The sequence below is a fragment of the Coleofasciculus sp. H7-1 genome, from assembly GCF_057473865.1.
The window spans coordinates 1-47,031 of record NZ_JBYCCT010000001.1 but is presented as its reverse complement, the minus strand read 5'-3'; the positions used below and the strand labels follow the sequence as shown (position 1 = coordinate 47,031).

Annotated in this window: 22 protein-coding genes and 2 pseudogenes; 8 read left to right on the top strand and 16 right to left on the bottom strand. The window is 44.1% G+C overall.

What is annotated here, in order from left to right; genetic code table 11:
- Positions 1-541 (bottom strand): tachylectin-related carbohydrate-binding protein (locus tag AC2VDX_RS00120; RefSeq protein WP_378172792.1); only part of this gene is annotated, 541 nt, incomplete at its 3' end.
- Positions 542-1,405: 864 nt separating this feature from the next.
- Here AC2VDX_RS00120 and AC2VDX_RS00115 point away from each other — a divergent pair.
- The 3 genes from AC2VDX_RS00115 (at position 1,406) to AC2VDX_RS00105 (ending at position 7,440) form a co-directional block, all read left to right on the top strand.
- A complete protein-coding gene (locus AC2VDX_RS00115) occupies positions 1,406-2,746 on the top strand; it encodes an AAA-like domain-containing protein (protein ID WP_378172798.1) in 1,341 nt (446 codons plus the stop codon).
- A 26-nt stretch (positions 2,747-2,772) separates the two neighbouring features.
- On the top strand, positions 2,773-6,324 hold the full coding sequence (locus tag AC2VDX_RS00110; RefSeq protein ID WP_378172800.1) for a WD40 domain-containing protein: 3,552 nt from the start codon (positions 2,773-2,775) through the stop codon (positions 6,322-6,324).
- Between the two features lie 141 nt (positions 6,325-6,465).
- Positions 6,466-7,440 carry a glycoside hydrolase family 5 protein gene (locus tag AC2VDX_RS00105; protein ID WP_378172803.1) on the top strand — a complete coding sequence of 325 codons (975 nt, stop codon included), beginning with the start codon at positions 6,466-6,468 and terminating at the stop codon, positions 7,438-7,440.
- Here the strand turns inward: AC2VDX_RS00105 and AC2VDX_RS00100 are convergent.
- On the bottom strand, positions 7,433-7,642 hold the full coding sequence (locus tag AC2VDX_RS00100) for a hypothetical protein (RefSeq protein ID WP_378172806.1): 210 nt from the start codon (positions 7,640-7,642) through the stop codon (positions 7,433-7,435). The two genes, AC2VDX_RS00105 and AC2VDX_RS00100, sit on opposite strands and share 8 nt — an antisense overlap.
- A 96-nt stretch (positions 7,643-7,738) precedes the next feature.
- Here AC2VDX_RS00100 and AC2VDX_RS00095 point away from each other — a divergent pair, with 96 nt between their 5' ends.
- From AC2VDX_RS00095 to AC2VDX_RS00080, 4 genes and pseudogenes are all read left to right on the top strand, one after another.
- Positions 7,739-8,137 (top strand): hypothetical protein, encoded by a 399-nt coding sequence (locus AC2VDX_RS00095; protein ID WP_378172808.1) that lies wholly within the window; start codon positions 7,739-7,741, stop codon positions 8,135-8,137.
- Positions 8,138-8,372: 235 nt separating this feature from the next.
- A pseudogene (locus AC2VDX_RS00090) lies at positions 8,373-8,580 on the top strand (hypothetical protein); the annotation flags it as partial.
- Positions 8,581-8,672: 92 nt separating this feature from the next.
- Complete coding sequence (locus AC2VDX_RS00085; protein ID WP_378172811.1) at positions 8,673-8,795, top strand: hypothetical protein; 123 nt, start codon at positions 8,673-8,675, stop codon at positions 8,793-8,795.
- A gap of 164 nt (positions 8,796-8,959) precedes the next feature.
- Positions 8,960-9,304 (top strand): annotated as a pseudogene (locus AC2VDX_RS00080) (IS4 family transposase); the annotation flags it as partial.
- Between the two features lie 134 nt (positions 9,305-9,438).
- On the opposite strand, the gene AC2VDX_RS00075 reads toward AC2VDX_RS00080, so the two are convergent.
- From AC2VDX_RS00075 to AC2VDX_RS00065, 3 genes are all read right to left on the bottom strand, one after another.
- A complete protein-coding gene (locus AC2VDX_RS00075) occupies positions 9,439-10,017 on the bottom strand; it encodes a Uma2 family endonuclease (protein WP_378172813.1) in 579 nt (192 codons plus the stop codon).
- Between the two features lie 92 nt (positions 10,018-10,109).
- Entirely contained in the window at positions 10,110-10,367 is a 258-nt protein-coding gene (locus tag AC2VDX_RS00070; protein ID WP_378172816.1) for a tetratricopeptide repeat protein, read from the bottom strand.
- Between the two features lie 205 nt (positions 10,368-10,572).
- Positions 10,573-10,701: a hypothetical protein gene (locus AC2VDX_RS00065; RefSeq protein WP_378172819.1), complete on the bottom strand. Its 129-nt coding sequence runs from the start codon at positions 10,699-10,701 to the stop codon at positions 10,573-10,575.
- A 526-nt stretch (positions 10,702-11,227) separates the two neighbouring features.
- On the opposite strand from AC2VDX_RS00065, the gene AC2VDX_RS00060 reads away from it, so the two are divergent.
- The gene (locus AC2VDX_RS00060) at positions 11,228-11,452 is read left to right on the top strand and encodes a DUF4351 domain-containing protein (RefSeq protein WP_378172821.1); all 225 of its coding nucleotides are present in this window, start codon (positions 11,228-11,230) and stop codon (positions 11,450-11,452) included.
- Between the two features lie 322 nt (positions 11,453-11,774).
- On the opposite strand, the gene AC2VDX_RS00055 is transcribed toward AC2VDX_RS00060, so the two are convergent.
- The 11 genes from AC2VDX_RS00055 to AC2VDX_RS00005 form a co-directional block, all read right to left on the bottom strand.
- Entirely contained in the window at positions 11,775-13,346 is a 1,572-nt protein-coding gene (locus AC2VDX_RS00055; RefSeq protein WP_378172824.1) for a B12-binding domain-containing radical SAM protein, read from the bottom strand.
- 153 nt (positions 13,347-13,499) lie between these two features.
- Positions 13,500-18,182, bottom strand: a complete 4,683-nt coding sequence (locus tag AC2VDX_RS00050) for an amino acid adenylation domain-containing protein (RefSeq protein ID WP_378172827.1) — start codon at positions 18,180-18,182, stop codon at positions 13,500-13,502.
- Between the two features lie 60 nt (positions 18,183-18,242).
- On the bottom strand, positions 18,243-24,995 hold the full coding sequence (locus AC2VDX_RS00045) for an SDR family NAD(P)-dependent oxidoreductase (protein ID WP_378172829.1): 6,753 nt from the start codon (positions 24,993-24,995) through the stop codon (positions 18,243-18,245).
- A gap of 87 nt (positions 24,996-25,082) precedes the next feature.
- Positions 25,083-26,201, bottom strand: coding sequence for a DegT/DnrJ/EryC1/StrS family aminotransferase (locus AC2VDX_RS00040; protein WP_378172832.1), 1,119 nt, complete (start codon positions 26,199-26,201; stop codon positions 25,083-25,085).
- 18 nt (positions 26,202-26,219) lie between these two features.
- Positions 26,220-27,287 carry a glycosyltransferase family protein gene (locus AC2VDX_RS00035; RefSeq protein ID WP_486928067.1) on the bottom strand — a complete coding sequence of 356 codons (1,068 nt, stop codon included), beginning with the start codon at positions 27,285-27,287 and terminating at the stop codon, positions 26,220-26,222.
- A gap of 53 nt (positions 27,288-27,340) precedes the next feature.
- Positions 27,341-31,513, bottom strand: coding sequence for a non-ribosomal peptide synthetase (locus AC2VDX_RS00030; protein ID WP_378172837.1), 4,173 nt, complete (start codon positions 31,511-31,513; stop codon positions 27,341-27,343).
- Between the two features lie 30 nt (positions 31,514-31,543).
- Positions 31,544-33,472, bottom strand: coding sequence for an AMP-binding protein (locus AC2VDX_RS00025; protein ID WP_378172840.1), 1,929 nt, complete (start codon positions 33,470-33,472; stop codon positions 31,544-31,546).
- Positions 33,469-40,980, bottom strand: coding sequence for an amino acid adenylation domain-containing protein (locus AC2VDX_RS00020; RefSeq protein WP_378172843.1), 7,512 nt, complete (start codon positions 40,978-40,980; stop codon positions 33,469-33,471). Before AC2VDX_RS00020 ends, AC2VDX_RS00025 begins: the two co-directional genes overlap by 4 nt.
- A 315-nt stretch (positions 40,981-41,295) precedes the next feature.
- Positions 41,296-43,650 (bottom strand): hybrid sensor histidine kinase/response regulator, encoded by a 2,355-nt coding sequence (locus AC2VDX_RS00015; RefSeq protein ID WP_378172845.1) that lies wholly within the window; start codon positions 43,648-43,650, stop codon positions 41,296-41,298.
- Complete coding sequence (locus AC2VDX_RS00010; RefSeq protein WP_378172848.1) at positions 43,643-45,823, bottom strand: ATP-binding protein; 2,181 nt, start codon at positions 45,821-45,823, stop codon at positions 43,643-43,645. The genes AC2VDX_RS00015 and AC2VDX_RS00010 overlap by 8 nt, the downstream gene beginning before the upstream one ends.
- Before the next feature lie 66 nt (positions 45,824-45,889).
- The gene (locus AC2VDX_RS00005) at positions 45,890-46,897 is read right to left on the bottom strand and encodes a SpoIIE family protein phosphatase (protein WP_378172851.1); all 1,008 of its coding nucleotides are present in this window, start codon (positions 46,895-46,897) and stop codon (positions 45,890-45,892) included.
- Positions 46,898-47,031: the final 134 nt, after the last annotated feature.

The window sequence follows — 47,031 nt, the reverse complement described above, 5'->3', positions numbered from 1 at the left end:
TGCCATAGATGATGCCGTCGCCACCAGAGAATACCTGCTTGAAGTTCCATCCAGTGCCAACTTTTTTGCCGCCGTCACCCGCTGTCCATCTGAAAGTGCCGTCAGCTCTTCCATCGTGGCGATACCACATCAAGTCGCCATTATCTTTGATGCCATAGATGATGCCGTCGCCACCAGAGAATACCTGCTTGAAGTTCCATCCAGTGCCAACTTTTTTGCCGCCGTCACCCGCTGTCCATCTGAAAGTGCCGTCAGCTCTTCCATCGTGGCGATACCATTTGAGATCGCCGTTATCCATTACGGCGTAGATGATGCCTTGCACGCTCTCTTGTGTCCTGCTTTGGGCAATAGAAAACTGCCGAACAGGACTGCTCTTAACAGTAGAAGCTGAGACTAGAGGAGTATGGACACCCAGCGATGTAGCAGATACTCTTGGGACGGAACAAGCAGCACCGATCGAAGTTGCGATGGCAACTAGCAGAGCTGTTCGACGCAGAATGGTCGTATTGGTAAGTGAATGAGACTTTGATGAGAAAAACATGGTGAACCTACTTTGTGTGTAAAGATTGCAGTGAGTTGAATACTGAGTTTGTACTCTTCTGATGACTGATACGTTTGGTATTTGGATTTAGGCACCCACGATGCCTAATCCTAATTTGCTCAGTCATAGATGGTTGCTACCCGTTATCGTGTAGTAACGGACTCCTCAGTCCAGGGAGAGCAAGTCGATCGCCCTAAAAAGTGTGAGTTGCAACCTTGGACTTTGAGTGTATAAACACGATTTGATTGAACATTGTTGAAAGTGAATGATCCGGAGCGATTTTCTAGTTGTTTTTCTCCACCTCCTACTCGTGCATATCGAACATTGAAAAAGTCCCAACCATCATTAGTAAATTTGAAGATAATCTGATTGCCGGACTGATACCCTGTGATACATGGTTGGCCAGCAGGGCAAAGTTTGACATCGTTACCAAAGCCGCCAGCCATAGCACTCTGTCCAAAAGACAAACTCAGACCCGCCAACATTGCGGATAGAAAGCGAGCATTTAGTGTGTTCATTTTTGTTTTCCTTAGTTGGTTCAATTCAGTTCTGATTTTCTTAGTCATAGTCGAATTTTGGTAGAGTCCCTGATTGAACCAGAAGGGTCATATCGGTAGCTAGTTAATCGTTGATTACTCACCTAAATTAGGCTTTCATTTCTGCTTCATGTCTACTATGGTTACTGATCAGAACTCGATCTGATAACTGGGGAAGTTCTGGAAGTTTCTATCAATAAATCAGACAAACTTAGGTTGCAAATCGTGTTTGAAGCAAAAAGTCTGGAAAAGTCAGGTTAAGTTACCCAATTGCTTCACTTATCAATCCTTGATATAACCAAGGGTATTCACCTTGCTTATCTAAGTTATGCACCCTGAATCAGAACTGTCTTGGGAGCAAACTCAAAATCTAGTTGGCACACTGGTATTTAAACATACTGGAAAGCATCTCAGCGACATTGAAATCGAGGTGCTGCAAGGTGCGTGGGAAGGCAAGAGTTATGAGGAGATTGCCGAACAACTCTTTCGCAGTGTTAGCTACATCAATAAAGACATTGGTTATCGATTGTGGAAGAAGCTCTCGGACGCATTAGGAGAAGACGTTACTAAAAAGAGCTTTCGACAGGCGCTCAAGCGAGAATGGCAAAGGCAAATTGATTTAGAAACCACCTCACCAATGTTAACTTTTGCAACAAATTTAGAATTTCCAGACGGACCCCTCGCGTTAGATTCTCCTTTTTATATAGAGCGTCCCCCAATTGAATCCGACTGTTACAAAGAGATTTTGAAGCCGGGTTCTCTTATTCGGATTAGAGGTCCCAAACAGATAGGGAAAACCTCTTTACTCCATCGAGTTTTAGCCTATGCCAAGCAACAAAATTATCAAGTTGTTCGCCTGAATTTGCGAAAAGCTGAAAAAACAGTCTTTACAAACTTAAATAAATTTTTACGCTGGTTTTGCTTGAACGTTACCAGACAACTGAATATAGAACCAAAACTTGATGATTATTGGGACGAAGAAATTGGTAGCAAGGTAAGTTGTACAGGCTACTTTCAAACTTATTTATTAGCGCAACTAGACACAAATTTAGTAATCGCCTTGGACGAAATTGATACCGTTTTTAACTATCCTGATATTGCTGAAGATTTTCTGGCGCTACTCCGAGAATGGCATGAAGAAGCCATGATTGAGGAAAGTTGGCGAAAACTTCGATTGGTTATAGCGCACTCAACAGAAGTGTATATCTCCTTAAATATCAATCAATCTCCGTTTAATGTTGGGTTGCCGCTAAGATTGCCGCCGTTTAATCAACAGCAAGTCCAGACTTTGGCTCAGGTACATGGTCTGACTTGGACTGTTGAAGAAACCCAACCATTAACCACGATGGTCGAAGGGCATCCCTATCTGATTCGACTTGCCTTGTATCACCTTGCACACCAAGATGTGACACTGGGGCAATTACTGCAAGCTGCTCCCACTCATGCTGGGATTTATAGTGACCATTTGCGGCGTTGCTTAGGGCATGTGAAACAGCAGCCAGAATTAGCCGCAGCATTGAAGCAGGTTGTGACTGCTCAAAGTCCAGTTCAGTTGGAATCCGTGGCTGTCTATCAGTTAGACAGTATGGGACTCGTACATCTCAATGGCAACCAGGTAACACCGAGTTGTGAGCTATATCGTCAGTATTTCAGTACCAATCTTTCTTGAGAGTTGAGTTCTCCAAACCTAGCAAAATGATCAATACAATCTATCACGGAGATTACGAATATAAGGTTGGAGGAAGCTTACCGCCCAATGCACTTTGTTATGTAACTCGGCAAGCTGACCAAGAACTGTTAGCAGCTTTGGAAAAGGGTGAATTTTGTTATGTATTCAACTCTCGGCAGATGGGAAAGTCGAGCTTGAAGGCGCGAACGATGCAACTGTTGGAAGCCAAAAAAATTGCTTGTGCAGCAGTTGATGTAACTAAACTCGGTGCAAAGCAGGTGACTGCTGACCAATGGTACAAAGGGTTAGTGGTGGAATTGGTCAGAGTTTTCAAGCTTTCAGGAAAGTTTGATTTGAAAGCTTGGAGAAGCGAACAAACCGAACTCTCGGCAATTCAACAACTCAGTCTGTTCATTGAAGATGTTTTATTGGTCAAAGTTTCTAGTCCTAGAGTCTGTATTTTTTTAGAAGAAATTGATAATGTCAAAAGCTTAAATTTTTCAACCGACGATTTGTTTGCCTTAATTCGCGCTTGCTATGAACAGCGCTCGCACAATCCCCTCTACGATCGCTTAACCTTCTGTTTATTGGGAGTCGCAGTCCCAGCCGAGTTGATGGTTGATAAACAAAGAACCCCCTTTAACATCGGTCGAGCAATCGATCTGACCGGGTTTAAACTGGCAGAAGCTAAGTCACCTTTAACTCAGGGATTAATCGCAAGCGTAGATAATCCGGTGACGGTTTTACAAGAGATTTTAGACTGGACAGGTGGGCAACCCTTTCTCACTCAGAAGTTATGTAAGCTGGTTGCAGAGAAAGCTGAAAGCCGAAAGCCAAACATTGAGCAGTTGGTTCAACGGTATATTGTTGAGAATTGGGAGTCTCAGGATAATCCTCCGCATTTGAGGACAATCCGCGATCGCATTCGAGGCAGTGGTCAGCGCAGAGGTCGGCTTTTAGGGCTTTATCAGCAGATTTTACACCTCAAAGCAATAACAGTAGATGACAGTCCTGAACAAATGGAATTGCAACTGTCAGGATTAGTCGTCAAGCAACAAGGCAAGCTCTGCGTTTATAACCGCATTTATGAATCTGTTTTTGATCAGACTTGGGTTGAGAAAGAATTAGCCGCCATTCGTCCTGATTTTTATTCGGTAGCGTTAGCAGGTTGGCTTGAATCAAAGGGACAAGAAGAGTCATGGCTGTTGCGCGGAGAGATGTTACAAAAAGCCCAGCAGTGGGCAGCAGATAAAAGCATTAGCGACCAAGATTATCGCTTTTTAGAGGCGAGTCGCGAATTAGAACAAAGCGATTTACAACAGCGGTTTCAGGCAGAAGCAGAAGCTTCCGGGATTCTGGCAGAAGCCAACCTGGTACTGGCAGACGCCAATCAAACCTTGACACAGGCAAACCACAAGGCTACTCGACGCATCCGGACAGGCGGGACGATCCTGGCGCTTTCCCTATTGGTGGCGATCGCAACGGGAATCTGGGCGGTAAGGATGATCCAGGAGACACAACTGGAAAGAATCAAATCCCTTAGTCTCTCCTCAACGGCTGCACTAAATGCCAATCAAGAACTGGATGCCTTACTCGCTGCCCTCAAAGCTGCCATTCAGTTAAAAGCCGCTCCTTGGGCCGATGCCAACACCCAAGCATCTGTCCGGTTGGCTTTGCAGCGATCGCTATTTCAAATCAGTGAACGCGATCGCTTAGAAGGTCACAACGATCAGGTCAGAAGTGTGGATTTTAGTCCAGATGGCAAGACTCTGGCAACTGCGAGTGAGGACAACACAGTCAGGCTGTGGAGTATTGATGGACGAGAACTCCAACGACTATCGGGACAAAATCAGTCTTTCAGAAGTGTGAAGTTTAGCCCGAATGGACAGCGAATTGCAGCGATCAGTGCCGACAACACGGTTAAAGTGTGGACGGTGGAGGGCAAAGAATTGATCACCTTCCCTGGGCAAGCCGATGAAGAAAATTTTATGGCTGATCTTTGTTTTAGTCCCAATGGTCAAGTGATTGCGGCTTCTGGTACCAACCATAAGGTCAAACTTTGGCGGATGGATGGGCAGGAAATCAAAACACTGGCGGGACATGAGTTACAGGTTTGGAGCCTTAGTTGCAGTCCGGATGGACAAACCATCGTCGCTGCAGATCAAGGGGGAATTGTCAAACTTTGGCGGATGGATGGGCAGGAAATCAAAAGCTTCCGGGCAAGTCCACAAGCAATTTTTGGAGTCAGTTTTAGTCCGGATGGTAAGTCATTTGTCACAGCAGGTGGAGACACCCAGATTAAACTGTGGAACCTAGAGGGAAAGATGATTACAAAGATTGGCAAACATGATAATTTCGTCATTGGGGTGCGTTTCAGTCCAGATGGTCAGACAATCGCCTCAATCAGCGCCGATAAAACTGCCAAATTATGGAATCTGGAGGGACAATTACTCAAAACGTTCAAAGGACATCACAACTTTGTGTTTGGACTTAGTTTTAGTCCCGATGGTCAGGCGATCGCGACTGCTGGCGGAGATGATACCGTCAGGTTGTGGAAGTTGAGCAATGAAAATCATCAGACCTTGATTGGACATACCGATTCTCTATATAGTGTGAGCGTTAGTCCCAATGGCAACACCATTGCCACAGCCGGAGATGATCAGACAATTCGGTTGTGGAGTCGGGCGGGGCAAGCGCTGGCAACGATTAGCGCCAAGAGCGGTAATTGGAATCGTATTTGGAGCCTCAGCTTTAGTCCCGATGGCAAAACCATTGCCTCTGCCAGTTGTAACAAAACTCTCAAACTTTGGAACCTCAAGGGACAACTCCTGAAAACCTTCAAAGGGCACAGTAATGAAGTCCGTGAGGTGAGTTTTAGTCCCGATGGTCAGACCCTGGCGACTGCCAGTTACGATGGCATCATTAAGCTGTGGCAGATTGACGGTCGAGAACTGAGAACGCTCAAAGCAAATGCGGGTAAGGTATGGAGTGTGAGCTTCAGCCCCGACGGCAAGCTCATTGCCTCTGCTCACAACGACGGCACGATCAAACTTTGGAACCTTCAGGGACAAATCTTAAAAACATTTCACGGGCACAGCAACTACGTTACCCGCGTCCGGTTTAGTCCCGATGGCAAAACCATTGCCTCTGCCAGTCGTGACAAAAAGATTAAACTTTGGACGCTAGACGGTCATGAATTGAAAACACTCACAGGACACTCTGCTGGTGTGACAGCACTAAGCTTTAGCCCCGACGGTAACAGCCTTGCCTCTGCCAGCGATGATGGCACAATTCGGCAGTGGAATGTTGGCGAAGGGCAAGAGATCCAAAGGATCACAGGACATGGTTATCCATTCTGGAATCTGACTTTTAATCCGGATGGTAAAACCCTGGTTTCGGTCAGCGATGATGCCCAAGTTGAAATCTGGAATACCCAAATGCTAGAACCTGAGCAGTTAATAGATCGGGGTTGCCACTGGTTGAAGGATTATCTCAAGCATAACGTTAGGGTCAATCCGCGCGATCGACAGATGTGCGATCACGAAGCGCTGCTGCAAAGCGCAGATCGCATTTATTAAAGAGTGAGAATTTTAAATACAGAAACACTTAATCCGAAGTTTCCAAAACTATCATCTTGTTTAGCAACCGAGATTTTCTACTGCCACAGCAGGTTTAGGAAATTGCCGTCAATCTGACTCTGTTGAGTCAAGGAGTTATTTATGAATCGTCGTGAATTTTTAGCCTTTTACACTCAAGGTCGGTATCTATATGACAGGCTCGGTAACAAAGTAATCTTGCGAGGAGTCAACAAAATGTCGGTATGGGATGGAGACGATCCCACAGGCAGTATTTCCTTTCCAGAGATTCGCAAAACGGGAGCTAATTCAGTCAGGATCATATGGGCTATAGCAACTCAACAAGGTCCAACAGACCTTAATGTGCTCGATCAACTGATTACCAATGCTAAAAACAACCATCTCATCCCGATGATTGAGTTACATGATGCTACAGGCGACTGGAGTCGCCTCCAGGAATTGGTGAACTATTGGGTTCAGCCCACTGTTGTGACGCTTATTCGGAAACATCAAAAATATCTATTAGTAAATATTGGCAATGAAGTTGGGGATGACAAGGTGAGTAGCGATCAGTTTACTGCTGGTTACACAAGCGCTATTAAAACCATGCGCGCCGCAGGAATTCGTACCCCTTTGGTGATAGACGCGGCGGAGTGGGGTAAAAATCTAGCAGTTCTCAATACTACTGCACCTACTCTACTCAACGCTGACCCGGACAAAAATTTGCTTTTCTCAGTTCACCTTTATTGGTCTATGTCCGATGGTGCTGATGCTAACTTTATCCGATCAAATTTACAAAAGGCAGTTGATCTAGGCTATCCCCTGATCGTGGGAGAGTTCTCTAGTTTTGGAGGATACGCTGGTCAGCATAAAAGCATATGCAGCCCAGATGGGAAAATCGACTATAAAACCATCTTAGAGGAATGTCACAAGCACGAAATCGGTTGGTATGCTTGGGAGTGGGGACCTGGCAACGCTTTTAATGATTCCCTTTGCGCTGTGATGGATATGACTCCTGATCGTTTGTTCAACAATCTCAAGCCGGGATGGGCGACTGAAGTGGCAGTATCCAGCCCTTACAGCATCAAGAAGACCTCGGTTACACCACCCACTATGTAACACCTACATTCCACAGGTTGTTGATAGAGCCAGAGGTATTTTGGGCAAGAACCTCGGTATTTTGCGCGGGGATTGCCTTTGTTGCAAGTCTAGCGGGTCGAGCCAAAACGGGAGCGAGTTTGCTAAGTAGAGTAGTAGCTGCTCCAGCAACAAAGCAGCTACTTATCTGTAAAAGGTGACGTCGAGAAAGTTGATTAGACACAGCAGTTTCTCCCTCGTAAAAACGGACATCAAAAACCTCAATCACAAGGATGTAATCTTCTCTTTCAATAGCGTTTAGATTAGAGCGATCGAGGCTATGTCCTTAATTATAGGAGAGTTCTCTCGCTTCGGAGGATATGCGGGTGAGCATCAAAGCATCTGTAGTCCAGAGGGAGAAATCGACTATAAAACCATCTTGGAGGAATGTCACAAGCACGACATTGGCTGGTATGCCTGGGAATGGGGACCTGGCAACAATTTTACCGATCGGGATTTACGCAAAGCTTATACATATAGCGTTCTTGTCGGTTCAATCCCTCTGTGGTTGCCCCCAAATGTGGTGATGTTGCGTAAGTCCTGTGATTCCCTTTGCGCGGTTATGGACATAATTCCAGATCGCTTGTTCAACAATCTCAAGCCGGGATGGGCGATTGAAGTGGCACTGTCCAGCCCTTACAGCATCAAGAACACCTCGGTTACGCCACCCACTATGTAAAATTTATCAGCCAAAAATTCTTAGGGAAGATAGCCCCTATACCAAGCTTCACGGTAATAGACTTGTTGTGAAATAGGGAATGGTTGTGAGCAAGCGACTCTAGCAATTTCAGGGATTTACGCAGCCATCAAGTAGAAGTTCCACAATCCGGTTGCCGTCAGCATTAAGTGGTCATTGAAGTCAGTCACGCGATTCCTGCAAATCTGGCTGACCGCACCATAGCGCTTGCGCCTTCAAAAACCTGTTCCAGATCGCAGAGAACGCTGTAGGGGTGGCTGTGCGCTCGTTTACACCCTTGGTGCGCCTAAATTCGGAGGTTTCCTCCGAGGCGGCGCATCCGCTTTTTAACTGATGCCCCTTGGTCAGAGTCAAAGCTCAATGAACGAAGGTTGGAGGTAATGAACCAGTGTAGTCAGACCAGAATCAGCAGAGGATTTAGCTTAAGAAACTGTTTGTAAATAAACGTGAAGAGAAACTGAACCGAGATTGAATCCAGGATAGTGATAGAGATGCGTTCTTCAACCGAGTAGCGGTGATGAGTCATAATATCTACGAGAGTGACTTGAAAGATGCGGAATGGAAACGGATAGCCCCGCTGCTACGGTTGGAAAAGTTGTTGGGAAGTAAGCCAGATGTAGAGCGGGCGCGATGTACTTGATGCGATTTTCTACCGCGCCGATAACGGGACGAAATAGCCTAAAAAGCTTTATATGTATAGGGTGTAACAGTTCATGATAGAAAAAAATAGTCCTTCCATTTGCAATAAGACCTATCTGTTAAAAATGTTACCTAAATTTTTACCAAAACCACTTAAAAAGTCAACTGAGTACAGCAGAATTCATTTTCCTAAAAATTTTGCTTCATCTCCTACAGTCAATCAAAAAAGTGAGCTTAGAAAGGTTAGCAAATGCTTTACCCTTAGCAATTAAATTTGAGAGTCGAAGAAAAAGAATACAACGTTTTTTATCATTACCCAATTTAACAAGTGAAAAATTTGGTTTCCCATAGTTAAGAAATGGTTGAAAACATACTTTACCGATGGAAAAATAGTTTATATCGCCATTGTATAGAACAAATTGGAGTTGCATAAATTTATTTATGGTTAGCGTTATGTGGGATCAAAGAGCATGCCCAATATATTTTGAATTATTACCCAAGTTGGGTTCTCCTAAGTGTTTGTGCGATCGCGAGTAATCTGGGTTTAGTTGGATCCCACGACGGTAAGAAGCGATCGCTTTTGGGACTGTGCTGGCGGGTGTGGATCGACAGTGGAGACTTGACAGAATTAGAATTCCGGCAATCTACAAGTACGGGGATAAACTCAAGCTAAATCTGGGCAATAGGTCTTCACCCGATAATTCTGTGGGAAGATTTCGCACTTCCACGTCCTGTCCTGGGCGATAAATTTCCACTTGCTGTTGTTGGGGGTTAATCAACCATGCCAATTGCACCCCTGCATCCATATATTCCTGCATTTTGGAGCGCAACATTTCTAGATCTTCTGTTGCCGATCTTAACTCAATGACAAAATCGGGTGCGATGGGGGGAAATTTACGCCTTTGTTCGGGAGTGAGGGCTTCCCAGCGTTCCCTACGAATCCAAGCAGCATCAGGAGAGCGATCTGCACCATTGGGTAACTTAAATATCGTGGAAGAACTGAAGGTATAACCGAGTCTAGTTTGCCGATTCCAGATTCCCAAATCGATAATTAAGTCGGCTTCTCGATTGCCACTTTCTCCTCCAACGGGTGACATGATAATTAATTCTCCCGAAGCCGTTCGTTCAAATTTAAACTCGCGGTTATTTTGACAGATTTTGTAGAACTGTTCGTCTGTCAGGTGAACGGTGTCTAAATTTAATGTCAAAGGACTCATAATCATACACCTACTCGGAATGGCATTCTGAGTCTAACTCTGTATTTCTCTAACTTATCTGATTTACGGCTTAGTTAGGGAAGGAGAAATAGACGGCTTTAACAGGTTTTTGGTTGCAACTGCAAGGCGCGACGATAACAGAGACTTGCTTCGTTAATTTGACCGCCTTCGGCTAAGATATCCCCTAAATATTTGTGCGATCGCAAGTAATCTGGGTTTAGCTCAATCGCACGTTGGTAAGCAGCGATCGCCTGTTCCCATTTCTTCTCTTTTCCTAAAACCTTTCCTAGTTCCAAATATATTTCTTTCGTTGTCCGGCTAAAATTGGAGTGCGGTTTGGTAAGACGCGATCGCATCCGAAAGGCGAGTTTGCCTAACTAAAGCATTGCCTAGCTGCATTTCAATAAAAAAGGCTATTCGCTGGGCTGGGGACAATGGATCGATGGGAACATAGACAGCGCCAGCTTTAAGGATGCCCTAAATTGCTACAATTTCTTCAATGGATTTGTTTAAGCAAATACCGATGCGATCGCCTTTTTCAATACCAGCGTCTCTGAGAACCTAGGCTAGTTGATTGGAAAGTGTGTCTAGCTGCTGATAGGTTATGGCGTTGTTTTTATAAATGACTGCTTCTTTAGCTGGGTATCGCTTGGCGCTGGTTTCTAGAAGCTGATGGAGTAGATATGGCATGGTTTAGTTCTTTGAGATAATATTACTGCACAGGATCTAACTTTGTATTTTCTAGGAAAGTGTAGGCTATTCGGTCGGGTTGCCGGGAGATGCGATTATGCACTCTTATTGACGAGAGTGCGATTCTGGTTCCGGGACGCTACGCGATCGCTCATGTTGTCACTGACTAATAGAAACCTAGATGTCCGTAAAATTTATAACTGCTACAACACCCGCTTGAAGATTTAGTATATCTTTACGCAATGAAGCGCAGCCAAAATTCCCAAAAATGCGAAAGTACGAAAATCATTGCCGAGTAGAAAAATAGCTTTTGCCATAGCAATGCTGAATAATCCCGCATTGCTACCCTTAGCTGTTTTGGCAAGGAATGATGTTCCAGCAAATCTGTTAGAGCAGGTTGCCAGACAAATAGATAGATAGAATTGAAGAACGAGAACAGCAGCAAAATATTTCTGCTTGTGTAGAGGTATTAGCAGCCTTAAAGTTTGATAGACAGTTAATTCGACAATACTTAAGGGAGGAACTTATGCAAGAATCACTTATTTATCAAGAACTTATCCAAAAAGGTGCAAAACAAGGCAAGTTAGGAACTCTAACTCGGATGCTTTCACGTCGATTTGGTACAATTTCTCCGGAATTACAACAACAGCTTCAAGGACTGTCAATTGAGCAATTAGATGATTTAAGTGACGCGCTGTTCGACTTTTCAGCAATATCCGAGTTGACTACTTGGTTACAAAATCAGCAATGAGTTAAGCGATTTGGGATTTTGGATTGTCTCCATGCCTCAAAGTCTTGCATTTTACCACTTCTTTTAGTCTTTAATATTGTCCAATTTCATTCCAGCCGACCAACCGCAACGGATACCGGCAATAGAGTCTTGAATGTATTGAAGCAACACAAAAGAAGGGAGATTGTGAGTAAATTTTAGGCGCAGAATTCTTAACAGACAGCGGTAGATAAGAAGTAAAGCGAGGTGGACAACAAATATAGGTAAAGGTATTTTTTGGCAACCATGCTTCAGGGCGAAATATGTGGTATTTTTGGCTAGCGAGTACTAGCAGGTAATTCGTTTACAAACAAGCTTTAACCATCTTTGCTTCTTCTGCTAGATACTCAGCTAATTGGGCTTCAATTTGCTGTTTGACAATTTGGCGATACTCCAGGAAATGTTCTAGTTCAGAGCAAAGAGATAAATAACGCCTCAAGCCGCCTCGATAATGTCGGTATAAACTATACAGGTGGAGCCAGAATTGCCAACGAGTTTTTCGGACAACCCCTTGCTGCCAAAAAATAATCAGTAGGGGTCGCATCGATGCCCAAGTCAGTTTTTTATGAGTAGCTTTTCGGATTTTGGGATACTTTGCCCGTGCCAAAATCACAGACTGACGGTAGGCGCGGTCTAGAAAACGCTCTGGTTCGTACAGTTTCCAAAATGCTTCGACATACTCGCGGCCAATCTCTTCCAAGGGACGGGTTGGCACAAAGTTCGTTAATGTCGTTTGATTGATATTGCCCAATTCGCTCCGGAGGCGTCCCTCTTTGTTGAGTCGATGCCAGAGGGCGGTATCGGGTAGCGCTTGCAACATACTGAAAACGGCGGTAGAAATTGCGGTTTTTTCGACAAACTCAACAATGCGATCGCCTGCTCCCGCTTTTTCTCCATCAAACCCGATAATAAATCCTGCCATTACCCGCAGTCCTGACCGCGTAATTGCATGAACGGCTTCGCTCAAAGAGTCTCGCGTATTTTGATACTTGCGAGTTAAAGTTAAGCTCTCTTCATCGGGTGTCTCAATTCCTAAAAAGACAGATCCGAAATTACACTGCACCATCATATCCATCAGTTCTTGGTCTTGTGCCAAATCAACGGATGCTTCGGTGACAAAAGAAAAAGGATAGCTATATTTAACCATCCAGGGTTTTAACTCTTTTAGCAGAAGTTTGACATTTCGCTTATTACCAATAAAGTTATCATCCACCATAAAAATGGTGCCTCGCCAACCCAACTCATAGAGACGTTCTAATTCAGCCAAGAGTTGTGCTGAGGTTTTGGTTCGAGGTTTGCGACCATACAGAACAATGATGTCGCAGAATTCGCATTGAAAGGGACACCCCCGCGAAAACTGAACTGACATCTGTGCATACGCACTAAACTCCAATAGGTCGAAGCGTGGGATGGGTGTTTGGGCGACATCGGGCTTTTCTCCTCCAGACCGGAAGATTCCCGCATTTTCTTCCCGTTCAAGCGCTTCTACAAACATCGGTAGGGTGATTTCTCCCTCATCAAGAATCAAATAATCAGCCCCAGCCGCTTTGGCTTCGTCGGGTAAAGCGGTTGGATAAGGCCCCCCAACTGCAACTGGTTTGCCTCGTCGTTTCGCCTCCTGAATTTGAAAGAGGAAATCTTCTTTCTGGACAATCATTGCCGATAAAACAACTAAATCTGCCCAAGCCCAATCCGCTTCAGTTATCTGACTCACATTCCGGTCTACTAACTTAAATTCCCACTGTTGGGGAAGAATTGCTGCTACAGTTACTAAACCCAAGGGCGGCAGCAAGGCCTTACGACCTGCCAGCGCTATGGCTTTTTCAAAAGACCAAAAACTTTTAGGAAATAGGGGATAAATAAGTAAAACTCGCATTTTTTGAATCCTTATAAACTAAGGGATAAGTAGAGGGAGCTAATTAACGTAAGGTGGGCACTCCCAGAAACAACTTTTTGTATGGGTTGTAAGGTTTATCATGGGCACTGCTTACCCTACAACTTTGTCAAATGCAAATATTTTTTAATAGTTTTATAGTTCTCCTTCTTCTAGATCGTTGTCTGCGGATGGTACTTGGGTTGATTTTAGCCATTGAATAGTTTCAATGCGATCGCTCAATTCAACTATCGTAACCGCTTCAAACAAAGAGCGTATGGGTAATTCTACTGAAAAGGTTTGGCGGATACGAGCAAGGATTTTAGTTGCCATAAGGGAATGTCCTCCCAGTTCAAAAAAGTTGTCGTGGAGTCCCACTCGTTCGACTCCTAAAACTTCTGCCCAAATCTGAGCTAATTTCTCCTCTGTGGGAGTACGAGGTGCAACGAATCTGGTTGAAACATTGGTTTGGATTTCCAGTTCGCTTAAGGTGCGACGGTCAACTTTCCCGTTAGCAGTCAACGGGAGAGCATCTAAGTTCGTGAAGACTGAGGGAATCATATAATCAGGAAGTTTCTGTTGGAGAAATTTTCGCAACTCTTGTTCGGTTACGTTCTTCTCTTTAGAAACAATATAAGCAGCTAACCGATGGTTGCCTGATTTGTCTTCTTTCGCAATAGCTGCAACTGATTTAATTTGGGGATATTCGCTTAAAGCTGCTTCAATTTCTCCAGTTTCAACGCGGAAACCTCGAATTTTAACTTGCTCGTCAATCCGACCAAGAAATTCGATGTTGCAGTCGGTTAGGTAGCGAACTAAGTCTCCAGTTTTGTAAAGGCGGGCGTTTTGTTCATTGCTAAAAGGATTGGGAATAAATTTTTCTTGCGTTAAGTTGGAGTCGTTTAAGTAGCCTCTAGCTAAGCCAATTCCGCCTATGTGTAATTCGCCTGGAATACCGATCGCAACAGGCTGTAAATTTCGATCTAAGATGTAAGTTTGTACGTTAGCGATCGCGCGTCCGATCGGTACTTGTTGCTGTATATTTGCGGATGTGTTTATGGGATACATTGTGGCGACAACTGTTGCTTCAGTGGGACCATAAGTATTCACTAATTTGGGATAATCGCCTACACGCTTTTGCCAGATTCTCACCAGTTCTGGAATTGCTCTTTCTCCGCCAATAATGACCAAGCGCAGCGATTCAGGAAGAACGATATCTGTTGTCTCTAATTCAGAAACTATTTGATGCCAGTAGGCTGTCGGCAAATCTAAAACTGTTAGATCTAAATCTTGGCAGGTTTTCAGAAATGTTGCTGCCGAACTCAACATTTCATCAGTTCGTAACACTAACGTTACGCCAGAAGTAAGACAGGGGTAAATTTCTTCGGTGGCTGTATCGAAGCTAATAGAGGCAAATTGGAGAATGCGATCGCTTAGCGTTAATCCATATTCAGAAATAGCAATTTGGGTAAAATTGACCAAAGAGCGATGTTCGATCGCAACTCCTTTAGGCTTTCCTGTAGAACCTGAAGTATAAATTACATAAGCCAAATTTTCTGGCTTAGTTGCACTCAGTAAATCCTCTTCGCTTTCTTGAGATAATTTTTCCCAATTTGTATCTAAGCAAATAACTTGTGCTTTATTTTCAGGAAGCAAAGATATCAGCTTTTCCTGAGTTAATAGCACTTGCACTTGCGAATCTGACAGCATATAAGCGAGGCGGTCTTGGGGATAAGCTGGGTCTAACGGTACATAAGCCCCACCAGCTTTGAGAATACCTAATAGCCCCACAATCATCTCTAGAGAACGTTCTGCACAAAGACCTACTAGCACCTCTGGTTTTACTCCCAAAGACTGAAGATAGCGTGCTAATTGATTTGCTTTGGCATTCAATTGGGCGTAGGTAAGAGATTGGTCTTTAAAAACAACCGCAATCCGATCTGGCGTTTTTTGCGCTTGATCTTCAAACAGTTGAAAAATAGTTTGCTCGGTTGCAAATTTTGCTAACTTTTGATTAAATTCGCCTAAAATACGTTGTTTTTGGTCAGCAGAAAGCAAATCGATTCGACTAACTGGTTGTTTTTTTTCTTCTAAAAATGAATTTAGTACCTTAAGAAAATGTTGAATAGCTAAACTTTGTAGTTCCTTATCAAAAACATCTTTGTGAAAATCGAAGTCGAGAACCAGGTTTCCTGATGAATCCCAATCGCGTATTCTAACAGCGAGGCTTTCAGTCCGATGTCCTGCATGAACCGATTCACTTGTTACTTTGACTCCCTGAAATTCAGAGGAGGCTTGAAGCTCATAGTTTAATAAAATATCGTAAATCGGGTTCTGAATAGGATTTTCAAGCGCATACTGACCGTATCTGATCGCTTCGGATGTTGTACTAGAAATTCGATTAATTAAAGATAGGATACTATCATCCTCTTCAATTTCAATTCGTAGGGGTACTTCCTGTGCAAAAGAGCCTATTGTTTTCTTAAAAATCTTTGACCGTCGATTGTGTAACGGCATTCCAATTGAAATCCGCTTTTTACCACAGATATGGTAAAGATAAATTGCCAAAATTCCTAATAAAATATTAAATAAAGATGTGTTATCTGTACTTCCAGTTACCGCTTCACAAGCAGCGATCGCTTTAAGTTTTTGAGTGCGATCGACACCCAGATCGCAGGCAACTCTTTCCGCAAGTGTTGTTTGTTTTAAACGGCGCTGACCGTAAAATGCCATCGGTTCAATTGGTTCTGACAGCTTTTGCTCCCAATAGGCTTTAGCTTTTAAATATCGGGAAGATTCTTGATATTTTTTATCGTAAGTTATGTAATCTTGAAATTGAGGAATTTGAAACGGTTCTTGTAATTCATTGTTCAGAGAGCGCTCGTAAAGGGTAGATACATACTCAAAGATTAATCCAAAAGAAAACCCATCGGCAATAATCTGATGGATCTTTAAGTACCAAACATATTTTTGCTCGGATAATTTTAGGAGTACGCAATCAAATAAACAATTTTTTAAATCAAAAGAAATTTGCGATCGCCTGTCGATCCAGCTTTGCAGTTCATCAGGATCGGAAATTTGAGAAAAATCGAAATATTCCACAGTATAGGGGAAATTGGCTATCACCCGTTGCTGGGGCACTCCGTCAATTTCTTCAATCACTGTTCTTAAAGCATCGCTGGCATTCACAAGTGCCTGAAACGCTGCTTGGAAGTGTGCGAGTGAAATATAGGCTGGGATGGAAATACTGAAGGCATTGTTATAAACTAGGGCTTCTGGATACAACTGTTGCCCTAACCAAATTAGGAACTGATTAGCGGTTAAATTCGAGCGATCGCGAAAATTGTTGAAGTCTTTTCCCTCTACTAGAGAGGTTGCTTCATTCAAATTTCCTAGTAATTGCTGCCGTTCAGCTTTGGTCAAAAGTGGTAATTCAGACAACTGCCGATTCAGATTGGCGACGATGCCTTCTAACAAGGTTTGGAAATGATTTTTCATCCGCTTGATAGTTGAGGCATCAAATAAGTCGGTATTGTATTTAAACTCGCCAAAAAGTGTTTCTTTGCCTACCACCATTTCTAAGGTCAAATCAAACGCGCCCTCTTGCCGAGCCATTTTAAAAGGCTTCAGCTGAATATCGTCCCAATTAACTGCGACTCCTGCTTCAATGCCTGCCACTAACTCTATGCTTTCTGCAAATTGTTGGGGCTTTTGTAAAATAAATGAAACTTGGAAAAGTGGCGATCGACTGGGATCGTGGTTTGGCTGCAATTGCTTGACCAGCAAGGGAAAGGGATAATCTTGATGGGCGATCGCGCCTAACACCGTTTGACGCACTTGACTGAGAAAGGCTTTAAATGTGGGATTCTCAGAAAGATTTCCTCGCAAAACAAGCAAGTTCATAAAGTAGCCCACAATGGGTGTAAATTCAGTTTGAGTCCTGCCTGTCATGGGAGATCCCACGAGAATATCTTCTTGACCCGTGTAGCGATGCAGCAATACCTGAAAAGCTGCCAATAGAGTCATGTAAAGGGTTGTGCCTTCCGCCTGGGACAATTGCAGAAGTTGCTGGGTGAGTTCCTGCGTCAGCCGAAAGGGATGAGATGCGCCATTAAAAGTTTGCACGGGCGGACGCGGACGATCGGTTGGCAGATTGAGCATCGGTAACTCACCCGCTAGTTGTTTCTGCCAGTAAGTCCAAAGTCTTTCCCCATCTGCACCTGCCAGCATTTCGTTTTGCCAGCGAACGTAGTCCCCATACGTCAAAGTCAGCGCCGGTAGAGAGGCGCTGGTTCCCTGTTTTGCCGCAGAGTAAAGTACCCGCAATTCATCGAGAATCAGCCAAATTGACCATCCATCGCAGGCAATGTGGTGGATGGTTAGCAACAGGATATGTTCCTCTACAGAACGAGTAAATAAATTAACCCGCATGACGGGTTCTTGTTCTAAATTGAAGGGACGCTGGTAGGTTTTAAATACTTGCCGAGCTAACTCGTCTGCGTTCCAGGTTGCTGCGTCTATTTGCTCGAAGTAAACTTCTTGATACCCATGAACTTCTTGCACGGGTTCGTTGTTTTGGATCGCAAAAGTATTCCGCAAGGAAGGATGGCGATCGCTCAGCATTTGGAACGCCTTTCGCAAGGCAAAAATATCGACATTGCCTCTGATGCGTGCGGTAAAGGCAACGTTGTAAGCGGGGCTTTCCGGGGCATTCTGGTACAACAACCACAGAATTTGCTGACCGTAAGAGAGGGGATACTGAAATTTAGCTTTGCTAGCCTTTTCTTGCAACAGTCGTGCTAGAAGTGCGCGTTTTTCTTGGGGCGAAAGATTGCTCATAATTATCTAATTTAAATTTTTAACAAATCTAACACAATTATTATCTTTTAAACTTGATTATCAGCTGCTTTCCGAACCCATAGAATTAAGTAAAGCGTCTACTTCTTCATCACTTAGATTATCCAATTGGTTCAATATCTGCGCCGCATTTTCAGAGTTGATGCCGTTGTTTAGCTCGATTTGGGTTGGTGTAACTCCAGAAGTAGCAGAGGAGGGTGTATCTATTTCTATTAGGCGATCGCTTAGGTAAGTTGCCAAACTGGTGACATTGACGCCTTCCATAAATTTCACAATAGGAACGTCTAATCCCAAGTGAGTTTTCATCAGACTTCTCAGTTCGATCGCCGTCAGAGAATCAAGTCCCATTTCAGTTAAACCGCGCTGTAAGTCGAGTTGGGCTGGCTTTAACCCCAGCACTTTTGCCACCTGTTCTTGCGCGAACGTTAATACCAGGGGGAAGCGATCGCGATCGGTTGCTTCCTGCAATTGACGGCGAATTTCCAGCTTAGGCGCAGGCTGAGAAGAAGTTTTTCCTTGTGTCGGTGCTTGGCGAACTAATTCTGAGAATAGAACCGGATTGGCATCGTTGGGAAATCGTTGTAAAAACTTCGACCAATCATAAGAAAACACACCAACTTGCACGGCATTTTGTGTGAGTAACTCGCCCAAAATTTGCAATCCCAACTCTGGAGACATCGCGCCGATTCCCCGCGCTTCTCTGCGGCTTTGAATGCGATCGTCCAAGCTAGCTGCCATGCCAGCATCTGCCCAAGATCCCCAGTTTATGCTTAATCCCGGCATCCCCAATTGACGGCGATAATGAGCGATCGCATCCATAAAAGCATTGGCGGCGGCATAGTTGCCTTGACCCCGCGTACCTATCAATGCTGTCACCGAAGAAAAACAGATAAAGAAGTCTAAAGGCAAGTTCTGGGTGAGGCTATGCAGATTCCAAGTTCCTGCTATTTTTGGAGCCATTACATTAGTAAAACGCTCCCAATTTTGCTGTAGCAATGCGCCATCATCCAGAACTCCAGCAGCGTGAATGATACCGCGCAGAGGCTCTCCGCTAGTTTGAATTTCCTCCAAAACGCGGGCTATCTCTGAAGCATTGGCAACATCTGCCTTGACAATTTTAACGTTAGTTCCTGTTTCTTTTAGTTGATAAATTGCTGCTTGTACCGTGTCAGTTGCATCGCGACGACCTGTTAAAACTAAGTGTTTCGCACCTTGTTCTACCATCCATCGAGCTACCTGAATTCCCAGCGCTCCCAAACCGCCAGTAATTAGATAAGTACCATTTTCTCGAATCGAAATCTGCTGTGAATCGGCAGTTATTTCTGGCATTGAAATGACGATTTTGCCAATATGCTTGGCTCCAGCCATGTATCGGAACGCACTGACAACATCAGATATGGGAAATATTTGGTAAGATAAGGGTTGCAAATCGCCTTGCTTGAACTGTTGCGCGAGTTCCCCAAACATTGATGGGACTAATTCTGGAGTTTGTCGCCTAATTTCACCTAAATCAAACGGAAAATAGGAAACATCCGACCTAACTTCGCGCACCTGCTGTTCATCCCAAATGCCAAGTTTGCCAATTTCGACAAAGCGACCGTTTTTACCTAGCACCTCAAAGCTTTTCGCAATAAATTCGCCGTTCAAACTGTTGAGAATAACATCCACGCCCTGTCCCTTTGTGAGACTCATTATCTCATTGGCAAAATCTAAGCTGCGGGAGTTCATCACGTATTTCACTCCCATCGATTTGAGGAATTCCCACTTACTCGGACTCGCTGTTGCAAAAACTTCCGCCCCGGCTTTTTGAGCTAATTGGACTGCTGCTTGACCTACACCTCCAGCCGCAGCGTGAATCAAAATGCGATCGCCTGGTTTGATTTTCGCTAGATGGTGCAATCCATAGTAAGCCGTTAAAAAAGCGAGGGGAATGGTTGCGGCTTCTGCAAACGTTAAATTGTCTGGTTTTGGAACGATAAATTGAGTGGGGATGGTGACAAAACTCGCGATCGCATTATGCACCTGCATCACTGCCATCACTTCATCGCCAACGCGATAGTTTTTCACCTCTTCTCCTACGGCGACTATTTTTCCAGCACACTCAAATCCAAAGCTCATCTCGCTCGCAGAAGTAATGCCCAAATGCTGTGCATAATATTCTTTGAGCATTCCCAGCGCATTCAGCACGTCTCGGAAATTCAGTCCCGTGGCGCAGACTTGGATTTCTACCTCTCCCGCTGCTGGCGAACGTCGCTGCATTGGCATTAAGGTAAGATTTTCTAAACTGCCGTAGTTAGATATTTTCAGTTGTACAGGTTCTTGAGATTTACTAACAGTTTCTACTTTCTGAGAACGTCGTATCAATCTGGCAACGTGACGGACTCCCTGACGATAAGCAATCTGATTTTCTGAATCTGGAAAAAGCGTTTCATTCAGCAGAATATCGATTTCACTTTCTTCAAGCGGTAAGTCAAGACAAGTGCAGTGCAATTCTGGATGCTCCATTGCAATGACGCGCCCTAATCCCCATAGTGGTGCTTGTTGTACTTGCAAAGGAACGGATGCAGGTTGTATGGGTTGAGTTTCTTGAGTGACTAACCACAAGCGAGGAAGCGTTGACCATCCACTTTGAATTAAAGCCTGAACGAGATGCAGCCCGCTGCCACAACCCACAACTTGGTCATTTTGTAAAGCAGTTACAGAGTTGATTTTTGTCTGGTTCAAACTCCATAAATGAACGACTCCCCGATAAGGAGATTTACTTTCAAGAGCGATATCCTGTAGCAAATCTTGGAAGTCTTCTGGATTGGATGGATTGATGCGATAATCGCCATCTCCAACTTTTTCGTAACTGAGTCCTGGAGACACCAGAACGCACTTTGCACCCAATTCTTTGAGTTGTTGCGATAACTTTAATCCAATTCCGTTTGTATCAGTAAAAATCAGCCAATTGCCTGGTGCTTTAATACTGTTCGGATAAGGCGAACCTACCCCCCCAACCCCCTTCCCTAAAAGGGAGGGGGGAGAATTCAAAGCCTCTCTTCTTGCAGGAGAGAGGTTTGGAGAGAGGGTTTCCAGATCGCGCGGTTGCGATCGCCATACAAACTCATACAGCCAATCGCTGGTATCCTTATTTCGGAGACGGCGTAACAGCACTTGACGATTCGTTCTCCGAGACTGGCGACCGATTACTTCGGCAATGACTTCTCCATTTTCATCAAATAGAATTAAATCTCCGAGCGTGCTTCCGTCTGGCGAGGCATCATTCCGCTTTTTAGCATGACACCATAGATGAGTAAACCGACTGGGACGCTTGTAAAACTTGAAGCTATCGATGTGAAATGGAATGTAAATATAATCGCTGTTTTCTAGTTCTTTAAACCAGAAAATCGCTAGGGTTTGAAAACAAGAATCAATTAAACCCGGATAAAACTGATATTCGCTCAAAATATCGTCCGGTAACTGAGGAAGTTGCATCTTTGCTAAAGCATCTTCCTCTCCCAGCCAAATTGTTTCTATCCATTGAAATGAAGCTTCCCAGTTATAACCAATTTCGATAAAGTTGGCGTAAAATTCCGAACCAGAAATCTCCTGTTGACACCGCTGCCGAATTTCTTGCCACTTCGCTGATTCAGAAGTTGTAATCGTTATTGATTGGGAGTAACGCACTTTTCCAGTTGCGTGCAGACTCCAGGAATTAGCATCATTTTGATCGGCTCCTTCTTTGAGGCTGGCTAATTGGAAAGTAGTTTCTTTAGATTGAGGATTCAGTACCAATTGAACGAGCCGACTGCCTTCTTCAGGTAGGATCAAAGCATTGGGAATATATAAGTCTTCAATCTCGCAAGATTCAACACCAAAAGCTTCTTTAACTGCCGAAAAAACCATTGAAATATGAGACGCCGCCGCAACAACTACCGCTCCATAGATTTTGTGGTCGTTGACATAGAAAGGTGAGTTGAGGCTAAATCGAGATTCAAAGCGAATTTCTTCAGAAAATGGCAACCGCAGCCGTTGACCGAGTAGATGATGGTATTGATTGCCTGGAGAAGATAGAGAAGTTGCAGTTGAATCTTTTGCCTCTTTGTTATCTGGTTCCAGCCAAAAGCGTTTTTTCTGCCAGGGATAGGTCGGTAACGCGACTTTGCGACGTACATAATTCCGGTCAAACCCCGACCAATCTACTTTAGTTCCGCGCCTGTATAATTCGCCTAAACTTTGCAAAATTTGTTGCCAATCTTGTTGTCCTTGCTGCAAACTCTTAAGCCAGAGGTAAGGAGAATCTGCATCAGATTCAGGGATACATTGGCGACCCATTCCTAACAGAATTGGTTTTGACCCTAATTCGAGAAATACTTCATAACCTTGTTGATGAAGTGTTTCCATACTTGCGGCAAATTTTACGGGGTGGCGGATATGATGACACCAATATTCCGGCGTGGCGATTTCAGCAGTTACCTGTTTTCCTGTGACGTTAGAAATTAAAGTAATCTGCGGTTCGGAGTAAGTCACTTGTTTGGCAACTTGCTCAAAATCCGCTATCATCGGTTCCATCAAGGGGGAATGGAAGGCGTGAGAAACTTGCAAATATTTTGTTTTTAACCCTTGAGTTTCTAAAGCGGCACAGATAGTTTCTATGGCTTGGCTGTGACCGGATATCACAATACTTTGCGAGCCATTAATAGCAGCGATCGCTACTTCGGCTTTATAAGGTTCAATCGTCGCTAATACCTGCGCCTCTGTTGCTAGAACTGCTAACATTTTGCCATTTGGAGGTAGAGCCTGCATCAGTCGTCCCCGTGCGGCAATTAGCTTTAAGGCGTCTTCTAAACTGAATACTCCGGCAACGCAAGCAGCAACGTACTCACCCACGCTATGACCCATGACTGCATCGGGAATGATGCCCCAAGATTGCCATAATTCAGCTAAGGCATATTCCAAGGCAAATAAGGCGGGTTGAGTGTAAGCAGTTTCGTCGATTTTAGATGGGTTACTATTCGATTCTGGATACAGAATTGAAAGCAAGGATACATCTAAATAAGGGCGCAATATTTCATCGCAACGGTCAAGAGTTTGGCGGAAAGTGGGTTGGGTTTCGTAGAGTTGCCGTCCCATGTTGATATATTGGGAACCCTGACCCGTGAATAAAAATGCAATTTTGGGGGATTTGCCCCGTACTTGTGCGTGCGTCAGTCCGCTAGTTTCTTCCCCTTTTACAAAAGCCCCTAGCTGTTCTTGCAATTGTGCAATTGATTCAGTGACTACCGCTAAACGATGGTTAAAGTGGGTGCGTCCGGTATTGGCAGAAAAACAAATATTAGCTAGGTCTTCTGTTGGTTCTTTGGTTAAAAATTCCTGATAACGTTGTGCTAATTCTCGCAGCGCATTTTCAGATTTAGCGGAGAGAGTCAAAAGATGGGATGAGCGCTCTATTGTTGCTAACGGAAGCCCAGAATTGGTAGGCGCTTCTTCTAAAATGACATGAGCATTTGTACCGCCAACTCCAAAAGAATTAACCGCAGCACGGCGGGGAGTGCCGTTGGTTTTCCATTCTGAGAGCTGGGTGTTGACATAAAAAGGACTATTGGCAAAGTCAATTCTGGGATTTGGCTGTTCAAAGTGGAGATTGGGCGGGATTAATTTGTGTTTAAGAGTCAGGACAGCTTTAATTAGTCCCGCTACACCGCTGGCAAAAATCAGATGTCCGATATTGGTTTTGACCGAACCAATCGCACAGTATTGCTTTTTTTGCGTTTTGGCTGCAAAAACTTTAGTTAATCCGGCAATTTCGATCGGATCTCCCAGCGCTGTTCCCGTACCGTGTGCTTCTACATAAGTAATAGTTTCCGGGTCGATTCCAGCTAATTCCTGAGCTTTAGAAATGACTGCCACTTGACCGTCAATACTAGGTGCTGTGAAACTTTCTTTCACATAACCATCATTATTAATTGCTGAAGCTTTGATTACAGCATGAATGCAATCTCCATCGGCGAGTGCTTCACTGAGTCGCTTTAAAAGGACGATTCCCACCCCATCGCCATAAAAAGTTCCCTCTGCTTTAGCATCAAAAGCACGACAATGACCGTCGGGAGAAAATATCATCCCCGGTCGATAAAGATAACCAATTTTTGGATTAACTCGGATGAAAATACCACCAGCTAGCGCCATATCGCATTCGTTATTCAGCAAACTTTGGCAAGCTAGGTGAACTGCAACTAAGGAAGTCGAACAGGCAGTTTGAACGTTGATTGCGGGGCCTTTTAAGTTGAGTTTGTAAGCTACCCGCGTTGGTAAACTATCGTGAGCGTTTGGTAACCTGATATGCCAAAGTTGGGTAAATTGCTGAATTTCTGAAGGGCTAAGGTGGGGATAAATGTTGTTTAATAAGTAACTGCTTAAACCTGCACCTGCGTAAACGCCGATCGCACCTGGATAAGATTCTGGCGCGTAACCGGCGCTTTCGATCGCTTCCCAAGCGTGTTCTAGAATTAGTCGCTGTTGCGGGTCCATCAGGGTGGCTTCGCGATCGCTCATCCCAAAGAAAGCCGCGTCAAACAGGTCAATATCTTCTACGAAGGCGTTGGCTTTGACGTAATTGGGTTCGCTCAAAAATGCTGGGTCTACTCCTGCATCTAGGAGTTCCTCCTCTGTGAAATGGGAAACAGATTCCACCCCATTTTTCAGGTTTTCCCAGAATTCGTCGATATTTTTGGCTCCTGGGAAGCGACCCGACATTCCGATAATAGCTATAGCATTGCGATCGCTTAATTGGGATAACGGTGATTTTTCTAACATTTTTTATCTTTGCAGTAATTTTAAATTAGAATGCTGAATTTTTGAAACTAATCTAAATCAAATTGTTATCAATACAATCAATTTTTACTAAGTTAAGACTTTTAGCTCCAAGTGCGATCGCAAGCAACTGCAAACATACTCTATCTCTTCAGGTGTAAGACCAAAATAAGAAGGTAAATTGATGCCCCGTTGATAAACTTTATGAGCAACAGGTGTTGACTTTGGGGTTCGCTGATACATTGGCATATCTGAAACTGGGTAAAAGTAAGGTCTAGTTTCTATTCCCTTCAGTTCTAAAGCTTTCATGAGAGCATTTCGCTCTGCTTCTGTGTATCCCTTTATCTCAAGGCATACAAGCCAGTAAACATTGCGGACATAATTAGCAGTAAAATTAAGCTTTATACCTGGAATATCCGACAAGTAATCTTTATACAGTTTAAATATCTTAATTTTACTCTCAATTAATTCATCTATTCTGTGAAGTTGAGCCAGACCTAAAGCTGCTTGTAAATTGGTCATGCGATAGTTAAAACCAAGCTCGTCATGCCAGTATTTTTTTACGGTACTCATTGCCTGGTCTCGCAAATACTTTGCCCTGTGATAGAAGGCTTCATCATTCGTGGTTATCATTCCTCCTTCTCCACAACTCACAATTTTGTTACCATAAAAACTAAAGATGCCGCAATCAGCTAAAGAGCCTGTTTTTTGTCCTTCTATTTCTGCTCCATGAGCTTCAGCCGCATCCTCTAGCACTAATAAGTTATATTTTTTAGCCAGTCGATTTATCTCGATCGTATTCGCAGGATGTCCATAAAGATGAACTGGAATTATAGCTTTGGTATTTTCTGTTATCGCTTTTTCAATTTGAACTGGGTCAATACACAGGCTGTCTTCTTCTATATCAACTGATACAACTTTAGCACCTGTATAAGCCACAGCATTAGCAGTCGCAATAAATGTTAAATCGGGGATAATAACTTCATCTCCTGCTTTAATTCCATAACTTGCAAGGGCGAGATGGATTGCTGTAGTACCGCTGGAAGTTGTTAGGGCATATTTCGTGCCGCAATATTCAGCAAAGCTTGCCTCAAATTCGTTGATATAGCAGCCTAGAGAGGATACCCAGCCCGAATTCATAGCATTATTAACATATTCAATTTCTAATTGTGTGATTGATGGTTTTGATAGAGGTATATCTTTTTTCATGAAATTTATAGAATAGGTTTATTCGAGCAGGTAAGATGCAAATACTTTAGTATTTTGTATAATATTATGATTTTTGTACCATATGTTTGAATTATTCGCCACAGTTTGAAGCTGTGTTAAAGACAAATTTTGTAAAGAACGATCGGGTACTAAATAATGCTTATGCATTTCTAAACCATCGGCTTCTGAAGGATTATAGCAAGAACAAATAGGAACTAATCCATGAGCGCAAAAAGCAGCAAAAACGCTCGATTTACCCAAATCTCCCGGAAAACGGCTATAATCTATAAAACCTGCTAAAGAATTTAACAACAATTGTCTGACGGCTTCAGCAGGCTGAAAACCCATCTGCACTAAACGTACTCCTGGAAAGTCAGAGGGTTGTAAGTTGAGAGATTTACCAATATCGCAAATTTCTTCGATACCTAAAGCTTGGCAACTATAAAGGAGTGCTTTCAGGTAATTTTGGTAAACGCGGGAGCGATCGCTCCCACCAAAGACAATGATTCTACGACTGCGATCGCTTAAAGGTGGAATCCGATCGTCGGGTTCGCCAATCGTTGAAAAATCAGGGATACAGGTAACAGGATGTTGTAACCAACGCTCTAGCACTGCTTGAAATCGAGCGCTATCTGTTACAACTGTAGTAGCAATTTTGGCAAGGCGACGAGACACGAAACTCTGAATCGGGTTTAAAAACTTTAGTTTTTTAAAATTAAAAAATGGTAACTCATGAAACATGACAATTAATTTAATATTACGCTGCCTTACTGCCATTGCCAAAGCTGTTGGTAGCCAGAAGGGAGCATCAATTTTTCCCTGTAGATAAGGATAGTTACTGTAATGTAAAATTATTCCATCTATATTTCCGGGTAATACTGATAAAAATGCTTCTGGAGTATAGGCAGAAATGCTAGTAGCCGGAAATCCAGCCACGAGCGGTTCTATCTCTATTCCTTGTTGGAAAACTAAAAACTGTGTGGCGATTCCGTGCGCGTTTAAAAGTTGACTGGCTAATTGAATTGAATAATCACCAACTCCATCAGTATGAGGGGGAAGTCGAGGTACGATTTGAACAATTTTCATAAAATTAACTCCTGCTTTTAGGGTTGAATTTAATAGCTCTTTCAACTAAATTATTAGCTCTGATTTTCTTGCACTTTTTCTAAGGCAAGCTTCACCCTTTCAACTAAAAGTGGCAAAGATGATTGGTTAAATAAGTTGCCGAAAATGCCGGAAATTTCGTAGCTTTCTACTTTCTTTTCTGTAAAACTTTCCCATCCTAACTCAGAACCAAAGTACCATTCTAAGAGTTGCGTCTTGGCGCGGAAGAGGGTAATCGATCCTGGATAAATTTGCGGGGTGTATCTGGCTTTAGCCGCTCGGTTCGCTTTTTCGGCTTCCAAGTAACGAAGTTCATGACTAATAGGATCGTTGGGCTTTCGTGAATGAGCGTTACTGTCTAGTATAGAATTATTTTTAGGGCTAGATGAATTTAATTCTAATCGCTTTTGACTCAGTTTTTGCTGGAATTGAGCTTGAACTTTTTCTTTCAACCAATCCGAAAGATAAATAAATTTTCCCCACACATTTCGTTGCTTTAGATTCTCTGCATGGTAGTAGTATGTTTTGTTAAGAAGAAAACTGCTTTTACGAAAAAGAGCTTGGGTTCTCCAAAGCAGATTATTTTTTGGTAATGGTTTAGGTGCGTAAGCATCAATCAAAGCCAGTAATGCGATTTTTTCACCTTGAGCGTGAAGCTGCTGAGCCATTTCAAAAGCAACAGTTCCTCCAAAGCAGTGACCGCCGATAAAATAAGGGCCATTGGGTTGGATCGTGCGGATTTCTTTGAGACAGTGAGCTGCCATTTCCTCAACCGAATTTTGAAAAACTACCTTACCCTCCAAGATAGGGTGTTGCAGACCATAAAAAGGGCGATCGCTCGGTAAAAGATGACTAAATTTAGCCCATGTTATTGCATCTGCTGCCCCCCCGTGAAAGAAGAAAGGCACTTGAGAACCGCCCGGTTTAACAGGGACAAGGCTAGACCAACGATTCGACCATCCTTCTTGGCGCAAGATACAGGCTAGTTCTTCAATGGTTGGTGCTTGAAAGAGAATGGCAACTGGAATGTCTTGACCCAAATTCTTCTTAATTTGGCTGAATAATTGCACGGCCAGTAAGGAATGTCCACCTAAGTCGAAGAAGTTATCTTGAATGCTAATAGAGGAGATGCCTAAAACCTTTTCCCAAATTTTAGCGAGGCGGAGTTCTAAATCATCTTTAGGAGCGACAAAGTTTTCAGTTGATTCCTGCCTGCTGAAGTCGGGTATAGGTAAAGCGCGTCGGTCTATTTTGCCGCTGGGTGTTAGAGGAAGGGAATCTAATTTGATAAACGCTGATGGCACCATATAAGTGGGCAATTTATCTTTGAGGAAGTTTCGCAAGTTCGTTACCAGAGTTTCAAAATTCTCTTGTTGGTTAGAAACGAAATAAGCTATCAAACGCTTGTCGCCGGACACAACTTCACGGACAACAATTGCAACGGTTTGTACGGCTGGGTGTTGGCTAAGCGTTGCTTCAATTTCACCAAGTTCAATGCGAAACCCACGAATTTTTACCTGGTTATCGATGCGACCGATGCAGTCTACTCGACCATCGGGTAAGTAGCGAGCCAAATCCCCTGTTTTATACAAACGAGTATTGGGTTTAAAGGGAGCAATCATAAATTTCTCTTCTGTTAGTTCGGGTCGGTTCAGATAGCTCCTTGCCAAACCTTCGCCACCAATATGTAACTCGCCGGGAACACCAATGGGAACTAACTGTTGATTGCTATCCAAAATATAAAATTGGGTATTGGTAAGCGGACGCCCAATACTAATCGGTTCCTTGGTGTTTTTAACTTGATAGCTCGATGACCAGATGGTGGTTTCTGTAGGACCGTAAAGATTCCAAAGCACTTTTCCTTTATCGAGTAATTGATGGGCAAGTTCTCTCGGCAATGCCTCACCAGTTGAAATCATCGTGAGATGAGGAGATCCTTGCCACCCAGAGGCTAGAAGTAATTGCCACGTTGCTGGCGCTCCCTGCATGAATGTTGCTTGAAATTTATTGATAGCTTGAGATAATTGAACACCATCTAAAGTGACTTCGCGCCTAACTATCGCTAACTTAGCTCCAACTGCTAAAGGGAGAAATATTTCTGCCACGGAAACGTCAAAAGAAATAGTTGTAACAGCTAGCCATGTATCCTGAGAAGTTGGTTGTAATTGCTGTTGAATCGCACTTAAAAGATTAACAACGTTGAAATGAGCAAGCTGTACCCCTTTTGGGTTCCCAGTAGAACCGGATGTGTAGATTATATAGGCTAAGTTGTTAGCAGTGACACCACTATCTAAATTAGACTCACTTTCTTGGCTAATAACTTCTTTTTGAGCATCAATATATACCACCTGTATGCTAGGAACGAGCCGCTTGATCGTCAATCCTTGCTGAGTTAGCAACACGGGTACTTGGGAGTCTTCTAGCATATAAGCGATGCGTTCTTGAGGATAAGCCGGGTCAAGGGGGACATAAGCTCCCCCAGCTTTGAGAACGCCCAACACCCCGATAATCATCTCTAAGGAGCGCTCTAGGAAAATACTGACCAATCCTTCCGGTTTTACTCCTAGTCTCTGCAAATAGCGTGCTAACTGATTTGCCCGAGCGTTTAGCTCTTGATAAGTTAGTTGCTTATCTTCAAAAACAACCGCGACTGCATCAGGAGTGCGCTTCACTTGCTCCTGAAATAACTGATGGATGCACGTTTGTTTGGCATACTCCATCTGAGTATCATTCCATTCAATTAATAACTGATGTCGTTCAGTTTGAGTTAATAAAGGAATCTCCCAAAGATGCTGTTGAGAATTACTAATAATGCCTTCAAGTAAGGTTTGAAAATGACTTGCCATCCGCTTGATGGTCGCGGCTTCAAACAAATCGGTGTCGTACTGAAATAGGCAGGATAACCCTTCATATTGCTCGGTAATCTCTAAGGATAAATCGATCTGTGCAAAACCCGTTTCTAATTGGCAATTATCCATTTTTAACCCTTGTAGCTCGACTGCTTCGCTGGGTAAATTCCTGAATTGAAAAAATACCTGAAATAGTGGGGTGTGGCTCAAATCTCGTTTAGGCTGTAGCTCCTCTACTAGCTTCTCAAAGGGGATATCTTGGTGAACATAAGCTCCTACTATCGTCTCCCGTACCCGGCTCAAGAGTTGCTGAAATGTCAGTTGACTTTCTATTTGAGTCCTTAAGGCTAAGGTATTGATGAAATTTCCAATCAGTTTCTCAATTTCCGCGCGATCGCGACCCGCTGTATGAGAACCGACGACTATATCAGCCTGACCAGTATATCGATATAGCAGCGTCTGAAACGCTGCCAATAGGGTCGTAAATAGTGTCACCCCTTCGTGCTGGCTCAAAGCTTTCAGTGCTTGACTTTGGGTTTTAGGTAATAATAGTAATTCTCTAGCGCCTTGGACAGTGCGGACACCGAAACGGGGTCGGTCGGCAGGTAGTTTTAATATTGGTAATTCCCCCGCTAGTTGCTGTTTCCAGTACGTTAGTCGCTCCGTTAATTTTTCGCCTTGCAACTGTTGTCGCTGCCAAGCAGCAAAGTCTGCATATTGAATAGGTAACTCTGGTAAAGGAGAGGGTTTTTCAGTAATAAAGGCATTGTAGAGGGCAGCAAGTTCTTTAAGCAAAACACCCATCGACCAGCCATCAAAAATGATATGGTGTAGGGTCAGCAATAGGATGTGTTCTTCCTCCCCCAGTCGCAGTAAAGTTGCTTGAATTAAAGGTAATTGGGATAGCTTAAATTTGTGCTGCGCTGCTTGAATTGCAAGGCGTTGGACTTCTGCATCCCGTTCGGAAGTCGGTAAATGGCTCAGGTCTACAAGCGGTAATGTTAAGGTGAGAGCGGGTACGATTGCTTGAATCGGTTGTCCATCTACTATGGGAAAGCTGGTGCGGAAAATTTCATGACGACGCACAATTTCATTCAAGCTTTGTTCTAGCGCTGCAACGTTCAGCCGACCTACTAAATGAATATTGCTAGGACGATTATAAGCAGGATTTTCCGGCTCAAACTGGTCTAATAGCCACATTCGCTCTTGAGAGAATGACAAGGAAGCAGAATTTTCACTCGTTCTTTTTGAAATGCTTTGTTTAGCATTTGATTTGGCAGATTTTTCTTGAAGCTTTTGCTCTAAAAGCGCTCTTTTTGCAGGAGAAAGTTGAGCAATTCTTTGAGTAATTTCACTCATAAATTCTGGTTTAAGATTTACAATTAATATTTAAGGCATTTCATTTAAAAGCTTCTGGGTTTCCTCTTCAGATAAAGCCTCAATGTTAGCTAACAAATCCCGTAATTCCTCAGATTCTAATGCCTCCGCTTGAATTTGAGCTATTTTTACTGCCATGTTAGCAATTGTAGGTTGTTGAAAGAAGATGAGAAACGACAATTCTACTTGCATGGCTTCTCGCACCCGATTGACAATTTGAGCAGCTAGAATAGAATCCCCACCTAACTGAAAAAAGTTATCATGAATCCCGGTTTTTTCAATCCTTAGCACTTGCAACCAAATTTCTGCAAGTTTCACTTCGTTCGTAGTCTGAGGCAGAGCATATTCTACTGGCTCTGCTGTTGGATTGGATGCAGTTAGCTCTAGTGTTTTAGCTAGACCAATCCGTTGCAGTTTCCCGGTTGGTCCTTTAGGAATTTCATCTAGAAATAGAACGACACGAGGAACTTTGAAATCCGCGAGTTTTTTGGCAGCAAATTCTTTAATTTCTAGCTCACTGGCATTAATTCCTTCCTTTAAAACTACAGCAGCAGCAACATCTTCTCCTAAGAGAGTGTGGGGTGCGGCAAAGGTAACGGCTTGTGCGACAGCCGGATGTTCTAGTAAAACTTCATCCACTTCGCGAGGGGAAATCTTTTCACCCGCTCGATTAATAATTTCTTTAATTCGACCCTTTAAAAATAGATATTCATCCCTATCTAAATAGCCTAAATCTCCTGTCCGGAACCAACCATTGGTACAAGCTTCTGCATTCGTTTTAGGATTATTTTCATAGCCTTGAGTGACGTTATTTCCCTTAATAACAACTTCTCCTATTTCACCCGTTGAAAGTAAATGACCCGCTTCGTCCATAATGGCGATTTCTGGTCCTGCTGCTAAGCCAACTGAACCAGGTTTGCGCTCTCTGGGGGGTAGGGGATTGCTCGCCATTTGATGGGAGGCTTCTGTCATGCCATAGGCTTCAATTACGGGGACATTAAAGGTAGCTTCTAATTGCGTCATGATTTGGGGTGCTAAGGAAGCAGAAGATGAGCGAATAAAGCGAATTTTGCTGCGATCGATAATATCGCGATTCGCTTCAGCCTGTGACAAAATTGATTGGTGCATGGTGGGAACGGCTGAATACCAGGTGGGCTGAAATTCTTCTATCCAGCTAAAAAATTGCGGGGCATAAAAACCAGGCACACAAACAATGCTAGCACCAGCGCTTAGGGATGAAAGTAATGCTGCAACTATTCCATGAATATGGAATAGAGGCATGATATTGAGACAGCGATCGCCCTCCGACAAACTTAGCGTTTTGCGAATATTATTTGCTGAAGTGCAAAGATTTAAATGAGTCAACGGCACTATTTTGGGGCGAGAGGTTGTGCCGGATGTATGCAGGACTAAAGCTGTATTATTAGACTGAATATTTCGGATTGATGAGTTTCTATTGTGGGTAATTTTTGTTTGACAATTTAAGGTAAAACTACCAGCTTCAGCTTCCAATGAAGGATATAGTTCGATAATCAGAATACCTCGTTGTTTAGCGACAATTCTGGCAGCTTTACCCACTCCCGGCTGAATTATCAGCGCTTTGGCATTCAGATCCGAGAGATAAAAGTCAAATTCTTGTTCGCGATAGGCTGGGTTGAGCGGCGCACAAGTGGCAGTCGCCGCGATCGCTAAAAAGGCAACTGCCATTTCTGGGCTGTTCGGAAGGACAACGGCAACGCGATCGTTGGGACTAATTCCCAGACTGTTGAGTGTGGCGGCTGTTTGGTTGATGCGATCGTACAAACAGCGATAGGTTAAGGGAGTGCGTTTTGGTGCAACAATTGCTACCCTATCTGTATTTTTTTGAGCCTGAACTCGAATGAGTTCGGGAACGCACACATTTGGCGAAGATTCTGTAATTTGTTGCTGGAAAGAATTCATAATTTTTCCACTTCTGTGTTTTCTATTTTATCCAATACGCTTTTCATTTCTTGAACTAGAAATGGCATTGATGCTGCATTAAATAAATTACCAAAGATTCCAGGTATCTCATGAATTTCTACTCCTGCCGCAGCCAGGTCTTCCCAACCTAACTTTTCACCAAAATACCATTCTAACTTTTGCTTGTTCGCTCGGAAAAGAAGCAGGCAGCCTGGGTAAACTTGAGGTATATATTTAGCCTTAACTTCTCGATTCATTTTTTCAGCTTGTAAGTAGCGTACTTCGTAGGGAATAAATTTATCAGTACTTTGGGGATTAGCTGAATTTTGATGAATTGGCTGAGGTTTGTTATGGTTGCGTTTTTTAGTAGCTGAAGATTTGGATTTAGTCAGCTTAGAGCCTACCTTTTTTTGTAACCAATCCGCCAAATAAGTTAATTGACCAATAAAATTCTTCTGCTTCAGCTGCTCGGCATGATAATAGAAGGTTTTGTAAATTAAAAAATCCAAGTAGTGGTAAGATGCCCTAATTCCTAAAAATAGTTTATTATTGGGCACTGTTTTAGGTGCATAAGCATCGACCAAGGCTAGAATTGACACTTCCTCACCTTGAGCCTTAAGCTGTTGGGCTATCTCGAAAGCGATCGTACCGCCAAAACAGTGACCTCCGATAAAATAAGGGCCATTGGGTTGAATAGAGCGTATTTCTTTGATGCAGATAGATGCGATTTCTTCAACAGAACTTTGGAAAGTTGCTTTTCCATTCAGTGCCGGAAGTTGCAAACCGTAAAAGGGGCGATCGCTCGGCAATTGGCGACCAAATCCAGCCCAAGTCATCGCCTCCGCAGCACCACCGTGGAAGAAGAAAGGCGGTTGAGAACCTTCTGGTTTAATTGGCACCAAACTTAACCAAGGCGTTGACCATCCTTCTTGAGAAATTATATCAGCTAATTTTTCAACTGTTGGGGCTTGAAAAAGAGTGGCTATCGGAATATCAGCACCAATGATTTTCTTGATTTGGCTAAACAATTCTACCGCAACTAGAGAGTGTCCTCCTAACTCGAAGAAATTATCGCGAATGCCTATCGGCTGAACGCCTAAAACTTTTTCCCAGATTTTTGCTAACCGCAACTCTAAATCATTTTTAGGAGCAACAAAGGTTTCTGCCGATTTTTGTTCAATTAAATCGGGTGCGGGTAAGGCGAGCCGGTCTATTTTACCGTTAGGAGTTAAAGGTAAGGCGTCTAACATGACAAATGCTGCCGGAACCATATAATTAGGCAATCTATCTTGGAGGAAGGTGTGTAATTCCGCAGCAGCGGGAACTAACTCTGGATGAGGAACTAAATAAGCGATTAGACGCTTGTCGCTAGAGAACTCTTTTGAGGCCGTTACGACGGTTTCTTTAACAGATGGATGTTGAGCTAGAGTCGCTTCAATTTCGCCTAGTTCGATGCGGAATCCGCGAATTTTGACTTGAAAATCTCTCCTGCCCAAAAATTCTAGATTGCCATCTGTTCTTAAACGACCCAAATCTCCGGTGCGATAAATGCGGTAGTTTTCTCCTTGAAGATCGGGGAAAAATGCTGCTTGCGTTAGTTCTGATTTTTGCCAGTAACCTAAAGCAATGTGTTTGCTCCTGATGGCTATTTCCCCATAAATTTCCGCATTATTTCCAGCGCGATCGAGCAATAAAATCTCGGTATCTTCTACTGGATACCCTACAGGAACGAGATTTCCTGGATCGGCAGTTTCCTTGTTAATAAAATACTGAAGGGTAACAGTCGATTCCGTCGGGCCTAAACCATTAACGAAGATGCAGTTTTGGGAGAAATATTTTTGATATAATGCTACATCTTGTTTAACGACTTCTTCTCCCCCTAAAACTACTAAACGAACCTTCGGTAAAGCTGATTCTTCTGGCGGCGCGGGTAGGGTGGCGAGAAAGTATCGATAGACAGTGGGAGTTGAGTGATAAATGGTAATTTCTTGTTGCCTCAATCTCTCGGAAAAATCGTTTAGACCTTCTTCTTTGATGTCGATCGGATATAGAGTCGCGCCATTTAACAAGGCTCCAAAAATATCCATAATCGCCGCATCAAAGCTGTAAGATGAGAGCAGAGTGAGTCGATCGCTAGGAGCAATGTGGAGATTATTCGTGTAGTTTCTGATGAAATGCAGAACGTTGCGATGGTTTTGGACGACTCCTTTAGGTTGTCCGGTAGAACCGGAAGTGTAGAGAATATAAGCTAAGGTATCTGGTGCAATTGTTATTTGCACTTCGTTTCCAGTTTGGCTGAAGTCAATTTCATCGAGATTGATGAGGGGAATTTTCCCTTGGGTTAATTCTTCAGCTAAAGCCAGATTTTTACTGTTGCTTAGAAGTGCGGTAGCTTGGCAATCTTGCAGGATATAATTCAGTCTGAGTTTAGGATAAGTCGGGTCGAGAGGAACATAAGTTTTGCCCGCCTTTAGCACTCCCAAAATAGCAGCGATCGCCAAAGCATCATGTTCTAATAATAGGGCAATTCTTTCGGAAGTGCTGCCATAGAGTTGGAGGAGAGATTGGGCGATATTGCTCCGCAACGCTATCGCGATCGCATTCGCTTGATCGTTTAAGGTGTCATAAGTCCACTGATGCTTTTCAGTGCAAACTGCGATATTGTGCGGATATTTCCTCACCTGTTCTTCAAAGCGATCGGGGATAGATTGCTCAATGGCAGATTTAGGAAACTCTGTATAGGGTTGAGACGGACAGACAAGATTTTTACCAGCTTGCAGTCTTTGCCGTTCTATTGGACTCAATAAAGGCAGATTACCAATAGGTTGTTCTGGAGCGGTGATAATGCTTTCTAATAAAGTTTGAAAACGCTCTTTCATCAGCGCGATCGCTTCCGCTTTGAATAAGTTACGATTGTACACCCATTCAATATTAATTCCGTCTGTATCCTCTTGTACGTATAGGCTTAAGTCGAACTTAGTTAAGCGTTCTGGAAAAGACAGTACCTCAAGGTTTAAGTTTGCCATTTCCAGGGTTTTATTCCCTAAATTTAGCATATTAAACCACACCTGAAAGATAGGCGTATAGCTCAAACTTCTTTGCGGTTGGAGTTGTTCAACTAATTTTTCAAACGGTAAATCTTGATGAGCGTAAGCTCCTAATGCCACCTCCCGCAATCGACTCAGTAAATTACGGAAATTGAAATTTTCTTCTAACTGAGTTCGCAAGACGATCGTATTGATAAAAAATCCGATTAATCCCTCAATATCTCGACGATTTCGACCTGCTACAGGACTGCCAACCACAATATCTTCCTGCCCGGTATAGCGGTAAAGTAGAATTTTAAAAGCCGCTAATAAGGTCATAAACAGCGTCGCATTTTCCTGCTGGCTTAAAGCCTTGAGGCGATGCGAGAGTGTTTTAGGTAACAATTGAGATTCGCTAGCCCCCTGGAAAGTTTGAACGGCAGGACGGGGATAGTCAAAGGGTAATTCCAAAACGGGAGGAGCGCCTCCTAGCTGCTGTTTCCAATAAGCTAATTGGGTTTCAAGTATCTTTCCTTGCAACTGCTGTCGCTGCCAGCCAGCAAAATCAGCATATTGAACGGGTAGTTCTGGCAACTGGCAGGAATTTCCGCTGATGAAGGCTTCATAAAAACTCGATATTTCTCGAAAGAATATCCCCATTGACCAACCATCAGCAATAATATGATGTATTGTCAACAGCAAAACATGAGATTCTTCACTCAACCGTAGCAGGGTAACTCGCAGTAAGGGAGCGGTGTTTAAATCGAAGGGGCGTTGTGCTTCTTCCTTGGCTAGCTCTTGGATTTGAGTTGATTGTTCTTGAGTGGTTAATTCTTGTAAGTTGATAACGGGTAAAGTTAAAATAATTTCTGGTTCGATTACCTGAATTGCAGAACCTTCAATTGCCTGAAAACGAGTCCGCAAAGTTTCGTGACGCTTAATAATAGCTTGGAATGCTTGCTCTAGAGCCGTGATGTTAAGTCTTCCCTTTAAATGCAGCGCTCTGGAAATTTTGTAAGCGGCTCTTGCCCCGTCTATTTGCTCTAACAACCACAGTCTGACTTGTACAAAAGATAAGGGTATGTCTCTATCTCTGGGAATTGATGAAATAGTTTCTTCCGGCGGTATTTTATCTTCCCAATCGAGATTTTCTGCGAGTTCCGCTACCGTTGGTTTTTCAAACAAAGAACGTAGGGGCAACTCTACCTCGAAAGCTTGGCGGATGCGAGATATAATTTGAGTTGCTAAAAGAGAATGTCCCCCCAGTTCAAAAAAGTTATCGTAGATTCCGACTCGAACACCTAACAATTCACTCCAAATATTGACTAAGATTTCTTCCGTTAAATTGCGGGGTGGAACAAAGTTAGTTGAAACTGTCTCTTCAATATTTGGAATGGGTAAAGCACGGCGGTCGATTTTGCCATTGGGAGTTAAAGGAATGGCATCTAAAAACACAAAAGCACTAGGAATCGCGTATTCTGGGAGTTTGGCTTGCACAAAACTACGCAATTCCTTGACTGTTGGTTTTGGCTCTGAATGGGAAACTAAATAACCCACTAAGTATTTGTTTCCTAATTGGTCTTCTCTGGCAATAACGGCTGTTTGTGCGATCGCTGGATGTTGGCTAATTACGGCGGCAATTTCTTGGGGTTCGATGCGAATTCCCCGAATCTTCACTTGCTCGTCTATCCGACCCAAAATTTCCAACAATCCATCTGGACGATAGCGTCCGCGATCGCCAGTATAATAAACTAAATCTTGTTCGTCGTCGCGATAGGGATTTTTGACAAATCGTGTCTGAGTTTCTGTTGGATCGTTAATATAACCTAAACTGCGAAATGGTGTCCGCAGCACAATTTCTCCCGGTTCTCCAATGCTGCACAATTGGTTATTTTCAGTCAAAATTAATACTTGAGTTTCCGAGAGCGGCGAACCTATCGGCTGAATTCCAGCCGACATTTTTTCAGGCACGATATAGAAGCACTTGGCTAAAGTTGTCTCCGTCGGACCATAAAGATTAACGATTTTACCCGATTCCGGAAAAGCTTCTCGCCAAAGGCTTACCAAGGTTTCTGTCAGCGGTTCTCCGGCAAAGAATACCCAACGTAAAGCTTTTAAAGAAACCCCTGCGGGTTTATCGATTAACCAAGATTGTGCCAAGGTCGGAACGGTGTGAAGTAAAGAAATTCGCTCTCGCTCCAACCAAGGTAAAATAAAGTTAGCACTCAGGTCAGATCGAGCCGGAGGTAAACAAAGCGTTGCGCCACTAATTAAAGGCAGAAAAATATCTCTGAGGACAACATCAAAGGATAATCCTGTTAATTGACCGACTCGATCCGTCGATGCGATCGCAAATCTTTCGCTTTGCCAATGGAGAAAATGCGCTAATCCTTTGTGACAACCTAATACGCCTTTGGGAACGCCAGTCGTCCCGGAAGTGAAGAAAATATAAGCAGCATCGTCAGGGAATAGACTAGGTAAATTAATTGAATTTGTTGAAGGTTCTAAATCGAGAAGTTCTCCTGTCTCTGGACTAATTCTGATACAAGGTAAAGACTCTACTAAATCTGCTGGCGGATGCTGAGTGCCAACGGAGATTAAACATTTTGCTTTGGCTTCAGCAAGCATTAGTTGCTGCCGTTGTCGAGGCAAGTTGGGATCGAGTGTCAGGAGTACGCCGCCACTGAGAAAAACTGCGATCGCACAGGCAATTAGACCAAAACTTCTGATGCCGTATACTGCTACGACTTCTCCCTTTTTAACCCCCTGGCTTAATAAAATTTGTGTTAAAGAATGAGCGATTTGGGATAATTCTCTATAAGACCAATTGCGATCGCCTTGAGCGATCGCTGGATGTTCTGGCGTTTGCTCTACCCAATTTGCAAATCGATTCGTAACTAATTTATACTCCGGATGCCCTAAAACAGCAGCGGGATTGGGAAATCCCAGCGGTAATAGCGGACGGGGTAAATCCGAGATGGGTTGGTTCGGATTGGTTGCAATGCCTTCCAGCAAAGTTTGAAAATGCTCTCTCATCCGAGCGATCGTTTCCTTCTCGAACAAATCCCCGTTGTACACCCAATCCAGTCTTATCCCTTCAGCTTGCTCCCGCACATATAAAGTTAGATCGAACTTAGATACAGCTTCCGCACTAGGAAGAAATTCTACCTTGAGTCCAGGCATTTCCATTGCCTTGAACTCTAAATTAACCATATTAAATAACACTTGAAATAGGGGATTGTAGCTCAAACTTCGTTCTGGTTGAAGTTCCTCTACTAACTTCTCAAAAGGCATTTCCTGATGCTGATATGCCCCTAATGTCACCTCCCTAACTTGACCCAAAAGTTCTTTATAACTAGGGTTCCCATTTAACTGAGTGCGTAGCACAACAGTATTGAGAAAAAAGCCAATTAAACCTTCGAGTTCGGGACGGTCGCGACCTGCTACAGGAGTGCCAACTACAATATCTTGCGAACCGCTATAACGAGAGAGCAAGACTTTAAAAGCGGTTAATAGGGTCATAAAAAGCGTGACCCCTTCGCGTTGACTTAAGGTTTTGAGTGCTTCGCTAAGAGTTTGATCGAGCTGTTGAGATTGCTTAGCGCCAGCGAAGGTTTGAATAGTGGGTCTTGGGCGATCGAGCGGCAATTCTAACAAAGGAGGTATGCCGTCGAGTTGTTTTTTCCAGTAACAGAGTTGTTTTTCAAAGGCTTTTCCCGCCTGCCATTCTCGTTGCCAGCCAGCAAAATCAATGTATTGAATCGGTAAATTGGGTAATGATAAAGAATTACCTTTAGAAAAGTCTGAATAGAGAATTGTAAGTTCTCGATACAGCAAGTTTAACGACCAACCATCAGAGATGATGTGATGCAGGGTCAGCAGTAGAATGTGTTCTTTTTCATCTAAACAAAGTAAAGTTACTCGAATTAATGAATCCTTTTCTAAATCGAAGGATTGTAAGCGTTCGTTGTCGATTAACCTTTGTAATTCAATCGCGCGATCGCTTCCTGAATATTTCCGTAAATCTACTGAATTTAAGTATAAATTAGCACCGTCTCTAATGATAGCAATAGGGCTTCCATTGCGTGGAGAAAAGTTAGTACGTAAAACTTCGTGACGCTCAACGATCGACTTTAAAGCTTGCTCTAGGGCAGTAACGTTTAGTTGACCTTGCAAACGCAGTGCCATTGGTATATTGTAGGCAGGACTTTTGCCTTCCAGTCGATCGAGAAACCACACTCGTTGTTGGGCAAAACATAGAGGTAAGTCTTGGTTTCTGGAAACAGGTTTAATGGACGTGGGGGCGTCTGGATTAACTTGCTGGAGAAAAGCTAAAATCTCTGATTTACGCGATCGCATTTCCGCCAGCATATCTGGGGTCAGAGTTCCTGGGGTAGCACTGTACCGCAAACGCTCTCCATCAATCCATAGCTTAATCTCAAGACGGCGCAGTTCCGATAAAAATTCTGTAATGGGTTTCATTATTCTTCTTAGACATCATTCTATGAGGACTACTAATAAATCATGAATAGGTTAATGACAAAACTCCTGAATTTACTAGAGGTTATAGTATAAGATAGCCAATAGGCTCAAGCGATGCCAATAGTTTTAGCTCAGGACTTACGCAAATATCACCACATCTGCCACCGCAACCACAGGGAGATTGAACCCGAAAAAACGCAATATGTATAAGCTTTGCGTAAGTCCTGTCTGTAAAGGAACAAATATAGGGCTGCGATGTAGAAAGTCGAGTCTTAAAGGACTTACTTAAAGGTGATTAACTGACTGCCATTGACTTCACACTTCATGAGTTCCTGTTCGTCCAGCAAGACTCGCCACTACGGTCGCTAATTCGGCTGGCTCCACAGGTTTAGGGATGTGCATCTGAAATCCGGCAGCGATCGCTCTCATCCTATCCTCAGCCCTAGCGTATGCTGTTAGTGCAATAGCGGGAATCTCTCCTCCTTGCTCTACCGACAGTGCCCTTACTTTCCGGATCAAAGTGTAGCCATCCTCTTCTGGCATCCCAATATCGCTCAATAGAACATCTGGTTTAAGAAGTTTGATTACCTCAATTGCTGATTCAACCGATGCAACGGCACGCACAGAAGCTCCGCACTCTTCGAGTACCGTGGTGATAAACACACGGGAATCAGCTTCATCGTCCACGACGAGTACCTGTAAGCCATCTAGCGACGGTGGGTCGAATGACACTTTGCTTCCCACCGTTGGGTGTACCCGTTTCTCCTGGCTTGTCTCCAAGCGGACAGGCATCAGTGGAAGCTTGAGAATAAATGTCGCTCCCTGCCCTTCACCTTGACTTTCTGCACGAACTGTGCCACCGTGCAGTTCCACCAAGTGGCGCACAATCGCTAGACCAAGACCGAGTCCGCTGTACGATCGGGTAATCGAGCTATCAGCTTGACGAAAGCGGTCGAAAACATAGGGCACAAACTCAGAGCTGATGCCAACCCCTGTATCGATTACTGTTATTTCAATATGGGAGTTAACTCGTTCGAGGCGAACTTGGACACGTCCTTCTTTAGGTGTGAACTTGATCGCATTGGATAACAGATTCCAGATTACCTGTTGCAAGCGGTCTGAGTCACCTGCAACCGGCCCTGCCGCCGGATCGAGTACGCTTTGCAGTTGAATCGCCTTAGCATCAGCCGCTGGACGGGCGGTATCAAGCGCTGCTGCAATGACTGAAGCCAGCTCAACCGGGCGGACATTCAGGCGCAACTTACCCTGAATAACGCGAGAAACATCCAGCAAATCCTCCACCAGCTGTGCTTGTGCCCTAGCACTGCGCTCAATTGTCTCCATCGCCCGCGCGGTAGTTGCCTCGTCAAATTTGCGGGTATTGAGTAATTGAATCCACCCCAGCATGGCATTGAGGGGCGATCGCAATTCGTGGGAGAGAGTTGCCAAAAACTCGTCCTTCATCCGGTTCGCTGACTCCGCAGCGGCGCGTGCCTCCTGTTCCGAGGCAAGTAGCTGGTTGCGTTCGTCTTCAGCTCGCTTGCGTTCGGTGAAGTCGCGCATGATTTTGGCAAAGCCTCGTAGCTGCCCAGTCTCATCTCGTAAGGGCGTTACCATCCCACTTGCCCAGAAACGGGTGCCGTCCTTACGCACGTGCCAGCGTTCATCCTCAGCACGACCTTCTGTTACTGCCGTTTCCAGTTCTTGCTTATCTGCACCGCACTCTATGTCTTCAGGTGTAAAGATAATTGAGACAGATTGACCCAGTATCTCGGCTTCCTGATAACCTAAAATGCGCTCTGCCCCAACGCTCCAACGAATAAAAAGCCCGTCTGTGTCGAGGAAGAAAATTGCGTAGTCTTTGACATTCTCCAACAACAGGCGGAACCGCTCTTCGCTTGCCCGCAGCGCTTCCGATCCCCACTTGCGATCTGTGATGTCAGCGACGATGTAAACGGCACTCGTGAAAACTCCACTCTCGTTGAACACGGGATCTGTGGTTACAGACAACCATCGTTCACCACACCGTAGCTCCTCGTTCTCGCGGCGACGAGTCTCCTGGACACGAATCAAGGGAGTTACCTCGACGCAACCCAGCGTATCTTGCATCAGCTGCTGATAAAAGCAACCGTCGATCTCGCCGAACGGTTTTCTCAGAAGATTTGTCATGGCCCTGTTAGATCGCAAGATTCTGCCACAGCGATCTAGTAAACAAACACCATCGCTCATGGCATCGAATGTCGTTTGCCACTCCTTCGCCATTGCCAGCGCCGACTCTTCAGCCTCTCGGATGCGGAGCAGAGCTTTCACAGTAGCGAGCAACTCTATTGGCTCTACCGGCTGGGCTAGGTAACCATCTGCACCACTCTCTAACCCTTGTACCTTGTCCTTACTCTCGACAAAACTAGCAGACAAATGCAGTACGGGAATAGAGGAAGTAGCAGGGTTTGCCTTGATCCGGTGGCAAACCTCAAACCCATTAATATCAGGAAGCTGCACGTCAAGGATAATTAAGTCTGGCGGTTGCTGTGCGACCAATTGCAGAGCCATTTCGCCGGTGGCAGCCTCTTGAACCTCAAACCCCGCTTTCCGAAGCATCCGATTGACGACATAGCGATTGGCTTCGTTGTCGTCTACGTGCAAGATAGTGATCGGGGTGCTATCAGACATGGTCTTCCTCTCCAGTTTCCAGGACTAGCCCAGCTAAAAGGAGTGCTTCCCGGACAAGAGCGATCGCTACTTCACGCGATGGGTTCTCTTTTGAGAGAATCGCTACTGTGCTTTCAACAAGTACCGAGCGCTCCTCTGGTTCAAGAAGCTTTGAAGTATTAATAATTACCGGAATATTTTTACTAGCTGGATTGGCTTTTAGCTGTTTTAAAACCTCAAACCCGCTCATATCTGGCATAACTAGGTCGAGAAAAATGCAAGCAGGATTTTCTAAGCGGGCGTGACGGATGCCTTCGCCCCCTAAAGTTGCCTCAATTATCTTAAAATCAAAGCAATTTTTCCGGGTGCTGCTACCCGTACAATCGGCTAAATATTGCTTGAGTAGATACTGGGATACTGGGTCATCGTCAACAATCAAAACTTTTTGCAAATGCTCTCGCTTAACTAAAGTATTGAGTTTTTCGAGAAGCGATAATCGTTCCACTGGTTTAACAAAGAAGGCATCTGCGCCTAAGGCGAGAGCTTTCTTCTCGTTGTCAACAACGGTGATAACAACGATCGGGATATCTCGTGTCGAAGAGTTTGCTTTCATCTCAGAAAGTAAATCCCAGGTATTTTGCTCCTCAAGCAAGATGTCTAATAGCACAGCTCGTGGCTTAAACATTTGAAATGCTTGTTTTACTTGCTTGAGCGATCGCGCTGGGATAATCTGATAACTTGACCCCGCAAAATACTTCTCGTAAATGAACAGCGTCTCTGGGTTATCTTCTACAACTAATACCGGATAGCGAGTCGCATCTAACTGCAGAGTATCCGTTTCAAATGCCTCCTCTAGATCGCCCCTGTAAACGAGTGGTATGGTGGCGAAAAACGTGGAACCAAGCCCTGGTGAGCTTTTGATGAAGACACCGCCTCCCAGCAACTCGGCTAACTTCCGCGAAAGAGGCAGTCCTAAACCTGTTCCTTTAACCCGCTTTTGAAGGTGAGAATTCACCTGAATAAATTCCTCAAAGATCCGCTCAGTATCCTCAGGTGCAATTCCGATACCTGTATCAGCCACAGAGAAGACGACGGTGTTGCTATCTAGTTCAGCTCTGACGAGAACTTCACCTTTTTCGGTATATTTTAAGGCATTAGAAATAAAATTTCTCAGAATTTGGGCAACTTTGCCCTCATCAGTGCGGAGCGTGGGAAAGCCAACAGGTTCTTTAAAAACCAGAGAAATTGAGGAATTATCAATAAGAAGTGGTCGCAGCATTCCTCTGAGAGTAGCGAATAGTTCGCTCACTTCAAACTCATTCGGATGAACGACAATTTTTCCCGCCTCGACCTTTGCCAAGTCTAAAAGGTCGTTCACTAACTCCGAAAGACCTTCAGCCGATTGACGGATAAACGTCACTTGCTTTTCTTGATCGGCTGTCAATTCACCATCTATCCGATCTAGCAGCAGTCTGGAGAGAGACATAATCGAGTTGAGCGGCGTGCGAAACTCATGGCTCATATTGGAGAGGAAGCGAGTTTTGAGTTCATTGGCTCGCTGTAAAGAAACTGCTTTCTCGTCTAACTCGGCATATAATGCCACAACACCCCGATTGGTATCCTCTAGTTCGCGATTGACCTGCGCCAATTCGGCTTGACGCTTTTCTAGTTCCGCTAGAGTGCGAAGCAGTTCTTGGTTCTGTTGCTGAATTTCCTCAAATGGATTTTGAGGCGCTCTCATGACTAACTCATCAACAATCTGCCCCAAGCGCTTTGCTGTCAAGATCGGTGCCAGCTTCGGCAAGGTTTTTCCCATCAGCACTTCTGTTCCTTGCCCTGGCTTAGACTCGATCTGAAACCGATCCATCAGCCGCTTGGTGCCAATGATGCCTAAGCCCATTCCGGTTTCTGATTTATACTGTCCATCCAGAATAGTCTTCAGATTGGCGATGCCCGACCCTTGGTCACGAATGCATATCAACAAGCTCTGAGGCGATTCGCCTTCCACCCGAAATTCAACTTTACCCCCACTGGCATATAGGAAGGCGTTGCGGGCAATTTCAGATACAGCAGTGGCAATGCGCGTCCGATCTTGAGAGTCAAACCCCAAAGCTTGAGCAATCTGGCGTGCCCGCTGACGGGTCATAACGACATCTTGCTCGAATCGTATTTCTATGGTGAGGAGATTGGTCATTAGTCAATTGCTAATGGCTAATAGCTAATTAATTTATTGTTCATTAGCCTCTGCTCTTGAAGCTTTTCAGCTTTCTTGGCGAGTAACCAGCACAGTTACGTCATCGCGACCTCGGTTGAAATCGCGGTACAAAACTCCAGCGATCAGGCTGGGATGCCTGGTTATAAGACCAGCATAGCGATCCAAACGCCACTGCGTACCTAACCCATCGGAGTGCATTACCAAAAGCCCTCCGATGGGCCACTGATAGACAAATTCCTGAATTTTGCGAACCTCATGTCCGACAGTGCCGTTGTGGGAAACCATGCTATAGCTTCCTTCGGGAGAAAAAACGCAGCCAGCGATATTCCCAACTCCGGCAAAACGAACGACAAGTCGTTCAAAGTCCACTTCAGCGATCGCTAAAGCGGCTCCACGAGTACTCCGGAGAGCCGCGTGAGCCGCTTCAATAATCTCTTTGGGACTTTTGTAGACATTATCTCGAAATATCCTCACGGCTTCTATGGACGCTTGGGCGGCTAGAGGGCCGTGACCCAAACCATCCGCGACTAATAGCAGACTGCGACCGGGCTGTTGGTCGATTGCCCACGCATCACCCGACACCTCCTCCCCTGTCATCGGCAGGCACACTACGCCAATCTCTAGATTGTTGTTCGATTGCTTTGCGGGTATTGAGCTAGCCCAGAGGTGGCTTAATAAAGCTGTGCCCACCTTTGGAACAGAATGAATCTCGAAAAAAGTAGAAAGCCGATTAACTGCCCCCAAACCATTTCCAGGAGTCCCTGCTGTAGAAAAGCCGTCGCGCAGACACTGGCTGAGATTGCTGATTCCCGGCCCTTTATCCAAGGCTAGGATTTCTATACCCGCGATCTCATTTTTGGTTAAAGCTTGTAACAGCAGCAGACCGTCTTTAGCGTGCAGAACCAGGTTATTGGCGATCTCAGTGACGACAATACCAACCTGCCCCCGCTCAGTTTCGTTGAAGCCGAGACGATGTGCTAGAGCGATCGCTATCCGTCGCGCTTCACCAACCTGACTAGACTCTAAAATGGGCAAAGCGACGGGATAGTTCATGATTAACTTACCTTATACAGCGAGAAGGCTCACACTGTACCTGTACTCAGGTCAGTGTTGAGATGAATTGCGCGTGAGTTGAGGAGTGTGGTCTGACCACATTTGAGCGCAGTGAGAACCGGGAAGACCACAAC

Bases quoted from the DNA above. Each gene is read 5' to 3' on its own strand.
- AC2VDX_RS00105 (WP_378172803.1), top strand. From the start codon at position 6,466: ATGAATCGTCGTGAATTTTTAGCCTTTTACACTCAAGGTCGGTATCTA.
- AC2VDX_RS00020 (WP_378172843.1), bottom strand. From the start codon at position 40,980: ATGAAACCCATTACAGAATTTTTATCGGAACTGCGCCGTCTTGAGATT.
- AC2VDX_RS00030 (WP_378172837.1), bottom strand. From the start codon at position 31,513: ATGAGTGAAATTACTCAAAGAATTGCTCAACTTTCTCCTGCAAAAAGA.
- AC2VDX_RS00070 (WP_378172816.1), bottom strand. From the start codon at position 10,367: ATGCGATCGCGTCTTACCAAACCGCACTCCAATTTTAGCCGGACAACG.
- AC2VDX_RS00055 (WP_378172824.1), bottom strand. From the start codon at position 13,346: ATGCGAGTTTTACTTATTTATCCCCTATTTCCTAAAAGTTTTTGGTCT.
- AC2VDX_RS00110 (WP_378172800.1), top strand. From the start codon at position 2,773: ATGATCAATACAATCTATCACGGAGATTACGAATATAAGGTTGGAGGA.
- AC2VDX_RS00045 (WP_378172829.1), bottom strand. From the start codon at position 24,995: ATGTTAGAAAAATCACCGTTATCCCAATTAAGCGATCGCAATGCTATA.
- AC2VDX_RS00095 (WP_378172808.1), top strand. From the start codon at position 7,739: ATGTCCTTAATTATAGGAGAGTTCTCTCGCTTCGGAGGATATGCGGGT.
- AC2VDX_RS00050 (WP_378172827.1), bottom strand. From the start codon at position 18,182: ATGAGCAATCTTTCGCCCCAAGAAAAACGCGCACTTCTAGCACGACTG.
- AC2VDX_RS00085 (WP_378172811.1), top strand. From the start codon at position 8,673: ATGAGTCATAATATCTACGAGAGTGACTTGAAAGATGCGGAATGGAAA.
- AC2VDX_RS00025 (WP_378172840.1), bottom strand. From the start codon at position 33,472: ATGAATTCTTTCCAGCAACAAATTACAGAATCTTCGCCAAATGTGTGC.
- AC2VDX_RS00065 (WP_378172819.1), bottom strand. From the start codon at position 10,701: ATGCCATATCTACTCCATCAGCTTCTAGAAACCAGCGCCAAGCGATAC.
- AC2VDX_RS00035 (WP_486928067.1), bottom strand. From the start codon at position 27,287: ATGAAAATTGTTCAAATCGTACCTCGACTTCCCCCTCATACTGATGGA.
- AC2VDX_RS00010 (WP_378172848.1), bottom strand. From the start codon at position 45,823: ATGACCAATCTCCTCACCATAGAAATACGATTCGAGCAAGATGTCGTT.
- AC2VDX_RS00015 (WP_378172845.1), bottom strand. From the start codon at position 43,650: ATGTCTGATAGCACCCCGATCACTATCTTGCACGTAGACGACAACGAA.
- AC2VDX_RS00060 (WP_378172821.1), top strand. From the start codon at position 11,228: ATGCAAGAATCACTTATTTATCAAGAACTTATCCAAAAAGGTGCAAAA.
- AC2VDX_RS00075 (WP_378172813.1), bottom strand. From the start codon at position 10,017: ATGATTATGAGTCCTTTGACATTAAATTTAGACACCGTTCACCTGACA.
- AC2VDX_RS00115 (WP_378172798.1), top strand. From the start codon at position 1,406: ATGCACCCTGAATCAGAACTGTCTTGGGAGCAAACTCAAAATCTAGTT.
- AC2VDX_RS00005 (WP_378172851.1), bottom strand. From the start codon at position 46,897: ATGAACTATCCCGTCGCTTTGCCCATTTTAGAGTCTAGTCAGGTTGGT.
- AC2VDX_RS00040 (WP_378172832.1), bottom strand. From the start codon at position 26,201: ATGAAAAAAGATATACCTCTATCAAAACCATCAATCACACAATTAGAA.